The organism is Bradyrhizobium sp. HKCCYLR20261 (assembly GCF_051168435.1).
Classification (GTDB): domain Bacteria; phylum Pseudomonadota; class Alphaproteobacteria; order Rhizobiales; family Xanthobacteraceae; genus Bradyrhizobium.
Map to the genome: position 1 here is coordinate 7,501 of NZ_JBNPUZ010000009.1, position 56,486 is coordinate 63,986.

52 protein-coding genes, 2 tRNA genes and 1 pseudogene (2 of these 55 only partly in view) are annotated in these 56,486 nt (G+C 65.4%); 27 read left to right on the plus strand and 28 right to left on the minus strand.

All coding sequences use genetic code 11. The features are described from left to right. A protein-coding gene (locus tag ACQR1L_RS21375; RefSeq protein ID WP_434859897.1) for an NAD(P)H-dependent oxidoreductase crosses the window boundary here: on the minus strand, positions 1-354 show its 5' portion. The gene continues 951 nt to the left of window position 1, outside the view; 354 of the gene's 1,305 nt are visible here — the first part of the coding sequence; it begins with the start codon at positions 352-354; the stop codon falls past the left edge of the window. A gap of 126 nt (positions 355-480) precedes the next feature. Continuing rightward, entirely contained in the window at positions 481-1,281 is an 801-nt protein-coding gene (locus tag ACQR1L_RS21380) for a phytanoyl-CoA dioxygenase family protein (protein ID WP_434859898.1), read from the minus strand. A 174-nt stretch (positions 1,282-1,455) separates the two neighbouring features. On the opposite strand from ACQR1L_RS21380, the gene ACQR1L_RS21385 reads away from it, so the two are divergent. Next, positions 1,456-1,998, plus strand: a complete 543-nt coding sequence (locus ACQR1L_RS21385; RefSeq protein ID WP_434859899.1) for a methylated-DNA--[protein]-cysteine S-methyltransferase — start codon at positions 1,456-1,458, stop codon at positions 1,996-1,998. 92 nt (positions 1,999-2,090) lie between these two features. Then, positions 2,091-2,423, plus strand: coding sequence for a DHCW motif cupin fold protein (locus ACQR1L_RS21390; RefSeq protein ID WP_315722021.1), 333 nt, complete (start codon positions 2,091-2,093; stop codon positions 2,421-2,423). A 3-nt stretch (positions 2,424-2,426) separates the two neighbouring features. Here ACQR1L_RS21390 and ACQR1L_RS21395 read toward each other — a convergent pair whose 3' ends face one another. The 4 genes from ACQR1L_RS21395 to ACQR1L_RS21410 all read right to left on the minus strand — a co-directional run bounded on the left by ACQR1L_RS21395 (position 2,427) and on the right by ACQR1L_RS21410 (position 5,875). Continuing rightward, the gene (locus tag ACQR1L_RS21395) at positions 2,427-3,290 is read right to left on the minus strand and encodes an MBL fold metallo-hydrolase (RefSeq protein ID WP_434859900.1); all 864 of its coding nucleotides are present in this window, start codon (positions 3,288-3,290) and stop codon (positions 2,427-2,429) included. Between the two features lie 22 nt (positions 3,291-3,312). After that, positions 3,313-3,927, minus strand: a complete 615-nt coding sequence (locus ACQR1L_RS21400; RefSeq protein ID WP_434859901.1) for a glutathione S-transferase family protein — start codon at positions 3,925-3,927, stop codon at positions 3,313-3,315. Positions 3,928-4,090: 163 nt separating this feature from the next. Then, entirely contained in the window at positions 4,091-4,933 is an 843-nt protein-coding gene (locus ACQR1L_RS21405) for a fumarylacetoacetate hydrolase family protein (protein ID WP_434859902.1), read from the minus strand. 78 nt (positions 4,934-5,011) lie between these two features. Next, positions 5,012-5,875, minus strand: coding sequence for an MBL fold metallo-hydrolase (locus ACQR1L_RS21410; protein WP_434860068.1), 864 nt, complete (start codon positions 5,873-5,875; stop codon positions 5,012-5,014). Between the two features lie 115 nt (positions 5,876-5,990). Here ACQR1L_RS21410 and ACQR1L_RS21415 point away from each other — a divergent pair, with 115 nt between their 5' ends. Next, positions 5,991-6,446, plus strand: a complete 456-nt coding sequence (locus tag ACQR1L_RS21415) for a DUF3775 domain-containing protein (protein WP_434859903.1) — start codon at positions 5,991-5,993, stop codon at positions 6,444-6,446. Between the two features lie 258 nt (positions 6,447-6,704). On the opposite strand, the gene ACQR1L_RS21420 is transcribed toward ACQR1L_RS21415, so the two are convergent. Together ACQR1L_RS21420 and ACQR1L_RS21425 are read right to left on the minus strand one after the other, a co-directional pair. Beyond that, complete coding sequence (locus ACQR1L_RS21420) at positions 6,705-7,487, minus strand: SDR family oxidoreductase (protein ID WP_434859904.1); 783 nt, start codon at positions 7,485-7,487, stop codon at positions 6,705-6,707. Positions 7,488-7,604: 117 nt separating this feature from the next. Then, positions 7,605-8,120 carry a CvpA family protein gene (locus ACQR1L_RS21425; protein WP_434859905.1) on the minus strand — a complete coding sequence of 172 codons (516 nt, stop codon included), beginning with the start codon at positions 8,118-8,120 and terminating at the stop codon, positions 7,605-7,607. 113 nt (positions 8,121-8,233) lie between these two features. Between ACQR1L_RS21425 and ACQR1L_RS21430 the strand changes: the two genes are divergently transcribed. After that, positions 8,234-8,995 carry an SDR family NAD(P)-dependent oxidoreductase gene (locus ACQR1L_RS21430; RefSeq protein ID WP_434859906.1) on the plus strand — a complete coding sequence of 254 codons (762 nt, stop codon included), beginning with the start codon at positions 8,234-8,236 and terminating at the stop codon, positions 8,993-8,995. Here the strand turns inward: ACQR1L_RS21430 and ACQR1L_RS21435 are convergent. Together ACQR1L_RS21435 and ACQR1L_RS21440 are read right to left on the minus strand one after the other, a co-directional pair. Next, a complete protein-coding gene (locus ACQR1L_RS21435) occupies positions 8,992-10,593 on the minus strand; it encodes a GMC family oxidoreductase (protein ID WP_434859907.1) in 1,602 nt (533 codons plus the stop codon). The two genes, ACQR1L_RS21430 and ACQR1L_RS21435, sit on opposite strands and share 4 nt — an antisense overlap. Before the next feature lie 151 nt (positions 10,594-10,744). Beyond that, positions 10,745-12,178 (minus strand): coniferyl aldehyde dehydrogenase, encoded by a 1,434-nt coding sequence (locus ACQR1L_RS21440; RefSeq protein WP_434859908.1) that lies wholly within the window; start codon positions 12,176-12,178, stop codon positions 10,745-10,747. 486 nt (positions 12,179-12,664) lie between these two features. On the opposite strand from ACQR1L_RS21440, the gene ACQR1L_RS21445 reads away from it, so the two are divergent. Continuing rightward, positions 12,665-12,741, plus strand: a tRNA-Met gene (locus ACQR1L_RS21445). Here the strand turns inward: ACQR1L_RS21445 and ACQR1L_RS21450 are convergent. The 5 genes and pseudogenes from ACQR1L_RS21450 to gspD all read right to left on the minus strand — a co-directional run bounded on the left by ACQR1L_RS21450 (position 12,698) and on the right by gspD (position 18,256). Further along, positions 12,698-12,883 (minus strand): SMP-30/gluconolactonase/LRE family protein, encoded by a 186-nt coding sequence (locus ACQR1L_RS21450; protein WP_434860069.1) that lies wholly within the window; start codon positions 12,881-12,883, stop codon positions 12,698-12,700. The genes ACQR1L_RS21445 and ACQR1L_RS21450 overlap by 44 nt on opposite strands. A gap of 35 nt (positions 12,884-12,918) precedes the next feature. Then, positions 12,919-13,104, minus strand: a pseudogene (locus tag ACQR1L_RS21455) (hypothetical protein); the annotation flags it as partial. A gap of 234 nt (positions 13,105-13,338) precedes the next feature. After that, on the minus strand, positions 13,339-15,219 hold the full coding sequence (locus ACQR1L_RS21460; protein WP_434859909.1) for an alkaline phosphatase family protein: 1,881 nt from the start codon (positions 15,217-15,219) through the stop codon (positions 13,339-13,341). A gap of 219 nt (positions 15,220-15,438) precedes the next feature. Continuing rightward, positions 15,439-15,987 (minus strand): tetratricopeptide repeat protein, encoded by a 549-nt coding sequence (locus ACQR1L_RS21465; RefSeq protein ID WP_434859910.1) that lies wholly within the window; start codon positions 15,985-15,987, stop codon positions 15,439-15,441. Next, positions 15,959-18,256, minus strand: coding sequence for a type II secretion system secretin GspD (gspD, locus tag ACQR1L_RS21470; RefSeq protein ID WP_434859911.1), 2,298 nt, complete (start codon positions 18,254-18,256; stop codon positions 15,959-15,961). The genes ACQR1L_RS21465 and gspD overlap by 29 nt, the downstream gene beginning before the upstream one ends. Positions 18,257-18,507: 251 nt before the next feature. On the opposite strand from gspD, the gene ACQR1L_RS21475 reads away from it, so the two are divergent. From ACQR1L_RS21475 to ACQR1L_RS21520, 10 genes are read left to right on the plus strand one after another with little or no spacing between them, the layout of a single operon-like run. After that, on the plus strand, positions 18,508-20,163 hold the full coding sequence (locus ACQR1L_RS21475; RefSeq protein WP_434859912.1) for a GspE/PulE family protein: 1,656 nt from the start codon (positions 18,508-18,510) through the stop codon (positions 20,161-20,163). 8 nt (positions 20,164-20,171) lie between these two features. Then, complete coding sequence (locus tag ACQR1L_RS21480; protein ID WP_434859913.1) at positions 20,172-21,383, plus strand: type II secretion system F family protein; 1,212 nt, start codon at positions 20,172-20,174, stop codon at positions 21,381-21,383. 20 nt (positions 21,384-21,403) lie between these two features. Continuing rightward, positions 21,404-21,880: a type II secretion system major pseudopilin GspG gene (gene gspG, locus ACQR1L_RS21485; protein WP_434859914.1), complete on the plus strand. Its 477-nt coding sequence runs from the start codon at positions 21,404-21,406 to the stop codon at positions 21,878-21,880. Continuing rightward, positions 21,873-22,337, plus strand: a complete 465-nt coding sequence (locus ACQR1L_RS21490; protein WP_434859915.1) for a pilus assembly FimT family protein — start codon at positions 21,873-21,875, stop codon at positions 22,335-22,337. Before gspG ends, ACQR1L_RS21490 begins: the two co-directional genes overlap by 8 nt. Positions 22,338-22,365: 28 nt before the next feature. Then, positions 22,366-22,728, plus strand: coding sequence for a hypothetical protein (locus tag ACQR1L_RS21495; RefSeq protein ID WP_434860070.1), 363 nt, complete (start codon positions 22,366-22,368; stop codon positions 22,726-22,728). After that, positions 22,728-23,465: a PulJ/GspJ family protein gene (locus ACQR1L_RS21500; protein ID WP_434859916.1), complete on the plus strand. Its 738-nt coding sequence runs from the start codon at positions 22,728-22,730 to the stop codon at positions 23,463-23,465. The genes ACQR1L_RS21495 and ACQR1L_RS21500 overlap by 1 nt, the downstream gene beginning before the upstream one ends. Then, positions 23,465-24,394 (plus strand): general secretion pathway protein GspK, encoded by a 930-nt coding sequence (locus tag ACQR1L_RS21505; protein ID WP_434859917.1) that lies wholly within the window; start codon positions 23,465-23,467, stop codon positions 24,392-24,394. Before ACQR1L_RS21500 ends, ACQR1L_RS21505 begins: the two co-directional genes overlap by 1 nt. Beyond that, a complete protein-coding gene (locus ACQR1L_RS21510; protein ID WP_434859918.1) occupies positions 24,391-25,464 on the plus strand; it encodes a PilN domain-containing protein in 1,074 nt (357 codons plus the stop codon). The genes ACQR1L_RS21505 and ACQR1L_RS21510 overlap by 4 nt, the downstream gene beginning before the upstream one ends. Continuing rightward, entirely contained in the window at positions 25,461-26,024 is a 564-nt protein-coding gene (gene gspM, locus ACQR1L_RS21515) for a type II secretion system protein GspM (RefSeq protein ID WP_434859919.1), read from the plus strand. Before ACQR1L_RS21510 ends, gspM begins: the two co-directional genes overlap by 4 nt. After that, on the plus strand, positions 26,024-26,641 hold the full coding sequence (locus ACQR1L_RS21520; RefSeq protein ID WP_434860071.1) for a hypothetical protein: 618 nt from the start codon (positions 26,024-26,026) through the stop codon (positions 26,639-26,641). The genes gspM and ACQR1L_RS21520 overlap by 1 nt, the downstream gene beginning before the upstream one ends. A 5-nt stretch (positions 26,642-26,646) precedes the next feature. Here the strand turns inward: ACQR1L_RS21520 and ACQR1L_RS21525 are convergent, their stop codons facing one another. The 5 genes from ACQR1L_RS21525 to ACQR1L_RS21545 are packed head-to-tail and all read right to left on the minus strand — an operon-like array spanning position 26,647 to position 30,295. Continuing rightward, positions 26,647-27,129 (minus strand): prepilin peptidase, encoded by a 483-nt coding sequence (locus tag ACQR1L_RS21525; RefSeq protein ID WP_434859920.1) that lies wholly within the window; start codon positions 27,127-27,129, stop codon positions 26,647-26,649. Positions 27,130-27,175: 46 nt separating this feature from the next. Then, a complete protein-coding gene (locus ACQR1L_RS21530; protein ID WP_434859921.1) occupies positions 27,176-27,793 on the minus strand; it encodes a HupE/UreJ family protein in 618 nt (205 codons plus the stop codon). Then, on the minus strand, positions 27,790-28,401 hold the full coding sequence (locus tag ACQR1L_RS21535) for a HupE/UreJ family protein (protein WP_434860072.1): 612 nt from the start codon (positions 28,399-28,401) through the stop codon (positions 27,790-27,792). The genes ACQR1L_RS21530 and ACQR1L_RS21535 overlap by 4 nt, the downstream gene beginning before the upstream one ends. Positions 28,402-28,418: 17 nt before the next feature. Next, complete coding sequence (locus ACQR1L_RS21540; RefSeq protein ID WP_434859922.1) at positions 28,419-29,399, minus strand: HupE/UreJ family protein; 981 nt, start codon at positions 29,397-29,399, stop codon at positions 28,419-28,421. Then, positions 29,396-30,295 (minus strand): peptidyl-prolyl cis-trans isomerase, encoded by a 900-nt coding sequence (locus ACQR1L_RS21545; RefSeq protein ID WP_434860073.1) that lies wholly within the window; start codon positions 30,293-30,295, stop codon positions 29,396-29,398. Before ACQR1L_RS21545 ends, ACQR1L_RS21540 begins: the two co-directional genes overlap by 4 nt. A gap of 266 nt (positions 30,296-30,561) precedes the next feature. Between ACQR1L_RS21545 and ACQR1L_RS21550 the strand changes: the two genes are divergently transcribed. The 3 genes from ACQR1L_RS21550 to ACQR1L_RS21560 all read left to right on the plus strand — a co-directional run bounded on the left by ACQR1L_RS21550 (position 30,562) and on the right by ACQR1L_RS21560 (position 33,771). Further along, entirely contained in the window at positions 30,562-32,586 is a 2,025-nt protein-coding gene (locus ACQR1L_RS21550; protein ID WP_434859923.1) for a hypothetical protein, read from the plus strand. 126 nt (positions 32,587-32,712) lie between these two features. Next, entirely contained in the window at positions 32,713-33,051 is a 339-nt protein-coding gene (locus ACQR1L_RS21555) for a hypothetical protein (protein WP_434859924.1), read from the plus strand. Positions 33,052-33,147: 96 nt separating this feature from the next. After that, a complete protein-coding gene (locus ACQR1L_RS21560) occupies positions 33,148-33,771 on the plus strand; it encodes a 2OG-Fe(II) oxygenase family protein (protein ID WP_434859925.1) in 624 nt (207 codons plus the stop codon). A gap of 4 nt (positions 33,772-33,775) precedes the next feature. On the opposite strand, the gene ACQR1L_RS21565 is transcribed toward ACQR1L_RS21560, so the two are convergent. After that, positions 33,776-36,292, minus strand: coding sequence for a spermidine synthase (locus ACQR1L_RS21565; protein ID WP_434860074.1), 2,517 nt, complete (start codon positions 36,290-36,292; stop codon positions 33,776-33,778). A 282-nt stretch (positions 36,293-36,574) separates the two neighbouring features. Beyond that, positions 36,575-37,414, minus strand: coding sequence for an SDR family NAD(P)-dependent oxidoreductase (locus ACQR1L_RS21570; RefSeq protein WP_434859926.1), 840 nt, complete (start codon positions 37,412-37,414; stop codon positions 36,575-36,577). 147 nt (positions 37,415-37,561) lie between these two features. Here ACQR1L_RS21570 and ACQR1L_RS21575 point away from each other — a divergent pair, with 147 nt between their 5' ends. Then, positions 37,562-37,966 (plus strand): response regulator, encoded by a 405-nt coding sequence (locus tag ACQR1L_RS21575; protein ID WP_434859927.1) that lies wholly within the window; start codon positions 37,562-37,564, stop codon positions 37,964-37,966. A 142-nt stretch (positions 37,967-38,108) separates the two neighbouring features. Here the strand turns inward: ACQR1L_RS21575 and ACQR1L_RS21580 are convergent, their stop codons facing one another. Beyond that, positions 38,109-38,306 (minus strand): hypothetical protein, encoded by a 198-nt coding sequence (locus tag ACQR1L_RS21580; protein ID WP_434859928.1) that lies wholly within the window; start codon positions 38,304-38,306, stop codon positions 38,109-38,111. A gap of 256 nt (positions 38,307-38,562) precedes the next feature. Between ACQR1L_RS21580 and ACQR1L_RS21585 the strand changes: the two genes are divergently transcribed. After that, positions 38,563-39,792, plus strand: a complete 1,230-nt coding sequence (locus ACQR1L_RS21585; protein WP_434859929.1) for a GGDEF domain-containing protein — start codon at positions 38,563-38,565, stop codon at positions 39,790-39,792. 18 nt (positions 39,793-39,810) lie between these two features. Beyond that, the gene (locus ACQR1L_RS21590; RefSeq protein ID WP_434859930.1) at positions 39,811-40,434 is read left to right on the plus strand and encodes a peptidoglycan recognition protein family protein; all 624 of its coding nucleotides are present in this window, start codon (positions 39,811-39,813) and stop codon (positions 40,432-40,434) included. A 71-nt stretch (positions 40,435-40,505) separates the two neighbouring features. Here ACQR1L_RS21590 and rpoH read toward each other — a convergent pair whose 3' ends face one another. Both rpoH and ACQR1L_RS21600 read right to left on the minus strand, forming a co-directional pair. Continuing rightward, complete coding sequence (gene rpoH, locus ACQR1L_RS21595; RefSeq protein ID WP_434859931.1) at positions 40,506-41,405, minus strand: RNA polymerase sigma factor RpoH; 900 nt, start codon at positions 41,403-41,405, stop codon at positions 40,506-40,508. A gap of 220 nt (positions 41,406-41,625) precedes the next feature. Beyond that, positions 41,626-42,621, minus strand: coding sequence for an RluA family pseudouridine synthase (locus tag ACQR1L_RS21600; protein WP_434860075.1), 996 nt, complete (start codon positions 42,619-42,621; stop codon positions 41,626-41,628). A 31-nt stretch (positions 42,622-42,652) separates the two neighbouring features. Between ACQR1L_RS21600 and ACQR1L_RS21605 the strand changes: the two genes are divergently transcribed. After that, the gene (locus ACQR1L_RS21605; RefSeq protein ID WP_434859932.1) at positions 42,653-42,991 is read left to right on the plus strand and encodes a hypothetical protein; all 339 of its coding nucleotides are present in this window, start codon (positions 42,653-42,655) and stop codon (positions 42,989-42,991) included. A gap of 282 nt (positions 42,992-43,273) precedes the next feature. Continuing rightward, positions 43,274-43,348, plus strand: a tRNA-Glu gene (locus tag ACQR1L_RS21610). A 119-nt stretch (positions 43,349-43,467) separates the two neighbouring features. Here the strand turns inward: ACQR1L_RS21610 and ACQR1L_RS21615 are convergent. From ACQR1L_RS21615 to ACQR1L_RS21625, 3 genes are all read right to left on the minus strand, one after another. Beyond that, positions 43,468-44,529, minus strand: coding sequence for a tyrosine-type recombinase/integrase (locus ACQR1L_RS21615; RefSeq protein WP_434859933.1), 1,062 nt, complete (start codon positions 44,527-44,529; stop codon positions 43,468-43,470). After that, positions 44,504-44,749: a helix-turn-helix transcriptional regulator gene (locus tag ACQR1L_RS21620; RefSeq protein WP_434859934.1), complete on the minus strand. Its 246-nt coding sequence runs from the start codon at positions 44,747-44,749 to the stop codon at positions 44,504-44,506. The genes ACQR1L_RS21615 and ACQR1L_RS21620 overlap by 26 nt, the downstream gene beginning before the upstream one ends. A gap of 112 nt (positions 44,750-44,861) precedes the next feature. Continuing rightward, on the minus strand, positions 44,862-45,503 hold the full coding sequence (locus ACQR1L_RS21625) for a hypothetical protein (RefSeq protein ID WP_434859935.1): 642 nt from the start codon (positions 45,501-45,503) through the stop codon (positions 44,862-44,864). A gap of 329 nt (positions 45,504-45,832) precedes the next feature. Here ACQR1L_RS21625 and ACQR1L_RS21630 point away from each other — a divergent pair, with 329 nt between their 5' ends. The 4 genes from ACQR1L_RS21630 to drmA all read left to right on the plus strand — a co-directional run. Further along, positions 45,833-47,293, plus strand: a complete 1,461-nt coding sequence (locus ACQR1L_RS21630; protein WP_434859936.1) for a hypothetical protein — start codon at positions 45,833-45,835, stop codon at positions 47,291-47,293. Positions 47,294-47,438: 145 nt separating this feature from the next. Then, complete coding sequence (gene drmD, locus ACQR1L_RS21635) at positions 47,439-50,615, plus strand: DISARM system SNF2-like helicase DrmD (RefSeq protein ID WP_434859937.1); 3,177 nt, start codon at positions 47,439-47,441, stop codon at positions 50,613-50,615. Between the two features lie 89 nt (positions 50,616-50,704). Then, the gene (locus ACQR1L_RS21640; protein ID WP_434859938.1) at positions 50,705-54,673 is read left to right on the plus strand and encodes an Eco57I restriction-modification methylase domain-containing protein; all 3,969 of its coding nucleotides are present in this window, start codon (positions 50,705-50,707) and stop codon (positions 54,671-54,673) included. Between the two features lie 92 nt (positions 54,674-54,765). After that, a protein-coding gene (gene drmA / locus ACQR1L_RS21645) for a DISARM system helicase DrmA (protein WP_434859939.1) crosses the window boundary here: on the plus strand, positions 54,766-56,486 show its beginning. Its footprint extends 1,819 nt past the window's final position; the window shows 1,721 of its 3,540 coding nt (coding positions 1-1,721); it begins with the start codon at positions 54,766-54,768; the stop codon falls past the right edge of the window.

The window sequence follows — 56,486 nt, forward strand, 5'->3', positions numbered from 1 at the left end:
CTCGACATTGACCATCACGATGTGCTTGCCGGCCCTGATCGCCGCGCGCGCATGGCGGATGCCCGCGGCCGGGCTGCCGGTTGCTTCGACGACGACCTCGATGGTGTCGGCCAGCGCTTTCGCGCCATCGACGCTGAATGTCGTGCGTTCGATCAGTTCGGTGGGCCAGCCGACCGTGCGGCAGGCGTCGCGGGCGCGCTCGGGATCGAGATCGACGATGACCGGCACCTCGAGGCCCGCGACATGCGGCACTTGTGACAGAAACATCGAGCCGAACTTGCCGGCGCCAATCAGCGCGACGCGGATGGGCTTGCCGGAGGCGGCGCGGGCCTGGAGGAGGGCGTGGAGGTTCATGGGCGACCTTATCAGTTGTCGTCATTCCGGGGCGTGCGGAGCACGAGCCCGGAATCCATACTCACGATGGTGGTTATGGATTCCGGGCTCATCGCTGCGCGATGCCCCGGAATGACGGAGGGAGTGTTACTCCGCCGCCTCGCGATGCGCTCGCGCGAGTTGCAGCAACGTATCATCCGGCAGCGTTTCGATCGGCGTGAAGTCGCGGTGCGCGATGTATTCCGGCCTGGTCGGCGTGCGAATGTGGTTCGAGACGGCGTTCAGCGTCAGGTACACGATCTTGCGCGGATAGGGGGTGATGTTGCCGGCGGAGCCATGCACCAGATTGCCGTGGAACATCAGCATGCCGCCGGGCTTGCCGATCGGCGCGACGATGCCGCCCTCGGCGACCAGGCGGGTGACCGTCGCCTCGTCGAGCGTCCACAGCGGATAAGAGGTCGTGGCAAGATCGTGCGAGGCCTCGAGATCGCCGGCGTGCTGGCTCTTCGGCACCAGCATCAGCGGACCGTTGATCGGCATCACCTCGTCGAGAAAGATCGCGATGTTCATCGCGCGCGGCTCCGGCATGCCATCGTCGCGCTTCCAGGTGCCGTAGTCCTGGTGCCATTGCCAGACATCGCCGGTGAACGCCGATTTGGCGTTGATCTTGAACTGATGCATGTAGAGCTTCTCGCCAAAAATCTGCTCGATCGGCTCGATCATGCGGGGATGCGCCGCCAGCACGCGGAACGCGTCATTGTAGAGATGCGCCGCGAATGCGGTGCGCGGCACGCCGCTCTTCTCGCGCCAGACCTCGGGCCTGTCGGCCGCATAGATCGCCTCCGCCTCTCGGGCGAGGAAGGCGGTCTCCTCCGGGCTGAACAGCTCGGGCAGGAACAGCCAGCCCTCGCGGTTGAAGAATGCGACCTGTTCCGGCGTCAGCTTCATGGCGTTCTCCCTTGTTGTTTTCCTCGTTCGAGACGTCCGATCTTGCGCCGGCCGGTCTCCGCGGGCTTCGTATACGCACCTGTCGACATTGGCAGAATCCGGGTGGATCGCAACATTCTCCAAGCCTAGTTTGATCGGTAGATGATACGGGGCAGCGCGACGATGGAGCCCGCCATGTCAGACCAGAGCTACGCAATGTTTGAAACCGCGATCGGCACCTGCGCGATCGCCTGGGGACCACGCGGCATCAACGCGGTCCAGTTGCCGATGGGCGGCGCCGCCCAGATCCGGACGCGGATGCAGCAGCGTCATGCCGGGATCGCCGAGGCTGAGCCGCCGCAGCATGTGCAGCGCGTCATCGGACGCATCAAGGCGCTGCTGGCCGGCCAGCCGGATGATCTCAGCGACATCGACCTCGATCTCGACGGCGTCAGCGCGTTCCAGCGCGGCGTCTACGACATCGCCCGCCGGATCCCGCCGGGGCAGACGCTGACCTATGGCGACATCGCCAAACAGCTCGGCGGCGTCGAACTGTCGCGTGAGGTCGGTCAGGCGCTCGGACGCAACCCGTGCCCGATCGTCGTGCCCTGCCATCGCGTGCTCGCCGCCGGCAACAAGCCCGGCGGCTTCTCCGCCAATGGCGGCGTCGACACCAAGCTGAAGATGCTGGCGATCGAGGGGGCCGCGGTGAACTACACGCCGAGCCTGTTCGATTGATGGGCCGCCCGTCAGGCTGTTTGATCTCAGGCGCGGGGCGTTCTATGCCATGAGGCAGCTTGTCTTCGCCTGATCCTGCAACGAGCCCGCCGATGAAAATCCCGACGCTGCCCTTCACCGTCACCGACTGGTCCGCCGTTCCCGTCACCGAGCATCCGGGCGAGCAGGGCAAGGCGTATTGGCGGACACTGATGATCGGCGACATCAGGGTACGCCAAGTCGAGTATACGCCCGGCTATCTGGCCGATCATTGGTGCGATCGCGGCCACATCCTGCTGGTGCTGGAAGGCGAGCTCGAAAGCGAGCTCAAGGACGGGCGCAAGTTCACGCTGTCGGCGGGAATGAGCTATCAGGTCTCGGACTTTGGCGATGCCGCACACCGGTCGTTCACCGCGACCGGCGCAAAGCTCTTCATCGTCGATTGAGGGCTAAACGGCTTCGCAGGCGAAGCCGTTGCCCCTGCGCGTGATGCGGCCGACCGAAGGAGAGGGGAAGTGCGCCGTGCAGCACAGCGTCGGCGTGTCGCAATAGCGATCGAGAAAAGCGCGCCGCGTCACCGCAGCCTGCGCCGGATCGACGTCGAATCTCGGTGACAGCTCGGGATAGGCGAGCTGCAGCGGCGTGTGGATCAGGTCGCCGGCGAACACCGCATCGTCCTGGCCCTTGCCGACGGCGACCGCGATATGACCGGGCGTGTGGCCCGGGGTCGGCAGTAGCCGGACATGATCGCCAATCGCAAACGCGTCGCTGACGATGTCGGCCCGCTGCGCCTCGACCACCGGCAGCACGCTGTCGGCGAAGGCCGGCACCTCGGTCTTGGCATTTTGCGCAAGCCAATAGTCGTATTCGGCTTGCGCAAACACGTACCGCGCTTTGGGAAAGGTCGGCACCCAGCGGCCATTGTCGAGCCGCGTGTTCCAGCCGACGTGGTCGGTATGGAGATGGGTGCACATCACCACATCGATGTCGTCGACGGAGATGCCGGCCGCGGCGAGCGCGCGCATGTAGGTATCGTCGGTCTTCATGTTCCAGACCGGCCGCGCGCGCGGCTTGTCGTTGCCGATGCAGCTGTCGATCAGGATGGTGTGGTGAGGCGTCTTCACCACGTAGGACTGGAAGCACAGGATCAGGGTGTCCTGCGCGTCGAGTGCGTTGGCCGTTTGCAGAGCGCCGCGCTCGGTTGCCAGCATCTCCGGCGTCAGATCCGGAAACATCTCGCGCGCCGGCAGGAAGGTGGTCTCCTGCTCGATGATGCGATGGATGGTCGTGTCGGCAACCGAGAATTTCAGCATCGCGGCGCTTTCTATCAGACAATCACGCCGCAGGCGGCACCGAGATCTTCACCGACTCGCGCTCCAGCATCTTCTGATGAAAGGCGTCGAGCGCCGGATAGGCCTTGCGCCAGCCGCAATCGGCGAAGCGGAAATCGGCATAGCCGAGCACGCAGACGAGGCCGATCGAGACGATATCGAACGGGCGCGTCAGCAGGTCAGGCTGCGCATTGAAGCGCGCCATGCCCATCCACGCGCGATTCCAATGGTCGTCGGACCAGGCCTGCCAGCGCGTGCCCTCGGGCCGCACCATCGCCTCGTAGCGGCACAGCAGCATGGAGTCGAGCATGCCCTGCAGCATCGAATGCTCGCTCTTGACCTTCCAGCGCGACGGGCCGGAGGCCGGGATGAGCTTGTTGCCGCCGGCGAGCTCGTCGAGATATTCGACGATGACGTAGGAATCCAGAATGACGTCGCCATTGTCGAGGATCAGCACCGGCAGCTTCTTCAGCGGCGTGATCTTCATGTACTCGTCGTTGGCCTGGCCGGGCATGACAGCGGCGGGCGTGAACTCGATCTTGTCGATCAGGCCGAGCTCGATGGCGGCGATGCGCACCTTGCGGGCGAACGGCGAGGCGGGCGAGAAGGTGAGTTTCATCGAGGCATTCCTGTTGGCTCGCTGCGGATTGTTTGCCCGTCATTGCGAGGAGCGAAGCGACGAAGCAATCCAGAGCCGCGTGTGACGCCCTGGATTGCTTCCGCCTTCGCTCTTCGAGCTTCGACGGACACGTCGCTTCGCTCGCAATGACGGAGAGTGACGTTTAAGCCTCGATGATCTCCTGGCGCTGCTCGCCGAGGCGCTCTATGCCGAGGGTGACGACATCGCCGACGTTGAGGAAGGCCGGCGGCTTCATGCCCATGCCGACGCCGGGAGGCGTGCCTGTCGTGACGATGTCGCCCGGCAGCAGGGTCATGAACTGCGAGACGTAGGAAATGCACTTGGCCATCGAGAAGATCATCGTCGCCGTCGAGCCGGTCTGGCGGCGCTGGCCGTTGACGTCGAGCCACATCGACAGGTTCTGCACGTCCGGAATTTCGTCCTTGGTGACAAGCCAGGGGCCGACGGGCCCGAAGGTGTCATGCGACTTGCCTTTGGTCCACTGGCCCAGGCGCTCGATCTGGAAATTGCGCTCGGAGACGTCGTTGCAGATCGCGTAGCCGGCGACGTGGTTCAGCGCATCGGCCTCGGAGACATACTTGGCGCGGGTGCCGATGATCGCGGCGATCTCGACCTCCCAGTCGAGCTTGGCCGAGCCGCGCGGCTTCTCGACCTGGTCATAAGGGCCGCACAGCGCGGTGTTGGCCTTGAGGAAGAAGATCGGCTCGGCCGGGATCGGGTTGCCGGTCTCCTTGGCATGATCGGAGTAGTTGAGGCCGATCGCCACGAACTTGGAGATGCCGGTGACGGGCGCGCCCAGCCGCGGCTTGCCGGACACCGCTGGCAGGGAGGCCGGGTCGATCGCGGCGAGCTTCTTCAGCGACTCCGGCGCGTAGGCGGCGCCATCGAGGTCCTTCACATGGGCCGACAGGTCGCGCAGCTGGCCGGATGCATCGATCAGGCCCGGCTTTTCCGCGCCTTTGTCGCCGTAGCGAACGAGCTTCATTTGGTTTCTCTCCCTCAGATCCTTGGTATTCCAGAGCCCTGTCATGAAGCATGGCGGGGCGAAATTCAACCGTGCGGGCTATGCGCTGCCGCCGCCCGGCACTGCTTCGAAGCGGAAGGCGGCCCCGTCGCGGCGGATGTGGCCGACGTCGAAATGGCCGCCGATCACCAGCGTGCCGGTGTCGGCGAAACGGGAGAACAGCGCCCGCCGCGTGGCGGAGGCCTGCGCCGGATCGGAATCGACCGTCGAGCTCCACTCCAGATGCGCCATCTGGCAGGGATGGTGCGCAACGTCGCCGCTCAGCAGTGCCTGCGCACCATCGGAGCGGATGTGCAGGCTGACGTGCCCGGGGCTGTGGCCGGGCGTCGGGATCAGCGTGATCTCGTCGCTGATCCCGGCATCGCTGGCCACCAGCTCGGCCCTGCCGGCGTCCACGATCGGCTGTACGGAATCCGCGAAGGTCGCGGTCTCGTCGGCTGCCGCGCTGTGGTCGCGCCAGTGCTCATATTCAGTGCGGCCGAAGATGTAGCGGGCGTTCGGAAAGGTGGGAATCCAACGGCTGTCGACGAGGCGCGTATTCCAGCCGACATGATCGACGTGGAGATGCGTGCAGATCACCATGTCGATACTGTCAGGCGGAAATCCGGCTGCGCTCATCGCCTCCAGGAAGGGCGTCGAGCGGGCATTCCACACCGGCACGCTGCGCCCCTGCTTGTCGTTGCCGAGGCCGGTGTCGACGACGATGCGCTTGCTCGGGGTCTCCAGCACCAGGCTGTGGATCGACATTTTCAGCCGGCCTTCGGCGGTGGCGAAATCGGGGCTGAGCCAGGAGAGTTCGCGGATCGCCTCGGGCGTCGCCTGCGGCAGGATGAAGCGGGTGCCGCCCACCGTCTCCAGCTCGGTGAATTTGGTGATCCTGACCCTGCCGACCGTCCACTGCATACGCGCTTCCTCGTTTGTTCTTATAGGGCGCGACGATGCCGTGTCGGACGTTCCAGCGCAATGGATCGAGTTTCGGGAACAAGCGTTGTCGTGACCAATCCACGAGGAGAGGGTCATGCCCGAGCTGACGATATCACCCGAGAAGGTCGCCTTCCTGATCGAGAAGGCCCGCGAGTTCGACGTCAAGGAGCAGGCGACCGACGACGATTCCGGCTCGAATGCCGCCGACGACGACATGATCGACGTGCTGCAGGACAGCGGTGACGATCCCGTCGTGCGCGAGATCACCGGCTTCATCAACGCCATGACCGAAGACGAGCAGACCGATCTGGTTGCCCTGATGCGGCTCGGCCGCGGCGACGGCGATATCGACGAATGGGACGATCTGCGCCGCGAAGCCGCCGGCCAGCGCGACCGCCACACCGCGCGCTATCTGCTGGGCGAGCCGATGCTCGGCGATCTGCTCGCGGAGGGCCTGGACGCGTTCAGCATCGACTGGACTGAAGGGCGAACGACGGCGGATTCGTCGAGCCCGAGCCAGCGCGATGAGGACGAGATCACGAAGCAGTAGTTGTCAGTTCGAGCCCGGCTGATTTCCGCGCGGTCGGTGCGCTCCCTCTCCCCGTTCTTCACGGGGAGAGGGTTGGGGTGAGGGGCAGCCGCACGGGAAGTGTGAGAAGGGCATACGCGCCGGGAGTGTTTGCCGTTGGACCTGTACCCCCTCACCCGGATTGCATCTTCGATGCAATCCGACCTCTCCCCGCAAGCGGGGCGAGGTAGACTCGCAGCGATCGCCGCGCCCAAAAGTCAGCGACAGCAGACGTTGGGCTTACAGCGTGCCCGGGAACGCACCACCATCCAGCAGGATGTTCTGTCCCGTGATGTAGCCGGACTTGGCGGCGCAGAGGAACGCGCAGGCCACGCCGAACTCTTCGGGATCGCCGAAGCGACCGGCGGGGTTGGTCTTGGCGCGGTCGGCCAGGATCTGCTCCGGCGTGACACCGCGCTTCTCGGCTTCGCCCTTCGCCGTCGAACGCAGCCGGTCGGTCTCGAACGGGCCCGGCAGCAGCGCGTTGATCGTGACGTTGTTGATCACGGTCTTGCGCGACAGGCCGGCGACGAAGCCGGTCAGGCCGGCGCGGGCGCCGTTGGACAGGCCGAGAATGTCGATCGGCGCCTTCACCGCGGCCGAGGTGATGTTGACGATGCGGCCGAACTTGCGCGCCATCATGCCGTCCACGGTCGCCTTGATCAGTTCGATCGGCGTCAGCATGTTGGCGTCGATCGCCTTGATCCAGTCGTCGCGGGTCCAGTTGCGGAAATCGCCGGGCGGCGGCCCGCCGGCATTGTTGATCAGGATGTCCGGATCCGGGCAGGCCGCGAGCACGGCGGCGCGGCCCTCGGGCGTGGTGATGTCGCCCGCCACTTCGGTCACCGTGATGCCGGGATTGGCAGCGCGAATCTCGGCCGCTGTCTTGGCCAGCGCCTCGGCGCCGCGCGCGGTAATCGTGACATGCACGCCCTCATTGGCGAGCGCGATGGCGCAGGCGCGGCCCAATCCCTTGCTGGAGGCGCAGACGATGGCGCGGCGGCCCTTGATCCCGAGATCCACGATTGATCACTCCGATATGTCAGTGGCTGGATGATGGGCGCATTCTAGCCGCCCGGACCGCCGCTGATAAGAGCAGCCGGCCTGTGCCGAATTGCATGGCTCGACGCGCGCATGCGCTCAGATGCGGCGTTCCTGCTTGAGCCGGTCGATCAGGCCGGCGACTTCAGGCGGCAGCGAGCGAAAGCCTTTTGCACCCGCGAGCGACAGGATCGGCCGCAGCCGGGAGCCTTCCAGAAAGCGCGGCTGGCGTTCGACCGGAACGATTCTGTCGAACACCAGCACGAGCGTGGTGGCGACCATCGCGACGCGGATGGCGCCGAGCAGGGCGCCGCCGAGCCGGTCACCGAAGCCGGCTTCGGGGCCGATCGCCTCGTCGAGCAGGATGCGTCCGATCTTGCCCAGCGCCGCACCAATGACCACGAACGCCGCGAAGAACTGCAGCCAGCCCTGGGCCAATGGGAGACCGCGCACGTCCTGCAATTGCGGGCTCATCGCGGCCACGACCCCCATCGCCAACGGCATCGCCAGGAGATAGGCGAGGATCGTGATCGCGCTGCGCAAGAGGCCGGTCGAGAAGCCGCTGTAGACGGCAATCACCAGGGCGATACAAGCGGCGAGGTCGAACATATTCATGATGGATATGCTTGGGTTGTAGGGCGGCTCCGTAAACAATTCGCCTTCTCGCTCCGTCAAATCGTCTGTATCAATCGCCGCAACGAAACGAGGGAAACGCGAGGGATCTCTGCATGTCCAACCTGTTCGACGTCAGCCGCGAGGTGATCCTGATCACCGGCGCGAGCCAGGGACTTGGCCGGCAGTTCGCGCGCGTGCTGTCGGCCCATGGCGCGGCCGTTGCGCTGGCGGCGCGCCAGACCGGCAAGCTCAAGGCGCTGGAGGAGGAGATCAAGGCCAAGGGCGGCCGCGCCGCCGCGGTCGAGATGGACGTGACCAGCAATGCCTCCATCGCCAAGGCGCTGGATGCCGCCGAGGCTGCGCTCGGGCCGGTCACCGTGCTGATCAACAATGCCGGCATCGCGGCGGAGAAGCTCGCGGTCGAGCAGAGCGAGGCCGATTGGGACGCGGTGATCGGCGCCAATCTGAAGGGCGCCTATTTCGCCGCGACCGAAGTTGCGCGCCGCATGATCGCGCGGAAGGCGCCGGGCAACATCATCAACATCGCCTCGGTGCTCGGCTTCAGCGTCGTCAAGTTCGTCTCGCCCTATGCGATCTCCAAGGCCGGCGTGGTGCAGGCCACCAAGGCGCTGGCGCTGGAACTCGCCGCCAACAACATTCGCGTCAATGCGCTGGCGCCGGGCTACATAGACACCGACATCAACCGCGACGTCTGGGAGACGCCGGCCGGCGAGAAGCTGATCAAGCGCATCCCGCAGCGGCGCGTCGGTCATGAGAGCGATCTCGACGGCGCCATCATGCTGCTGGCCTCGAACGCGTCGCGCTACATGACCGGCAGCGTGGTGACCGTGGATGGCGGCTTCCTGCTGACCTAATTGGCGCGCATCTCGCCCCGGATCATGTCCGCAGCCTTCTCGCCGATCATGATCGTCGGCGCGTTGGTGTTGCCCCCGATCAAGGTCGGCATGATCGAGGCATCGACGATGCGCAAGCCCGAAAGCCCGTGCACGCGGAGCTGAGGATCGACGACGGCGAGCGGATCATCCACGCCCATCTTGCAGGTGCCGACGGGGTGATAGACGGTGTCGACGCGGTCACGCAGGACGGCGCGGATATCGTCGTCGGTTCTGACGTCCGAGGTGAACAGATCGCGTGTGGCAAGGCCGCGCATCGCCGGTGTCTCCATCAGCCGCCGCGTGGTCTTGTATCCGGCCACCATCGTCTCGACGTCCTCCTCTTCGCCGAGGAAGTTTGGATCGATCAGTGGCGGCGCGAGCGGATCGGCCGTTCTCAACGACACGGTGCCCCGGCTCTTTGGCCGCAGCAGGCAGAAGTGACAGGAGAAGCCGTTGCCGTGGCGCTTGCGGCCGTGGTCGTCGGTGACGGCCATGCCGAAATGCAGCTGGATGTCGGGGATGTCGAGGTTGGGATCGCTCTTCAGGAAGCCGCCGCATTCGGCGAAGTTCGATGTCAGCACGCCCCGGCGCTCGCGCCGGTACTGGCCGATTCCGGCCAGCAGCCTGCGGATCCCCTTCGGCGACAGCGACGAGAAGTTCGGGTTGTCGGAGGTGTAGGCGAAGATGAAGTCGGGATGGTCCTGCAGGTTCTGGCCGACACCGGGCAGATGATGAACGCTGGCAATGCCGTGTTTTGCGAGCGCCGTCGCATCGCCGACGCCGGAGAGCATCAGCAGTTGCGGCGTCTGGAATGCGCCGGACGCGAGGATCACCTCGCGCCGGCAGCGGATCTCCTTGACCTCCTTGCCCTGCCGATACTTCACGCCGACCGCGCGCTTGCCGTCGAACAGGATCATCGAGGCGTGCGCCGAGGTCTCGACGCGCAGATTGCGGCGGCCGAGATGAGGCTGGATATAGGCGCGCGCCGCGCTCCAGCGCTCGCCGTTCTGCTGGGTGACCTGGTAGAGGCCGAGACCTTCCTGGGTTTCCGCGTTGAAGTCCTCGCGGATCGGAAACTGCGCCTCGCGCGCCGCCTGCAGGAAGATCTCGTGCACGGGATTTCCGGTGCGCAGCCGGTTGACCGGCAGCGGACCGGATTGGCCGTGATATTCGCCGTTGAACTCCGCGTTGTTCTCGGCGCGCTTGAAATAGGGCAGCACGTCGTCATACGACCAGCCGGGATTGCCGAGCGCGGCCCATTGGTCGTAGTCGGCGCGGTGGCCGCGGATATAGACCATGGCGTTGATCGCCGAGGAGCCGCCGAGCCCGCGGCCGCGCGGCTGATAGCCGACGCGGCCGTTGAGACCCTTTTGCGGCACCGTCGTGAACGCCCAATTGTTGACGGTGCCTGCCACCATCAGGAACAGCATGTACGGCGTGGTGACGATCCAGTTGTCGTTGCGTCCGCCGGCATCGAGCAGCATCACCGACGTGCCCGGATCCTCGGATAGCCGCCCCGTGACCGTCGCCCCGCCACTGCCGCCACCCACGACGATGAAATCGACTTCCTCCGCCACGCGCGTTTTCTCCCTGATGTTTTTGCTTGTTTGGCCGTCATTCCGGGGCGCCGCGCCCTGCGCGGCGAACCCGGAATCTCGATGTTTGAGTTTCGATCATCTCCAGATTCCGGGTTCGCGCTGCGCGCGCCCCGGAATGACGGGGCCTTGATCAGCTCAGAAACCGCAGCAGCTTCTCGATCCGTGCGATGCTGGCGCCATAGGGCGGATAGAGATCCTTCATGCGGTTGAAGGGCGAGCGGTAGAACACCGGCTTCAGCTTACTGAAGCTGTTGAAGCCCCATTCGCCGTGATAGTGGCCGATACCCGAGGCGCCGACGCCGCCCATCGGCTGGTTCATCTGCGCGAAATGCAAGAGGCAGTCGTTGATGGTGACGCCGCCGGACACGGTGCGCGCCAGCACCTGGTCGCGGGCGGTCTCGTCGCGGCCGAACCAGTACAGCGCCAGCGGCCGGTCGTGGGCGTTGATGGAGCGGATCACCTCGTCGGCGTCGCGATAGGTCAGGATCGGCAGCAGGGGACCGAAGATCTCCTCCTGCATGATCGCCATCTCGGCGGTCGCGCCGACCACAACCGTCGGCGGAAACTTCCGCAGCTTCTTCCAGGCGGGGTCTTCCGGGCTGGTCGTGCTCAGCGGCTTGGCGCCGCGTGCGATCGCATCGCGCAGCAGGCCTTCCAGCCGGGCATAGTGCCGGTCGGAGATGATCGACGTGTAGTCGCCATTGGCGGGGTTGGTGCCGAACATCTGCATCATGTGCCGATGGAGCTTGCCGGCGAAGGCGTCGCGCTGCGGCTCCGGCACGAAGACGTAGTCCGGTGCGATGCAGGTCTGTCCGGCGTTGAGCAGCTTCGCATAGGCGATGCGCTCGGCGGCCTCGTCGAGATCCGCCGAGACGTCGACGATGGTCGGCGACTTGCCGCCGAGCTCGAGCGTGACAGGGGTGAGGTTGCGTCCGGCGGCCTCGGCGACGATGCGGCCGACGCGGGTCGAGCCGGTGAACACCAAATGATCGAACGGCAGCGTCGCGAAGGCCTGTGCAACACCATCCTCGATCCCGGTGACGGACAGCTCCGTCGGGGCGAAGGTCGCGGCGACCAGCTCCCTCAGCAGCGCCGAGAACCGGGGCGTGAGCTCGCTCGGCTTGATCAAGACGCGGTTGCCGGCGGCGAGGGCTCCGATCGCCGGCGCGAGCGTCAGTTGCAGCGGATAGTTCCAGGGCGCGATGATGCCGACGACGCCGAGCGGCTGCGGCAGCAGGCGATTGCGCGCGGGAAAGAACTGCAAGGAGGTGGCGATTCGCCGCGGGGCCATCCAGCGCGGCAGCATCTTCAGCGTGTGCTTCAGCTCGGTCTGCAGGAACAGCGTCTCGGCGATGGTGGTCTCGACCGCGCAGCGATGGCCGAAATCGTCCGAGATCGCCTGCTCGAGGCGCTTCTCGTTGCCGGCGAGCATGGTCCGCAACCGCGTCAGGCTCGCCTGCCGCGCGGCCAGATCGGGGGGTGGCGCGTTGCGCGAGGCCTCGATCATGGCGTGGAATGCGTCGTCGAGCGCGGTGACCGGGGGGGTCTTCAGGGAGTGGTCCATCGACGTCTCCTCGCATGTCCTGCGGCCGCGTTCCGGCCGTCATTCTGGTCGCATCGAAGCTGCCGCGTTGCGGAACCAATGGCAAGCGCGGCGAGGCCGCGGATGCTGTCTAAGGGCTGGACGGATGCGGCGGTAGCCTGCCGCCGATTCCCCGTGTCCCGCAGGCGGCCATGCCGTTGTCCATGACGTTTGCGCCAGCTCGCCCACCAGAGATCGCTGACGTTTCTGAGCCAAGCTTCTAATCCATTGATTAAAAGAGGATTTTTGAACAGCGGGCGGAGGAGTCGCCGGTGTCACAATCCGGCAAAAAAACTTCCGAAAAGGCCTTTCCAAACCCGCCTCGCATTGGTACATACCGCCCGCACCCGATGGCCGGCACGGCCGACGGGCTCAAGCCTTCTCAGGAAGCTTTGGGATGAACTCGGCGACGCTCAGACGCGTCAGCCAGGAGCACCCGGCAATTCCCTGAAGGCGTGCACAAGTTAACGCGGGGTGGAGCAGCCCGGTAGCTCGTCAGGCTCATAACCTGAAGGTCATAGGTTCAAATCCTATCCCCGCAACCAAGACTGAACTCCCGTAGCCGACCGGCTGCGGGAGTTTTGTTTTTGTGCGTCCTTTTGCCGTCGTAACGAACAGCGTCTTGAGGTCCGGTCCGCCGAAGCAGACGCATGTCGGGTTGGTCGCTGTTCGCGCCAACGCATGCACCGTCAGTCTTTTCTTGGACGCTGGGCAAAGCGTTATCAGTACCTGGTCGGCGCCGGCACCGCAGTGCGGTTCACGGGCACCGTGACAGGCTGGTAGGAGAATACGTCGCGGCTGCGCGGATCGACGGTGACCTCGAGCCAGCGTACATCGTTGTTGTCGTTGCCCTGGTTGTCGCCGAACGTTTCGACGCGGACGAAATTCTCCAGCCGCTGCCCGCTGGCCGCTGCTGTTGAGGATAATCGAAATTGCATGTGCAAGATCCCCTAAGATCTCGGTTGCGCGGCCGCTTGCAGGGAAGCGGCCGCGCAACGATGCGGAGCCTCGATAGCGGGGACGTGACGATCGTCTGACATCCTCCTGACGGATCTGCGATGCCGGTCGCGGCCAATACGCTGGATCAGATGATCAGAGCCCGCCGTATTGTGCGGCGGGCTCCTCATCATGGTCGCTTTCAATTACCAGCGATCGCCGCCGTAGCCGTGATAATCGTGGTCGTGATGGTGCCAGCCATCATCGCCATCGTGATCGCCGTCCCGATCCGCGAACACGAACAGATTCATGAGGTCGCCGATCGCCGGGCGATTCCGCGGCACATACAGGTGATCGTCACGATCATGGATCGGATTGGGGAGCTGGTCGCGGCTGACGGCCGAGATCGTCGGCAGCCGCCAGTTGCGCTCGATGAACTTCAACAGCGAGACATGATCATAGTAGGTATGGTCGACATGGCCCTTCTTGGCGAGCGGGGAGACGACGATGAACGGGATGCGGGTGCCGTCACCGAGGAAATCCACCGGCTGGACGTAGCCGGAGTCGTAGTAGCCGCCGCCCTCGTCGGTCGTGATGAAGATCGCGGTCTTGGCCCAGATCTTCGGATTGGCCTTGACGCGATTGATCAGCGCCTCGAGGAACTTCTCGTAGAGGTCGGTGGTCGAGTCGGCCGGGTGGCCCGCCAGTGCCTCGAACGGCCGCACGAACGAGACGGCAGGCAGCGTGTTGTTCTCGACGTCCTTGATGAACGCGCCATAGTTCTGCAGCTTGGCTTCCTCCGACGGGGTCTTCATGATCTTGATGAAGCCGGTCAGCGGGTCGCAGATGCCGCAGTAGGAGTGGAACAGCAGCGGAACGCCGTCGACGCTCTTGGCGAAGGTCGTGGCATCGTCGCCGCGATCGGCGCTGTAATACTTCCACGACACGCCCCGCGCCGTCATCACGTCGGCAATGGTGGGGGCGCTCTGCGGCGGCAGCACGAACTTGTCGGAACCGAGCGCATTCGGCTTCGTGCTGCTCTGGTTCCAGAACATGTTGTAGTTATTGACCAGATAATAGTGGTTCGGCGCGCAGCGGTTGTCGTAGACGCCGTTCTTGAGCAGCTGCTCGTTGATCGCGGCCACCCCCGGTGCGGTCGGGTCGGAGCAATTGACGTAGGAGCCGCCGCTATAGCCGTCCTGTTTGTAGTAATTGTTGGTGCCGGGGACCGGATCCGGGTTCTCGATCTGGTTGGCATAGGGCACTGCTGGAGCGCCGTTCATGGTTTCGGGGTTGGTGAAGAACGCCGCATGTCCGGTCACCAGCGACTGGAAGTTGGCGCCGGTGCCGCCCATGATCGCCTGGTGATAGTTGTCGCTGATCGCATATTCGTCGGCCAGCTGCTTGAAGAACGGCGCATCGCCGGGCTGCGCCTTGCCGGTCGCGTCGGTGAACGGGTTCATGTTGTAGAACCCCATCGAGATGGCGCCTTCCATCGGGTTGAAGCCGCCGGCCGGATAGGGCTTGCCGTTCGAGCCGGTGCCGATGGTCTGTTCGACCCACACGAACTTGTCGTGCTTGCCGCCGTCGATGTCCTGCCACATCTGGAAGAACCGATGCACCGGATCGCCAGTGTAGGCGGCATAGGTCACGTATTTCGAGATCTGGTACGGCCCGTTGGGAAGATTGGCCGGAAAGCGGGTGTCGAGCACGTTCTGCGGCAGGCCGATGCCGTAGGTCGTGTAGGGCTGCGGCAAGGTCGCATAGGCGCCGGTCGAGGCGGTCTCGGCGCCGTAGCGCACCTCATCGCGGCCGATCCGCTGCTCGGCCTTCTTGAAATGCCGGCCGGGTGAGCCGTCTTCATTGACGATACCCTTGCTCAGCAGATTGTCGATGCTCTGGCCCGGCTTCGGCTTGTAGGTGCCGAACAGATTGTCGAAGGTGTGGTTCTCACCGACGATGATAATGACGTGCTCGATGGGCGTGCTGGTCGCAGGGCCTGCGAAGGCCGGTGCGACGCTGGTGCTTGCGAACACAGCAGTGGTCGCGAGCGCGATCGCCTTGGATCGCGTGACTATTCTGGTCATGGATGTCTCCCGACGGAGTGGTGGTCGGCACCGGCTCGGAGTGATGCAGTGCCTGCGACGATTTATCGCGGCAACAAATTGCAACGCAGTGTCGATCTCGATGCGGTTTTGTGACAGCCGCAACGAAACGACACGCGTGCGCCGTCCCGCGCATCGCAGCGATGCGTCAGTTGGCAGCGGATGTCTGCTGATGGGATGTGCGGGAGCGGCGAGCCGCGATCAGAGCTGGCCGGGAATCCAGGCGAGCGCCAGCGCCTGGCCTTGCGCGATCTGGCTCGCCGACATCTTCGACGCGACCGCATTGCGCAGGCGCAGATAGTAGCTGCGCTGCGCATGGCCGGTATTGGCAGCTGCAAGATTCAGCCATTTGTAGGCGAGCACCACGTCCTGCGGGACGCCGTGGCCCTTGTCGTACATCAGCCCGAGCATGGCTTGGCCGAACGGGTTGCCGGCGGCGGCGGCCTGACAATAGAGATCGGTGGCGACGACATAGGCCTGTGGCGTGCCGAAGCCGTTCTCGTACATGAAGCCGAGCATGGCCTGGGCGCGCGGATCGCCGCGCAAGGCGAGCGGCGTGAGCACGCGGACCGCACGGACGAAGTCGCCCCGCGCATACGCGCTCCGGGCCGCCGCGACCGAGTCGGCATGCGCAGGTGAGGACAAGTTGCCCAGCAACAGGCACGCCGCGGCGAGCGCCAGGATGGTGCCGCGCCGCGTCGGCCTCGCCGTGCGACGGATCTCAGCGGGTTGTGCGGACACGCAGTTCATCCGTGATGGCGGCTCCGACCGAGCCGCGGAGCTTGGAACGGAGTTCTTCGGCCACTTGATGCGCATCGCTGCCGTCCCTGATGATCTGCGGGCGGATGAAGATGATCAGCTCGGTCCGCGTGCCCTTCTTGCCCTGATGCGAGAAGGCGTCGCCCAGCACCGGAATTTCATCGAAGCCCGGAATGCCGTTGCGGTTGCCGTTCTGCTGCTCGCTGATCAGGCCGGCGAGCAGCACCGTCTGGCCGTTGGCGACCGAGATCGCGCTCTTGACCTTGCGCTGCGACACCGTCGGCGTCAGGCTCGATGAGCTCTGCGCCGCGACGTTGCTGATTTCCTGCTCGACCTCGAGCCGCACATTGCCGTTGGCCGCGATGCGCGGCACGACGCGCAGGATGATGCCGGTGTTGCGATAATCGATGGTGTTGACGACGGTGTTGCTCGACGACAGCACCGTGGCGCTGCCGGTCGAGACCGGCACGACATCGCCGACCTGTAGCGTCGCGGTCTGGTTGTTGATCACCACCAGCGAGGGATTGGACAGCACCTTGACGCTGGTCACGGTGTGAAGCGCGTCCAGGATGATGTTGGGCGATGTCTCGCTTCCGATCAGGAAGTTGAAGCCGGGAAGCGCGCGATTGATGAGAGCGCTCGCGGCAGTTGACGCCGTGGCCGTGGCGACCGACGTCGCCTGCGTGTTGGAGATCGAGCCGCGATCGGTGCCGAGGCCGAGGAACTTGCTCGAGAGATAGGACTGCACGCCATAGGACAGCTCGTTGGTCAAGGTGACCTCGGCGATGGTTGCCTCGATGCCGACCTGGAGCACCGGCTGATCGAGCTGCTGCAGCGTGCTGGAGATGGTGCGGTAGTTCTCGCGGTCGGCGTAGATCAGCAGCGAATTGTTGACCGTGTCCGGCGTGATGCGCACGTTGGGCATCAGCGCCTGTCCGCCCGCGCCGCCGCTGCGCGACTCCAATCCGGTCGAGGTCGGCGGGGTGCTGGCGGGACTGGAGTTCGAAGCGGCGGTGCCGGTCAGGCCCGATGCGCCCTGCATGCGGCTCGACGGATTAGCGCCGGAGCTGGACGAGCCAGTGTTGAAGGACAGTCGGTCGGCAACGGAGGTCGTGGTGCCGTCCGAGCCCGGCGCTGTCTGGCCGTCTGCGCTATCCGCGGATGACGACGAGCCGGCGCCGCCGAACATGTCGGTGAGGATCTTGGCGAGCTGCCGCGCATCGCCGTAGCGGATCCGATAGACGTGGACGCTGGTGCGCCCGGAGTCGGCCTGGTCGAGCCGCCGGATCCAGGTCGCGGCGCTCTGCAGCAACGCCGGCTTGCGTGCCACCACCATGATCGCATTCAGCCGGCTGATGACCTGCAGCTTCACCAGGTTCTGGCTCAGCCCGTTCTCGCCGCTGTCCATGATCTTCTCGAGCTCAGCCACGATCGGCTCGGGCGCCGAGTTGCTGACCGGAAACACGCCGACCGATTGGCCGCGCATCCAATCGACGTCGAAGCTCAGCGCCGTCTCGATCGCGGAGCGCCGCTCGGGTCCGGTGCCCTGGATGAGCAGCAGGTTTCGTGTCGAATCCGCGCGCACGCTGCCGGCCCGGGTGGCGAAGCTGTCCATCAGCTTGAGGATGGTCTGCGCGCCGACATATTGCAGCGGCACCACCGAGACGCCATAGCCGGGCTCGGCGCGGCCGGCCTCGCCATCGACACGTCCGCCGCCGATCGCGTCGCCGAGCGGCGTCAGCTTGTAGCCGCCGCCCTCGCGCACCAGCACGACGCCGGACAGCCGAAGCGCGCTTTCAAGAACAAAGAGAATATCGGACTTCGGCACCGGGCGCGCCGACACCAGGCTGACGCTGCCCTGCACGCGCGGATCGATCGAGTAACCGACGCCGAGAACGTCGCCGATCACCACTTTGGCGACCGCGGCAATCGGCGTGTTCTCGAAGTTGAGGTCATAGCCCTTGCCGTCGGCGGCCGGCAGCGGCCTGGCCTCGGCAACCTCTTGCACCATCGTCCCCTGATAGGTCCGGGCCGTCGCACGCTCGGCCTCGGGGCGGCTCTGGATCGATGCCACCGGTGTGTTGTCACGCGGCAGGATGTCGAGCGACCGCACCTTGTCGATGACGTCGACGTCCGCCGGCGCGCTGGCCTGGGAGTTCAGGGTCGCCATGTTGCATGACGCGAGCGACACTGCGATCGCGAGCAATGAGGCATGACGGACAACCGCAGCGGACTGGCTTCGATTGCCGAGACGAAACATGGACTTGCCGATCTACTCGTGTGGACTGGCCCAAACGTCGTGAGGCACGTCCGGACCCGAGCCTGCATAGCGACCTAATATGACACTTATGTATCTTCGCTGGAGAACGGCCGGCCTTTGCGCCGCCTGTGTGTCTCAAATGTCGGCGTCGCTGTCTTCGTACAGCCGTCATGTTCGCGATCGATAACGTCGGTCGCCAGTTGCGGGGTGCCGAGACGTTGGGCCGGCACGGGCGCCACCCGGATCACGCCATGAGCGGAACACTGTCGACGCAATTCCAGGCCTATTTGCGCGAGCGCCATCCGCGGGCGTCCGGCGACGTTGCGGCTGCAGGCGAGGCGCAGACGGCGCTGTGGGACAAGTTCGGCCTCACCGCCGAGGTGTTCGCGCAGGAGGTTGCGGACTTCACGGGCCTGGAGCGCGCGCCGCTGCGTGATCTCCTCGCGGCCCAGCCGGCCGTCGGAGAATTCTCCGAGCGTTTTCTGCGCGAAGTCCTCGGCTATCCCTACAGGACCGCCGAAGGCGGGGCCGTGTTCGCGATGGCCGATCCGACCGATCAGGCGGTGCGTCGCGCGGCCGAACTGGTGCTCGGTCCGGCCACGCTGTTCAAGGTCGCTTCGCACGAGGACATCGCCGTGGTGCTCGACCAGCGGCTAGGCTCCGGCGATGATTCCGAGATGTTGCCGGCCCAGGAGCTCCGCGACGACGATGTCGAAAGCCTTCGCGACCTCGCCAGCGGCGCGCCGGTCGTGCGGGCCGTCAACGATCTCATCGAGAGAGCGGTCGAGATGCGCGCCAGCGACATCCACATCGAACCGTTCTCGACCGGACTCGTGGTCAGGCTCCGGGTCGATGGCCTGTTGCGGCCGATCGCGGCGCCCACCGGCGTCCTGCCGCAGGCGGTAATCTCGCGCATCAAGATCGTGGCCGGTCTCAACATTGCCGAGCGCCGCCTGCCGCAGGACGGGGCCGCGCGCATCCGTGCCGGTCGCGCGGAGATCGACGTCCGCGTCGCTATCATGCCGACGCAGCATGGCGAGTCCGCCGTGCTGCGCATCCTGCCGAAGGATCGCTCGCAGCTGGTCGCGAGCCGCCTCGGGCTCTCGACGCGCGACGACACGGCTCTTCGGCGCCTGATGACGCTGCCGCATGGCATGATCGTGATCACCGGGCCGACCGGCAGCGGCAAGACCACGACGCTGGCGACGATCCTGTCGATGCTCAACACGCCCGAGCGCAAGATCCTCACCGTCGAGGATCCCGTGGAATATGAGATTCCCGGAATCAACCAGTCGCAGATCAAGCCCGCGATCGGGCTGACCTTCGCCAGCGCGCTGCGCTCCTTCGTTCGCCAGGATCCCGACGTCATCATGGTCGGCGAGATCCGCGACAGCGAGACCGCGCATGTCGCGGTGCATGCGGCGTTGACCGGCCATCTCGTGCTGACCACGCTGCATACCGAAACGGCGGCGGCGGCCGTGCCGCGCCTGCTCGATCTCGGCGTGGAAGGCTATCTGCTGCGCTCGACCTTGCGCGCGGTCATCGCCCAGCGCCTGGTGCGTCAGCTCTGCGAGCACTGCAAGGTTGCCCGGCCGATCGACGACGAGACATGCCGCGACGATCCGCGCCTCGGTCACCTCGGCCTCGTGCCCGGCGACATCGTCTGGCATCCGGCCGGCTGCGAGCGTTGCGGCGGGAGCGGCTATCGCGGCCGGGTCGGCGTGTTCGAATTGCTCGAGCTGACCAGCGGTCTGCGTCAGCTGATCGCCGACGGCGCAGATGGCCTCGCGATCGACCGGCAGGCGATGCAGGAGGGCATGACGACGATGCTGGACGACGGCGTCGCCAAGTGCCGCGCCGGCGTCACCTCCGTGTCCGAACTGCTTCGTGTTCTCGTGGCGCGCTGAGGTGAATGGTGCCGAACTATCGCTATCGCGCGCTGACACAATCCGGCGACATCGTGGTCGGTTCGATCGAGGCTCCGTCGCGTGGCGAGGTGGAGCAGCGCATTTCCTATCTGCAACTGCTGCCGATCGAGACCGTCGAGGAGAAGAAGGCGGGCGCGGGATCTTCGATCGGACTCTCGTTCGGAGGCCCGACGGCCGCGGAGGTCACGACGTTCACGCGCGATCTGGCCTTGCTGCTCAGGGCGGGCGCACGACTCGACGATGCCTTGGACCTGCTGTCGAGCGACTCCGATCTCGGCCGTCTTCGCCCTGTCGTGGCACGGCTGCGCGCGGCCATCATGAGCGGTGAGAGTTTCGCCGATGCCGCCGCGGCGCAGCCGGCGCTGTTCTCGCCGATGTACGTCGCCTTGATGCGTGTCGGCGAGGCCTCCGGAACACTCGATCACGTGCTGACCGCGCTCGCCGGCGAGCGGGAGCGATCCGAGGCGACGCGGCGCAAGCTGACCGATGCGATGCAGTACCCCGCCTTCGTGTTCCTCGCCGCGATCGGCGTGATGCTGTTCTTTCTCGTCGCCGTGCTGCCGAATTTCTCCGCGGTGCTGCGCGATTTCGGCGGCCGCGCCGATACCGCGCTCGGCTTCTTCATGACGCTGTCGGACCTCCTCCGCGCCAATGCGACGGTCATCGCGCTGTGCTGTGCTGCCCTGATCGCGGTCGCCTGGTGGCTCCTGCGACAGGCCGCAGTCCGCGCCGCGCTGACCAGCGCGCTGGCCGTGGTGCCCGGCATCGGCAGCATCCTGATGTTCTATCGAACGAGCCTGTTCTGCCGGAATCTCGGCCTGCTGCTCGGCTGCGGCGTCAATCTGAGCGCGGCGCTGCGCATCCTGGTCGACGTGATGTCGGTGACATCGTCGCGCACGCCGTGGTCCGCGGCCGCGGACCGCGTGCGTCACGGCGGCAAGCTGTCCCAGGCGCTGTCGACGGACAACATGCTGCCGCCGATGGCGCTGCGCATGCTGCGGCTCGGCGAGGAGACCGGCCAGTTGCCGACGCTGTCGACGCGCATTGCCGAATTCTATGAGGCCAAGCTGCAGCGCGGGCTCGATCGCGTCGTCGGCATCGTCGGGCCTGCCGCCATTCTGCTCATTAGTATCGTCGTGGGAGGTCTGATCGTGTCGATCATGACGGCCCTTCTTTCAGTCACCCAGCTGGTCGGCTGATCGCGTTCAAGGAGAGTGACATGACATCGGACATGCGAACCAGGTCGGCCAATAACGCCGGGCGCGTCGGCGAACGCGGCTTCACGCTCGTCGAGATGCTGGTCGTCATCACCATCATCGGCTTGATCATGGGACTGATCGGCCCGCGCGTGCTCAACTATCTCAGCGAGTCCAAGACCAAGGCGGCACGGATCCAGTTGCAGAGCTTCTCGGCCGCGCTCGACCTGTTCTATCTCGATGCAGGCCGCTATCCCTCGACATCCGAGGGGCTGGCGGCGCTGGCGCAGCGGCCGGCCGGACTGAACGCCTGGAACGGTCCCTATCTCAAGGGCGGCGCCGTGCCCAAGGACCCCTGGAATACGGCCTATGTCTACCGCGCGCCGGGCGACCACGGGCCCTATGACATCATGTCTTACGGCGCCGACGGCCAGGAGGGCGGCACCGGCACCGCGGCCGATATCGTGCTGGGTACGCAGACGAGCGCGCGCAGTGAGTGAGGTAGGACAGCGCGGATTCACGCTGCTCGAGATGGTCTGCGTGCTCGCGATCATCGCGCTGCTGGCGTCGGTCGCGCTGCCTTATCTGCCCCGGCAGACCTCGCGGCCGCGGCTGCAGGCCTATGCGCTGCAGGCCGTGACGCTGTTGAAGTCGGATCGTGCCGCGTCACTTCGCAACGGGACGCGGATCGACACGCAGATCGACACGTCGCGGCGGTTGATCCGTGCCGGCGGCAACGCGACCGCCCTGCGGCTGCCCGATGACGTCGATTTCCAGGCGACGCTGCCGCGCAGCTGCCAGCACCGGCCGGTGCCGTCGACGATCAGCTTTTTTCCGGACGGCCTGTCCTGCGGCGGAGCGATCACGCTGTCGCGCGCCGATCTCAGCCTGGAGATCAGGGTCAACTGGCTGACGGGGAGGATCGACATTGTCTCGCGCGCACACGCCGCTGGTTGAACGTGCCGACGCCACCGAGGCCGGCTTCATGCTGATCGAAGTGCTCGTCGCGCTCGCGGTCGTCACCGTGTCGATCGTCGCCATCGGCGCCGTGGTGTCGCGCAATGCGGCAGGCGTTCGCAAGCTCGAGCAGCATGTCACGCTCGTGACCGATGCGCGGCTGGCGCTCGCGACGGCGCTGGCCGATCGCAGCCGCCTGCAGCCCGGCAGCAGCGCGCAGCGCTCCGGCTCCGGATCGGTGGCGCTGCAGATCGCGCCGCTCGGCGGCGACTGGGGCCAGCCCGCGGGACAGCAGGGCTGGGTGCCGGAAGCCGTCAGCTTGCGCGTGACAACTGGCTCCGGCGCCGTCGCCGAACTGCAGACGGTGCGGCTCGTTCGGGCACAACGCTGATGAGCGCCAGATCCGATCGTTCAGGCACAGCCGGTTTCGCGCTGATCGAGGCGCTCGGCGCGCTCGCGATTGCGGGAATCGTGCTGTCCGCGCTGTTGGCCGTGACATCACAATGGCTGCCCGCCTGGCAGCGTGGGCTCGATCGCGTGCAACGCGCCGAGATGGTCGCGGCCGCGCTGCGCCGTGCGGGCGAGGATCTTGCGGCGGCCGAGTTCGTGCCGGTCAACCGCGAGCAGAAGGTGCCGCTGTTCATTGGCGAGGAGTTCTCGGCGACATTCGTCCGCACGGACATCGGCCCCAACTCCGGGCACGGGCTCGCGGTCATCAGGATCGGCGAGGAGGATACAGGCAGCGAACGCGCCGTGCTGCGGTCGCGCGCGGCATTCGATGTTCTTCCCGCGGGCCAGGTGGCGAGCGATCATTTTCGCTTTGGCGAGTCCGTCGTGCTGCTGTCTCGACCGTTTCGGATGTCCTTCGCCTATGCCGACCGGTCGATGGCCTGGACGCCGGAATGGCACGACGCCGCCAGGCTGCCGTTTGCGGTCCGGATGACGATCCGCGACGAGAGCCGCGGTGGGCGGCCTATCCTGGTCAGCGCGGTCCGTATTCAGGTCGATACGCCTGGCGGCGCGGCGATCGCTGCCGACAGCGGCGGCGGTCCCAAACCGCCGCCGGCCGCGCCCGAGCCGCCAACGCCTGAGCCGCCACCCGCCAGCAATGATGGGCTGATCGACTGATGCGCGCGACGCAGATCAACAGACGGGACATAGATCAGCGCGGCGCTGAGGACGGCTTCATCCTCATCGCCGCGCTGTGGATGCTCGCTGCGCTCTCAGTGCTCGTGGTCGTCGTCTCGCAGCAACTGGGAGCTTCGGCGCGATTGCTGCGGCTCGAAGACCAGACGGTCGAGGCGGATGCGCTGATCTCGGCGGCGATCGAATTGTCGGCGTATCGGCTGATGCTGCCCAAGGAGGAGGAGCGGCCGCAGCAGGGGGGCTTCCGTTTGGCGCTCGCAGGCAACGACATCGTCGTGTCGTTCGTCAACGAGGCTGCTCGCGTCGATCTCAACACCGCGCCGAGGGAGATGCTCGCAAATCTCTTTGTCGCGACAGGGATCGAGCGAGATGCCGCCGGGGAGATCGCCGAGCGGGTGGCGGCATGGCGGTCCAAGCCGTCCGATGCCGCGAAGGCCAGGGACGAGGAGGCGCGCTATGCCGCGGCGGGCCTCAAGCGCATGCCACGCCTGGCGCCATTCCCCCATGTCGGCGAACTTGCGCTGGTTCTCGGGATGCCGGCCGCGCTCATCGCGCGCGTGCTGCCGCTGGTGACGGTGTTCAATGGCTCTCCAGGGATCGATCCGGCGATTGCACCGCCGGAGGTGGTGGCGGCCCTGCCGGGCATGACGCCGCTGATCCTGAAGGATTTCCTCAGCACACGGGACGCCGATGCCCTGGCCAAGACGCTGGGGCCGGCTGCGAAGGATGCCGCGCGCGGCAAGAGCAAGGCCTATCGATTGAGGATCGTCGTCGATCCGGCGGGCGGGCTGCGATACGCGGCGACGGCCGTGATCATCCCTGGCGAGGGCGAGGAGCCATATCGGCTGCTGGCGCGCCAGGACGAAAGACCGCAACCGAGGGGCGCGCGCCAGGCGCGACGGATGCCATGAAGCTGACCGAGACGATCGAGCGCGGCCTGACCGCATGGACCGCGACGGTCGCGATCGCGGCCGAGACGATCGCCGACCGGCAACTGACCCGCGGCCGCGTCGTGATCCGTTATGCGCGGCCGGACCATGTCACGTTGACGGTGATGCCGTCAGGCAAGGGGAAGGCGGCCCTGCCGGGAATCACGATGAGCTTCGCCCCGGGCGCACCGCGCCATGCGCTCTCGCCGGAATGGCTTCGAGCGCTGCGCGGCTGTGTGCTGGAGGTGCATGTCGCCGCCGACAACATGCTGGTCCGGCCACTCGACTTCCCCAAGCAGGCCGAGCCATTTCTCGACGGCATGATCCGGACGCAGATCGGCCGGCTGACGCCGTGGACGCTCGATCAGGTCCTGTTCGGCTTCAGCGCGCCGCGCCCTGCGTCCAACGACCGGATTGCCCTGACGCTGCTGGCCACGCCGCGTGCGCTGATGCAGCCGCTATTGGCCTTTGCCGAGGAGGTCGGCGCGGCGAGGATCGTGGTCGTCGCGGAGGCCGACGGACCGGAGGGCGAGGCGATCCAGATCTACAAGGCCTCGCTGCGCTCTTCGCTGCCGGGCGGCCGCGATCTCGGGAGCGTGCTGAAGCTCGGATGGGTCTCGGTGGCCGCCATGACGGCCATGGTGTTGATAGCTGCCACGCTGACCGGCCGATATCTCGACGGCGAGCTGGAGGATGCGCAGGCGCAGGTTGCGCGGCTGCGCGCGGCGCTGCGGCCGGGCATTGGCGCAACCGCTGCCGACGCGCTTCTCGCCAAACGCAAACAGACCAGCCCCGCGAGCGTGATCGCGCTCGAGACTCTGTCGAAGATCCTGCCCGACGGCACCTATGTGATCGAGCTGCATATAGAGAACGATCGCCTGCAGATCTCCGGCGTGACCCAGGACGCGCCGGCACTGATCCGGCTGATCGAGCAGTCGCCACAATTCAGCCGTGCCACCTTCTACGCGCCGACCACGCGGAAGGCGGGCGAGGCGGGCGAGCGCTTTCACATCGAGGCGCGCCTCAACGCCTATTTTGGAGACCGCGCATGAACTGGTCGACCTGGCCGCGCCGCATCTTCGTCAACTCGCCGACTGCGGCTGCGGCGATCTACGTGGTCAGCGTCGTCACGCTGATCTGGCTCGGCACGTCGGCCGTCGCCGATCTCCTCGCGAAACAGGATGAGCTTGGCGACGCCAAGGCGCAACTGGTCCAGTTCTCCGGACGCAGGCGGCCCGCCGATGCGGCCGCCGTGAACGTCTCGACCGGCCCCGGCGGCTCGGTGTTCGTCGAGGGGCGAACGGTGACCATTGCGGGCGCCGCGCTGGTGCAGCGGCTGACGGAAGCGATCGCCAAGGCGGGCGGCAACGTGCTGTCGACCCAGGTCGATCTGCCGGCCGCCCGGACCAACGCCAACGTGATCAGCGTGGTGGCCAGCTGCGAGCTGGAGCAGCCGGCCTTGCAGCAACTGCTTTATGACATCGAGGCCGGGCTGCCGTTTCTGTTCGTCGATCAGTTGCATGTCCAGCAGCCGCTGGCGGCGGCCGCCAGCGAAGGCGCGCGGCTGCGGGTGCAGCTCACGGTGTCCGGTCAATGGAGGGGGCAATCGTGATGCGTTGGCTCCTCTGCCTGCTTGCCATTGCGGTGGCGCTCAGTCCCGCCCTGGGGGAGGACGTCGAAGGCCTCGAGCCGGCTGCGCCGCCGCAGGCCCCTGTAAGCTCTCCCGATCCGCAGGTGGTCAGCGCGATTGCACCGGGCGCGCAGCTTCCGGCAAGACCCGCAGGGAGCAGCGCCAACCCGCTCTGGGCCATGCCGATCGCAACGCTGTCGGCCACGCGCGACCGGCCGATCTTCTCCGCCTCGCGGCGGCCGCCCGAACTGCCGGCCGTCGCTCCGGTCGTGGAGATGCGTGCGCCGCCGCCTCCGCCGAGCGAGCCGGAACGGCCGAATTTGCAGCTCGTCGGCACGGTGGTCGGCGGCGAGGACAGCTTCGCCATCTTCATCGATCCATCGTCGCAGGCCGCGTTGCGGCTGCGCATGGGGACCGCGCATGAGGGCTGGACGTTGCAATCGCTGCAGGCGCGCCAGGCGGTGCTGCAGAAGGATGGCGAAACCGTCACCCTGGCGATGCCGCAACCGAGCGAGACCGCGAGCAGCAATAGCGACAGTGACGTCGACGCCCCGCCGCCGCCAACCGGGCGGGAGCGGATGGCGCGGCGGTCGCGCTGAGGGCGTCAGAGCGTCATATCGAGGCCGCTGGCGCGCAGCACGAGCACCGCGAGCAGACCCCCGACCAGAAACGGACCGAACGGCAGCGCCGTCTGTCCGCTCAACGGCCGCCCGGTCGAATAGAGGACGAGAACCGTCGCAAGCGCCGAGAGCGTTGCCATCAGCAGCAGGATTGGCAGGCCCGCCAGCCCTGTCCAAAACGTCGCGGCCATCAGAAATTTGACGTCGCCAAGCCCCAGGCCCTGCCGGCCGCGGGCAATGAAATAGAGGCGGCGCAGCAGCAGCAGCACCGCGCCGACAGCAAGCGCGGCGGCCGCAGTCCAGAGCGCGTCCTGCAGATCAGCCCATGCCGCTTGCACGAAGCCGCTTGCGGCCACCAGCGCGTTCATCCCATCCGGCAGGATGCCGCTGCGCAGATCCGTCCAGATCAGGCCGGCGCAGGTCGGCAGCAGCACGAGCAGGCAGATGAGGGGGATGAGGTCGGTCACGAAGCGAGGTGGTGGGTGAGGCGAGACACCAGCAGCATAGACGCGCTCAGGTGGCGAAGGATAGTCCGGCCATCATCAGCCCGACCGCGGCGACCCAGCCGCCGACCGCGCGGAGCGTAATTCCGCGCCAGCTCGACGTGGGCTCGGTGTCGGGGCGCCGGAACGACAGCGCGACCGCCGTCACCAGCGTGATGACGACATAGCCGGCGCATGCGAGACCCGCCGCGTAGAGCAGACGATCGGTCTGCGCGACGAGCTCTTCGGCGTTTGCCGTGCCACGCATCACCCCGAGGGTGAAGGCAATGGCGCACAGCAACGCGACCGGAATGCGGAGACTGGCCGCGAGCAGCAATCCGAGCAGGAGAATGGTCGCGGCGTCCACGACCGGCGGCAGCGCAGCGATGCTCGTAGTTGCGGCCAGCGCCAGGCCGGCACAGAGACCGAGCGGAAACACCACGATCAGCCAGCGTCCGCTGGCTGCGCCGAGCGAGCCGGCGAGCAGGCCGAGCGTCATCCAGACCAGCACGTCCTGCAAGGTCAGCAGCGGATGCAGCGCGCCGGCATAGAAGTCGCCGAGCCGGGCGGAGACGATGTGCGCGTGCGCGATGTGGCTTTGCGTCAGCAGCAGCGCTGCAAGGACGACCGTTCTCAGCCGCCCGCTCATGCCGACGCTCCGAGACTGGCGACCAGGAAGTAGCCGCCAAGCGCGGCGATGGCGGCGCCGACGCCCTGGATCACCCGTTCTCCCGCCGGCCAGCGGGCCAGCGCGCCTATGGTGATGCCGCACGCATGCAGCAGGCCTGTCGCGACCACGAAGCCGCAGCCATAGGCGAGCGGATTGGCGGCGGAGGGCAGCTCGACGCCGTGCGCATGGCCGTGGAAGATCGCGAAAACCGCAACGATGGCCGCCGCCGCGACGAATGGCACCCGGATGCGCATGGCGACCGCGAGACCGAGGATCAATCCCGACAACGCAATCACCAATTCCGGCACGGGCAGCCCGATCTTGAGGATTCCGAGCACCGCGCCGAAAGCCATCACCATCGGAAACACGATCGGCAACACCCAGACCGCAACGCCGCCGAGCTGCGCGCCCCAGATGCCGACCGCGACCATCGCAACGAGATGATCGAGCCCGGTCAGGGGATGCAGCAGTCCGCTTGCCAGGCCGCCGCCGACCCCGGTCTGCTCATGGGCAAGACCCGGGCTTGCCGTCAGCGCCGAGAGCAGCGCGGCCGTCAACGCGGACTGCAGGACTTTGCGCGCGATCATGATCATCCCGTTCGTCCTCATGCGGCCGCCAGCACCCGCACCAGCCGGCCGAGAAACCAGAACATCGACACCGAGCCGATGGCATAGGCCGGCAGCTCGATGCCCCATCGCGGCATCCCTGCGCCGAGACGGCGATGCGCCCAGATCAGCGCCAGAACCAGCAGCACGAACAGGATCTGGCCGATCTCGACGCCGATGTTGAAGAACAGCAGCGCCGCCGGCAGGATGCGTCGCTCGAGACCGAGCCCGGCCAGCGCACTGGCGAAGCCGATGCCATGCACGAGACCGAAGCTGAAGGCGACGGCCCAAGGATACTTCGCCGTCAGCCCGATCTCGCCCCGCTGCTGCTTGACGATCTCGACGCCGACGAAGACGATGCTGAGCGCGATGCAGGCGTTGAGCGGAGCCTCGGGAACGCCGATCCAGCCGAACGCCGTGGCGGCGAGCGAAAAGCTGTGGCCGATGGTGAAGGCCGTGATCGTCTTGAACAGGCGCCAGCCACCCTGCACGATCCAGATCAGCCCGAGCACGAACAGCAGATGATCGGCGCCGAGCAGGATATGGTCGATGCCGAGATTGACATAGGTCTTCGCGAGCTCGAGCCAGGTCTCGAGCGTCGGAGCGTCCGTGCCGAGCACGGTCACGACCGGATTGGCCGCCGAGATCGTGTAGCTGCGCGTTTCGCCCGCCAAGGACGTCACGCGGATGATGGCCGCCGACATGTCCTCGCCGAGATTGGCGATCGTCATCTGCCCGACGAGGCCCTTGTCGCCGCAGTTCAGTTCCGGCAGGCGGAGGAAGCAGTGCGGCGGCATCTTGAGCTCGATGCGATTGTCGCCGTCTTTCGGCAGCGTCGTCCACCGTCCGATGAAGACGCCCGCGCGCATCTCGCGAAATTCGAGCACGGCGATGGTCGCCTGATGCGCCGCCGCCGGCCGCGCGAGCAGCAGTGCGGCGAGCGCAAGCGTGATGGCAAGCAGAGCCCGGGCCGCGGTCACGGCTCGTACCTGATCGTGTAGTTGGCCTTGAGCCGGCTCACCGCCTCCCAGGCCCGCTTGCGCGTCTCTTCGGTGTGCCAGATCTTGGCCGCCTCGGCCCGGATGTCCTCGAATTTGGCCTCCGCGCCTGGCGACCGCGCGTCCAGGCGAACCACGTGCCAGCCGTCCTTCGACTGCAGCAAGGTCCATTCCTGCAGCGGCGTCTTCAGCAGGCCCTCGCTGAAGCCGTCGCCGAAGCCTGAGGCGAGACTCGGCACCGGACGATCGAGAATGGCGCGCGTCTGGTCGCGCAGCTCCTCGGTCTCGCGCTGCTCGCGAATGTCGTCCAGATGGCGCCGCGCCGTTGCTTCGTCGCTGGGCGGCGTCATGAAGAAGCTGACGCGCTCGGGCTCGTCGAAGCGGGCGTGATTGTCGGCGAACCAGGCCCGCAACTGCTCGTCGTTCGGCTGCGGCACGCGGACCTGGTCGAAGATCAGATATTGCAGCTTGAACGCGACGCGGTCGCGGATCATCTCGTCGCCCCGGTCGACGCCGAGGATCTTGCCTTCACGATAGAGAATTTCGCTGGCGACCCAGGCCTCGACCATCTTCTGCAGCTCGGCCTCGCTCGGAGTTCGCTGCTTGTCTTCGTCGAACGTGTCGATGAAGGATTGGCGGAGCGCCTTGCTCACCGTGATGACCTTCTCGTCCTTCGCGGGTGGATGGAGGAGAGCGTCGGCCGCGAAGATCAGGCCGCCGAGAACGAGGAAATGCAGCAGCGGCTCCCGGGCGAGACCGCGCATGGCTCCGAGGACTCCTGCTCGTGCCTGCGATGCGCCGCCGCCATCCTGCGGGCTGGAGCGTGCGGAGGTGCCATCAAGAGTTTGCGCCGCATTCGACAAGGCAGGGGCTGACATACGTTCTTTTACAACTCGGATCGCGCTCGTTGCGCGGCGCGTATATGCAACGGCGCAGTCGCCCTTGTCACCGGACAAACCGCGCTGTCACAAAAATTTCGCAACGCTCGGCGCGGCGAATGTTCGTGGGAGACATCGGTCCAGAAATAAATCCTTCAACAAACTGTCTCCGAGTTTTGCTTTGGTCGCGGCGCGAAGGACAACGGCGCATGGGACGCGTTGTCATCATGGTTTAGAGTTCGATCGAATTCTCAGGGGCGACGATAATGGTTCCATCCACCAAGAAAATCCTGCTGACGGCGGCCTCGGTCTCACTCGCCTTGTCGCAGAGCGCCGACGCGGGCGAGCGTTGGGGCGAAACGAGCAAGAACAATCCGTATGTCGCGGGCGACATGCACAACCATAACACCTGCACGGACGGTTCGGTCGCGGCCGGCTATTCGATCGATCGTTCGGTCGGCAAGGGCGCGGCGGCCGCCGGCGGCAACAATTTCGATCTCGACTGGTTCACGCTCGGCAACCACGGCGGTTCGGGCAACCGCGATTGCCGCTTCAGCGATGCGAGTGCCAACATTCCCGGCGACAACACGACGACCTATTGGAGCCAGACGCTCGGCAAGACCATCGACGGCATCACCATCACCAGCCTGAAGGGGACGCCCAACGGCACCGACACCAACGCCAAGATGTGGCGCTGGCAGTCGATCAAGGAGATCGAGTATCCGACGATCGTCAGCCGCACCGCGACCTACAACAAGGTGTTGGTCGAAGGTCTGGAGTGGATCCTGCCGGGCCACGAGCATGGCGACGTCGCGGTCATCGCGGGCCAGAACCCGCGCGGCTACGGCAATGCCGACAAGATGGCGGAGTTCGAGTATCGTTTCGACCGCGCCGACACCGATGCGATCGGTCCGGTCGACAGCGGCAACAACCCGATCTGGGCCGGCAAGGACAACGTCAACAATTCCGGCACCGCGGGTCACCAGAAGGCCGTCGCCGGCATCACCTGGCTGCAGGCCAACCATCCGCTGCAGTCCTACGCCATCCCGACCCACACCGAGCGCCAGGGCCCGTTCAACCCGAATGGCACGGCGGGCTACAACATCGAGCATTTCCGTGACTTCAACAATGCCGGCCCGACGGTTGCGTTCGGCATCGAGGCGCCGGGCCACATGGCCGAGGGTGGGCTGAACGGCGGCTCCGGCTCCTACGGCTCGGGCGCGGTCGGCGGCGGCACCTACGGCATGCACGGCGTCTACACCGCCAAGGTCGGCGGCCTGTGGGACGGCCTGCTCGGTGAGGGCCGCAACATTTTCGTGTTCCAGAGCTCGGACTGGCACAGCCGCGGCATCTACGGCGCGCGCGACGCCAGCACCACGGCTGACTTCATCCCCGGCGAGTACACCCGGCTCTACGTGCCGAACGAGCGGCGCTTCAACCAGCAGTCGATCATCGACGGCATGCGCTCGGGCAATTCCTATTCGGTGAACGCCCAGATCATCGACTCCGACATGGTGTTCCGCGCCAAGGGCGAGTGGGATTTCGACTGGAAGACGATGGGCGAGACGCTCGTCGTGCGTCCGGGCGAGAAGGTCACGCTCGAGATGGAGATGACCGTTCCGGCCTCGAACAACAGCCCGTACAGCTTCAACAATCCGCTTCTTCTGCCGGTTGGCATCAAGCAGCCGTTGAACAAGCCCTATCTCGACCACGTCGATCTGATCACCGGTGACATCACCGGTCCGATCGCGCCGGGGGCGCCGGGCTATGCGGTCGCCAACGCCAAGGGCGTCGACGGCGCGGCCATCGTCTACAATCCGTCGGCCAAGATCGCGAAGCAGATCCAGGCGACCAAGATGCGGAGCCACAAGCTGCGCGACGGTTCGCTCCGCCTCAGCTTCACGACCACCTTCATCGCCGGCAAGACGCCGTTCTACATCCGCGCCCGCGGCACCAACATTCCGCCGGCGACGCCGAACGTGTCGGACAGCGCCGGCAATCCGCTGCTCGACCTCAACAATGTCAGCGTCAGTTGCACCGACGCGGCGTGCCCGTCGCATCTGGGGACGGTGAACGGCGTCAAGAAGGTCACCAATGACGTGCAGGCCTGGTCGAACGTCTGGTTCTACGCGAACCCGATCTTCGTTCGCACCTACAGCACGCCGGAACTGCTGGTCGAAAAGAACCATGAGCTGGCGCGCAAGCTGGCTCACAGCCATCACCACTGGCACGATTGGGACCATTGGGGTCACTGGGGCCATTGGGGTCGCTGGGCCTTCAACCGCGACTGATGGCTGCATCGATCCGGCGAGACGTCTTCGGCTCGCCGGAATCGATCAAAGCGGACATGACAACCGGAAGCGCCGGTTCTTTGCAAGCCGGCGCTTTCTCTTTGCGATCGAACCTTCCGACGTGCCATGGACCCGATCTCCCGTTTCGTTGCCCCGCTGCTGATCGTCCTGACCCTTGGGATCTCCGGCGCGTTCGCGCACGAGGAGGAGCCGACACAGGAGACGTGTGATGCCGTCGTCGCGCAGGCGCGCGCCGCGGCGGCCGTGCTGCCGGCCGACGACGTCTCGCGCTATTTCGCCGAGCGCGACATTCAGCAGGCGCTGGTCGAAGCCGGCAATGGCGAGTTCGACGACTGCGTCGAGAAGGCCGAGCGCGCCATGCTGGAGGTGCGGGAGCGGCCGCACAGTCTCAAGCCGGGCGAGCGGCTTCACATCCTCCGGGCCGACGAAGTGCCGCCGCGCTGAACGGCAACGACGCAAGTTCGCGACGTTCCGTCATCCGTCTGTCATGCTCATCGGCAAAGTGTCGCCCTCGTTGATGTGCGTGCGAGGTTGCCAGACATGGACCAGATCGAAGCTCTGTTTCCGATACCGTTGATGCGCTCGCCCGGGCTCCTCAGCGCCGAACTCAAGGATGCTGCGGTCGCAGCCATCCGGAGTTCGAAGATCGAGAGCAATCTGCGCTCGGGGCAGCTCTTCCATACCGAGGTCGCCGATCCCCGTGCCAACAATCTGTTTCAGACCATCGCCGCCCTGGCGGGGCCGAAGCTCGTCGATTTCGGCGAACTGCTGTTCGGCGAGAAGCTGAACTGGACGGTCAAGGAGATGTGGACGAACATGCTGGAGACCGGCGGCAACCAGACCCTGCATGCCCACGCCAACAGCTTCATCTCCGGCATCTTCTACCTGACGCCGTCGCATCCCGGCAGCCGCACCGTGTTCGTGCGTCCGCCCGGCGGCAGCGACTTCTCGTTCCGCCATCACACGCGCAGCGCCTCTGTCGGTCCCTTCAATGCCGGAAAATACGTGCTGCCGGAGGCCGAGCCCGGCGACCTCGTGCTGTTTCCGAGCTATCTCTATCACGAGGTTCCGCGCAATCAGGGCGACCAGCGCATCACGATCGCCTTCAACGCGATCCCCGATCATCTCGATTGCTGGGGCTATCGCGTCAGTTTTTCGTCTTGAGGCGTCACCGCCCGAATTCTCGCGCCAGCAGCTCGCGCGCCTCGTGCCGCGACGGGGCCGCCGCATCGATGGCCTGAAGCAGGCGTTCGGCTGCGGCCCGGTCCGATCCGAGCAGCGATCTTGCCATGCTGATGAGCGGTGCATAGGCCGGCTCGAATTCGGCGCTGGCGCGGGCCGATTCCAGCAGCCCGGGCGCCGCGGCCGCGATCAGCGCCGATCCTCGCGGATCACCGGTCAGTGCCGCGCCGGCCTGGATGAAGCGGTTGCGCGCGCGCCAATAGGCATCGAGCCGATCATTCCACATCGCGTGTTGCGCGGGCGCCAGCAATTCGGCCGCGTCGGTGTTCGCTTCCGTCAGGACCGTGAGCAGCGATTGCCAGGGCGGTGTCGAGAGCGCGTGGACGTTGTTGCGCGCGTCGAAGGTCACGAACGGGAAATCATCGGTGTTGCGCGGGCCTGTCCCTGCGAAGCGCGTGAGCGACGCCGCGCCGGCGACATATTGGCCGAGAAGATCGATCGGTCTCTCGAAGCCGAGGGGTTGGAGAATCGGACGCAAGCCGGCATTCGAGATCCGTGCTGCAATCAGTTCAGGGTCGATCACCCCGCTCGTCCGTTTGCCGATCAAGGCCAGCATCGGCGTGCGGACGCTGTAGTGGTTCAGCCACGCCGAGCCGTCGGGGAACACGGCCAGGAAGCTTCTGATGATGGCGCGCAGCGATGGGGCATCGAGCTGATAGAGCGGCAGCCATTGGCAGAACACGCCGCCGGCCGCCAGCCGCTGCTCGACGGCCTCGAAATGTTCGACGGTGTAGAGTGCGCCGCTGCCATCCAGCGCCGGATGAAACAGGTCGGCCACGACGACGTCGTAAAGGTCCTGATCCGCGACGACGAAGCGCCGCGCATCCGCGATCGAGATCGGTGGCTTGTCCCGCTTCGAGGCGGGCGGATCGAACCAGGGCAGCAGCGCGACCACCTCGGCGGAGAGTTCGACGGCCCGCACGTCGAGGTCCGGCATCTGCGCCCCGCCGAGCACGGTGGCACCAGTGCCGACACCCAGAAAGAGGGCGCTGCGCGGCGAAGGATGCAGCAGCAGCGGCAGCATGGCCTGGCGGACATCCGATCGCGCCGAGCTGGTGCCGCCCATGCGGAAGTGGCCGTTCACCTCGAGATAGCGCGCGCCCGAGGCATCGTCGACGACGCTCGCGGTCGCCATCGGTCCCTCGCGCATGGCGAGGAGCTTGCCCCCCGGCGGGACCTTGACGAGCAGGGGAGCGGGGCCCCACAGCAGCACCAGTCCCAGCAGCGCCGGCACGGCCGCCCATCGCAGCAGCGCTCGCTGCGGCGGCAGGAGCAGCAGATACCCCGTAGCCACCAGCACGATTGCTTTCCAGCTGCCCAAGGCGGGAATGAGCAGCTGGGCCGCGAGAAGCGGCGCGATGGCTGCGCCGATGCTGTTGATGCCGACGGCCCAGCCGACCGATCCGCTGATGTCTCGCACGTCCTGTATCAGCCTGCCGAACAGGGCGCCCATCGCCATCGCCGGCAACAGGAATAATAGCAGTGCGATTGCGAGCTCGCCGGCCACGCCGAAGCTCGCCGCACGGTCGGCGAACCCTGTCAGCAACGGAATCACGAGTGCGGTCCCCATGCCGACCAGCGCCGCGATGCTCAGCAGCGCGGCCCTGCCGAACGCGATGGTCTGACGGGCGCGTTGGTAGATCATCGCGCCCAGAGCCGTTCCCAGCAGATATGCCGCCAGCAGACAGGCGAAGCTGTAGACGGTGTCCTGCATCATTTGTGCGGCAAGTCGCACGACCAGCACCTCGAAGGCGATGCCGAGCAGGCCGGTGACGAACAAGGTCGCTGTCAGGCAGACGTCTGCGGCAGCAGACCTGCCGGCGCGCGCGGGCGCATGGGCCGGCGACGGCGTGCTCAGGCCGAGGGCTGCCAGCGCGCAAGCAGCGTTGACCGCGGACAGACACAGCAGCGTGGTCGACAAGCCAAGGGCCGGGATCAGGACGAAGGTCGAGAGCAGCGTGCCGGCGACGGCACCGGCGGTGTTGGCGCCATAGACGCCGGCGCTGACGGACGACCGGCCCTGCGCGGCCGATAGCATGCGTTCGAGCGCCGTCAGCGTGCCGCCCATCGCTACCGTCGCCGGCAGCAGCACCAAGGTCGGCAGCAGGAAGCTCGCGCTCCACAGCAGGATCGGCGAAGGCGCGGTGCCCAACACGGGCGCCAGCGCGCGTGCGCTCGCAGGAAGCAGCCAGATCGCACACAGGCCCCACACGCCGATGATCGTCTCGAGCACGGCATAGAGCCGGTGCGGATTGGCTGCGCGACGGATGTAGCCGTCGAGGGCGAATGCGCCGAGCGCCAGCCCTGCGAAGAAGCCTGCGATGGCGCCGAGCACGGCCATCATCTCCGTGCCCAAAGCGAGGGCGAGCTGGCGCGTCCAGACGATCTCGTAACCCAGACCGGCGAGGCCGGAGCTGGCGACCAGGAGCTTCAGCGCCCAGATCCGGGCCGTGCTTCGATCAGAGACGGTGCCTGCGGGACAGACGTCTCGTCGCGCTGTGAACGAGCCGTCATCGCGCGGATCGGCTTGGCGTGCGTCAATCAAGGGGTCATACCTGCGCTTGGCTGGACTGGGCAGCAGCGCCACGCGGGCGCAGCGTCCAGCGCTCGATCAAGCGGAGGGCACCTCGGCTGCCGATGCCGTCTCCTTCTGTTTGCGTTTGATGACGGTGGTTTGACACACAGCCGGGCCGGCCGGCCGTTTTGAAAGGATTTCGGCGGCGTTCTAGCTCTGCTGCGCAGCCGCCTTTTCCAATCGCTTCGCCAACACGCGCCAGTAGGTGCCGGGCAGCACACGCTGCAACAGATCCATGAACCGTGCATCGCCGCCGATCAGGATGCGCGGCTCGTTGCGTTCGATGCCCTGGATGATCCGCTGCGCGGCCTCGCGCGGGCTGGTCTTGGCGAGACGTTCGAACCGCTCGATCGCCTGCACGCGGCGCGCGTTGTCGGTCATGCCATGTCCGGCGCGGGCGTTGCGCGCGATCGCCGTCGCAATGCCGCCGGGATGCACCACCGACAGCCGCACCGGGCTGTTGGCGGCCGCGAGTTCGTGGCGCAGGCTCTCGGAGAATCCGCGCACCGCGAATTTCGCGGCGGCATAGGCCGACTGGCCGGGCGGCGCGATGATGCCGAAGATCGAGGACAGGTTGACGACATGTGCCTCAGGTCGTCGCGACAGATGTGGCAGGAAGGCGCGGGTGCCGTGCACGACACCCCAGAAGTTGATGTTGAACAGCCACTCCATTTCGGACTGATCGATCTCGGAGAAAGTGCCGAACAAGGCCACGCCCGCATTGTTGATGACGATGTTGAGCGCGGGATGAGCCCGCGTCGCCTCGTCGGCGAACCGCGCGATGGCGGCGGGGTCGCTGACGTCGACCTTGTGCGACGTCACCTTGCGCCTCGTCGATGCAAGCTCATCGGCAAGGCTTGCAAGCCCGGGCTCGTCCCGGTCGGCAAGCGCGAGATCGCAGCCCCGCGCTGCCAGCTCCAGCGCGAGCGCGCGGCCGATGCCGCTCGCCGCTCCGGTGATCGCCGCCGCCGCTCCATTGATGCCAGTCATTGCCGCATTCTCCCCCAAGCGCTTCGCTGCGGTTCCAAATTGCCGCAGTCACATTGCGTCACTTTTTCGCATTGGAACCGAACCATCCGCCGGGTTTGCTTTTAACCTACGTCGGGTTTTGGAAAGGCAGATTTTGGAGGTTTTTGCATGGGACAGTCGCAGCCCTTTCGCGCGACGGCGCTGATCGTGGAGGACGATCCGACCCAGCGCGAGATGATCGCACTGCTGCTTGAAGAGAGCGAGTACGACGTGATCGCGTGCGAGAGCGCCGAGGCGGCCGAGCTGGTGTTGAACAAGCCCGGCAACCGCGTCGTGCTGCTGATGACCGACGTCAATCTCGCGGGCCGCATGAGCGGCGTCGAGCTCGCGCATATCGCGCGGGCGCGCCATCCCCACATCAACATTGTCGTGACCTCGGGGCGGCCGCTGTCGCAGCCGCTGCCCGGCGGGATCAAGTTCTGGAGCAAGCCCTGGGCGCCGCTGGACGTGTTGAGGGAAGCCGAGGTGACGCTCAAGCATGCGCCCGAACTCCAGAGGCGGTTGGGCGAGTGAGGAGCAGTCCCGATCGCCTGATCCTCTGGCTGCCTGGGTCCTGACCTAAGTCCCGGCGGGCCGGCGATGTTTAGAAGACCATTGAGGGGAACGTGGCAGGGACCGGGTGGGAGGCTGCGCTCCCACCCGGGAGGCAGTACAGCTACTTCTTCTTGGCGGCCTTCTTGGTCTTCTTCGCCGCTTTCTTGGTGGCCTTCGCGGCCTTCTTCGCCTTCTTCGCCATGGAATCCTCGTCAGGAGTTGATGGATTGCAACGCGACTTCGAGGCCTCGCAGGCGAACGCCAGCCATGCATCGGCCTCGGGAATTGATCCCAGCAGATTCGCGAAGTTCTGCCTCACGCTGTCACCTGGGGCGTTCTTCTTATCCACAGCTCGATGCAATCGTTCGCGCGCGCGGTCCGTCGTGCCGGCGCGGCACAAGGTTAGCAGCCGGTAAAAGGTGTCTTCATTGTTTCAAAACCAAGGCACAACCTTGGTTGTGCGCTTGAGGAACCGTTAAGCGCGATGCGCGCATGTTGCCGCCGAACACAGGGTAGCTCATGAGCGCGACGTTGCTTGATATCGGGGAGAGGACCTGCGGCGTCCTGCGGCGGGAATGCTGAGCGTTCCGACGCTGTGGACCGCTTTCGTGGTCAACTTCCTGGCGCTGGGTCTGATCTGGGCCTACGTCATGCGCAGCTATCCCAACCTGGAATCGGCGCGCTACTGGACGGCCTCGTCCTTCATGTGCGCGCCGGCCGCGCTGTTTGCGCTCGGACGGTTCTATTTCGGATCGTTCACGGCGCTGCTCGCCGGGGGCTTGCTGATGACCTTCGCCATCTGCCTTGCGGCGATGGGCGTGGAGCGCTTCTACGGCAAGAAGCCATCCTGGCGGCTGAGCTTCGCGGTGGTCGGTCTGAGCTGCGCGGCGATCATCTTCTTCCTCCATGTCTATGACAGCAGCCCGCTCCGGATCCTGAGCTATTCGATCGGGCAGACCATCCCGATGGTCATCATCGCGCGCCTGGTGCTCGATGCGCGGAACGGGCCGATCAATCCCGGCGCGAGGCTGGCCGGACTGTTGTCGCTGCTCATCACCGCGGTCTTCATCGGCCGGTCGATCGCGGGCTTCATCGGCGCGGATTTCAACTTCGGTCATTCGAGCAACGGCCAGGCGGCCGCGGTGCTGCTGTTGATCTTCCTGTCGATGTCGCTCAACTTCGGCCTCCTGCTGATGGCGGTGGACCGGTTGCGCAACGAGGTCGCTGACCTGGCGCTGCTCGACGACCTCACCGGTGTCGCCAACCGTCGCCACCTGATGCAGCGGCTGGCCGAGGAGTGCGCGCGCGCCGAGCGGTCGAGAAAACCGTTCGCGCTGTTGGTGATCGACCTCGACGGCTTCAAGCTCATCAACGACACCCATGGCCATGCGGCGGGCGATGCCTGCCTGCAGCATTTCACCCTGATGGCCCAGACCCGGCTGCGGCCCGGCGACCTCTTGGCCCGCACCGGCGGCGACGAATTCTGCATCGTGCTGCCGGCGTCGTCCTCGCGCGAGGGCGCGATGATCGCGCGGCGGATCCTGCAGGTCTGCCGCGACGACGCCGAGGCCTGCGCCGGCGACGACGTGCCGATCGAGGTCTCGATCGGCGTCGCCGAATGGAGCGACGACGTCGGCGCGTTTCCAGACCGGTTGATGGCGCGGGCGGACCACGCGCTGTATGCGGCCAAGAAGGACGGCAAGAACCGCTATGCCGTGTTCGACGGCCGGCCCGATACGCCGGCGCTGGCGCCGGACCAGATCGAGGCCATCCTCATTCCTCGCCAGGATGCCACCGCCGAGTAGCGGTGCTATCCTTCGGCCATGCCGCCGCTTTCGTTCCTCCTCCACGCAGCGCTGACGCTGCTTCTTCTGTCTCCCGCCGCGGCGGCGGAGGATTTCGCCGCGCTCGCCCGCGCCTCGGGCACGCCCGAGATCCCCGGCCTGAAAATCGTCTGGCTGGCGCCGTGGGGCGCGCCGGACCAAGCGCGTCCCTGGACCAACATCATCGTCCACCAGACCGAGGGACCGGCCGGATCGGCGAGGGCAGGGGCCTTGGCGCAGGCCAAGAACCCGAAGAGACGCGGCGTCACCCTGTGGGTGGAAACCGACGGCACGGTGTATTGGGCGGTACCGGAAACCCTGGTGACGCTGCATGGCGACGGCGCCAATCGCAACGACAACCGCTATATCGACAACGGCCCGACCTACCGCAAGGTCGTGCGCGACAATTCCATCGGCGTGGAGTTCGCCGGCAACTATCCCGACGTCACCGCTCCTGCGACCGAAGCCCAGATCGCCGCGTGGCGCATCCTCTCGAAGCTGCTCCGGCTGCGCTATCAGATCCCGCGGGAGCGGATCTATGCGCATAACTGGATCGACTACAAGGACGCCCGCTATTGCGAGGGCTGTGCGCTCGCCGAGCTCGCGCGCGCCATGCCGGACTGATCACAACAAGAAGCCGGCGTCTCCGCCGGCTCCGATCGCTTCCAAAACCACCTTCAAGCAGCCGCGCGCGCCTAGTGCGCGGCCTCCAGCGCCGCCGCCTCCTGCTTGGCGATGGCGCCCTTGACGGCGGACTGCACCTTCTCGAACGCGCGCACCTCGATCTGGCGGACGCGCTCACGCGACACGCCGAACTCGGCGGCGAGGTCCTCGAGCGTCATCGGCTCGTCGGCCAGGCGCCGCGCCTCGAAGATGCGGCGCTCGCGCGCGTTGAGCACGCCGATCGCGCCGTTCAGCGCCTGCCGGCGGTGGTCGTACTCCTCGTGCTCGGCCATGATGGCTTCCTGGTTGGGCGAATTGTCGACCAGCCAGTCCTGCCATTCGCCCGCTTCGCCGTCGTCGCGGATCGGCGCGTTCAGCGAGGCGTCGCCGCCGAGGCGGCGGTTCATGTCGACCACGTCCTGATCGGTCACGCCGAGGCGCTTCGCGATCAGCTTGACCTGATCCGGATGCAGATCGCCTTCATCCAGCGCCGAGATCTTGCTCTTGGCCTTGCGCAGGTTGAAGAACAGCTTCTTCTGGTTCGCGGTGGTGCCCATCTTCACGAGCGACCACGAACGCAGGATGTACTCTTGTATCGACGCCTTGATCCACCACATGGCGTATGTGGCGAGGCGGAAGCCCTTCTCGGGCTCGAACCTCTTCACCGCCTGCATCAGGCCGACATTGCCTTCCGACACGACTTCGGATATCGGCAGGCCGTAGCCGCGATAGCCCATGGCGATCTTGGCCACGAGTCGGAGATGGCTGGTGACGAGTTTCTGTGCTGCGTCGCTGTCGTCATGCTCGCGCCAACGCTTGGCGAGCATGTACTCCTCCTGCGGTTCCAACATCGGGAACTTGCGGATCTCGGAGAGGTAGCGAGCAAGTCCGGATTCTCCATTGAGAACCGGCAGTGTAGCTGTACGGGCCATTGAGCGCCCTCCAGTTGGGTTCAGGCCCCCGATAGCGGCGGGCCAGGCAAAGCGGTCACTTGGTTAAAGCCAACCGGTTTGCGACGTTCCATGCGTCGACCATTCGACGCAGGCGCAACATACACCATTTTCGCTTCCCGGTGGAAGGATTCCGGGGGTCACGACCCCGTGTGGGTGCATTAAGAATTTGACATGATTGCCTTTTTCTGAACGGCCTGCGTCATAGCGCCGCTTTCAGCGCCTCCTCCAGGAGTGAAAGATCCTCCGGCAGCTCCGATTCCCAGCGCACTACTTCTCCGGTGCGGGGGTGCTCAATTACCAGCAGATAGGCATGCAGCGCCTGCCGCCCCAACGACTCGAGCGCCGCCCGCGCCCCCGGCGCCAGCTGGTTCGCCTTGGTCTTGAAATGCGGGCCATAGACGGAGTCGCCCATCAGCGGGTGGCCGAGATGCGCGAGATGCACGCGGATCTGGTGGGTTCGTCCGGTCTCGAGATGGCAGGCGATCAGCGACGCCACCGGCTTGCCGTCGCGGCCGGTAAAACTCTCCTGCACCTCGTAATGGGTGATGGCCTCGCGGCCCTTCGGCCGCACCGCCATCTTGTCGCGCGCATGCGGATGGCGGTCGATCGGCGCATTGATGGTGCCATGCGGCCGGTGCGGCAGGCCCCAGGCGAAGGCGAGATAGCCGCGCTCCATCGCGCCGGTGCGGCCGTGGTCGGCGAATTGCGCGCTCAGCGAGGCGTGCGCCATATCGTTCTTGGCGACCACCATCAGCCCGGTGGTGTCCTTGTCCAGCCGGTGCACGATGCCCGGCCGCTTGACCCCGCCAATGCCTGAGAGACTGGCGCCGCAATGCGCGATCAGCGCGTTCACCAGGGTGCCGCTCTCATGCCCGGCGGCGGGATGCACCACGAGGCCCGCGGGCTTGTCGATGACGATGATGTCGTCGTCCTCGTAGACGATCGTCAGCGGGATCGCCTCGGCGGCGGGCTCGGCCGGGACGGCCTCGGGCACGTCGATTGTGATCGTGTCGCCGGCTGTGACGTGATAAGCGGGGTCCCGCACCGCCGCCGCGCCAAGGCTCCCTTTAATTAGCGACACCTGTCCGGCCAGGATCAGCGCCTTCAGCCGGGACCGCGACAGCTCCGGCAGTTTGGCTGCCAGCACGCGATCGAGCCGCGGCGAGCCTTCGTCGCCGGCGACGATGACCGTCATCAGACCGTGGGATTGTGAAGTCGAGATGTCCATGAACTCTACCGTTGCGCCCGAGCCGTCCTCGCCCGAGCAGGCCCAGCTGATGGCACGGCTGCGGCGCATGATGATGATCGCGGGCGTGACCACCTCGGTCGCGATCGCAGTGCTTCTGGTCGCCATCGGCTATCGCCTTTTCCGCGGCGAGGGAAGCTCCGCGTCCGGCCCCGACCTCACCGCCATGCTGCCCAAGGGCGCCCGCATCGTTGCCACCGGCACCGCCGGCGACCGCCTGGCCGTGACCGTGGACATCGCCGGCGCCACCGAAATCCGCACCTTCGACGCCAAAACCCTCAAACCCACCGGCCGCCTCCGCTTTGCGGTGGAGCCGTAAGGGGCAGGGGCGGCGGCTCTCCACATCGAGTGGGACTCGCGGTCCCCCACCCCCGACCCCTCCCCGCAAGAGGGGGAGGGGAGCCCACCGCCGTCGCGGCCGGCCGTTTTCGTCCCCATTGGGACCCGCTCTCCTCCACCACCCGGGCAGTCCACTCCCCTCCCCCTTGCGGGGAGGGGTCGGGGGTGGGGGTCCCCACGGGCACTCTCTCCTCCACCCCCACAAAATCTGCATCGCCCGTCTTGCGGCGCGGCGCGTTCAAGGCTATGCGGTTCACCTCACGCTCCCTTCGTCTAGCGGTTAGGACGCGGCCCTCTCAAGGCTGAAACAGGGGTTCGATTCCCCTAGGGAGCGCCACTGCTTGATTTCATCGTTGTAATTCCTGCTAAATTTTCGGGTTTCGTCCCACTTGGTTTTCCGGTGGGACAGTGTGTGTGCGCGATGTGTTCCCATGTGCTGTGGCGCTTTTCGCCTGATCATTTCAATTTTGACATAGCGGCATCGGCGGTCTTCTTGCGGCTTGCCGCCTTCGTGTAGCGTTCGACCTCCTCCAAAGTTTGGTGTCCTGTGATGGCCATGATCTCATGGGGCGTAGCTCCAGACTCGGCGAGGGCCGTCGACGTTGCTTTGCGAACGCCGTGCGCCGAGCAATGCGGAAGATCCGCTTGGCGACACCAGTCCTTGAACTTGTTTCCAAAGCCGTTGGCCGTGAACGGCTTGCCAAATTGGGTAAGCAAGAACGTCAATTGCGTACCAACCTTCGCGGCAGCGATGCTCGCCGCCAGTTCAGGATGCAGCGGAATATCGATGTCGATTGGATTGCGATGCTCGTTCTTTGCCTGCCGAAAGCGAATTCGATCGTCGCGGATGTGCTGACGACCAAGACGTGGGGCATCTTCGCGCCGGCCTGTTGTGTATCGCAGTAAGTCCAAAGCGAGCCGCGCTTGCGAACCGATCGGATGCCGCTTGTAAAATTGTTGAATCTCGTCGTTGGTCCAAGTGTGATGTCCGTCAGATCGGTATTTCAGCTTTTTCACACCGGTTGTGGGATTGACGGTGGTTTCCTCGGCTTCGTTGGCCCAGGAGAATAACGCGCGAAGCGCCTTCAAAAGTTGATTGGCCGCCGCCGGTGTCGCAGATTTCGCGTCACGCATCCTACGAACGTGGCGAGCTTGCATCATCGCGACCGGCTTGGCCCCGTGATCCTGCGCAATCTCGTCGAGCGCGCGCCGCTGCCAGCTCTGCGTGCTGCCGTCCAGAGCCTTGTACGCCGCGCTCGCATAGTATCGAATGCAGAGATGGCGAAACGATCCCTTCTTGGCTTCATCGGCCTGTCGAACTGTGTCAGGAACTGCAGCAGAAACTGCGGCATGATACTCTTCCATAAATTCCGGCGTGCCAGGCAGTGTCCGAATGCGCACTTTAGGTTTCCCCGGCATTCGAACGTAACAGCGGACGTTCCCGTGACGATCGCGATCTTCGCAAAGGAATTTAAGGCGGATACGCATCAGTTTAATCCCAAGGATTTCCGTCGGCATCGCTCAGCGCTTCAAAGGCGCGATCGACTCCTTTGAGATCCCAGATAACGCGACCTCTAATTCTCATCGGCGCCGGCATCTCACCTTCAGCAACCATCTTGTCGAATGTCGATACGCTTACGCCAATGTACTCCGCAGCCTGCAGGCGCGACAGTCCGCGTGGCGGCAACGACACTGGCAGCTCGCTGTGGCGTTGTCGCTGATGACTAGTTTCACTCATTGTTAGCTCGGAAACTTTGCAAATGACTGATCTCGCCTATTCCGGAGAAGCGGTCATTGGTGGCTGTATCTAGCCAATTTGCGCACGCAAACGGCTCCATCGGTCGAATGGATCATGCGAAGAGCTTTGCTAATGACCAAAGCGTTAGCATCCCGAATGATCTCTCTTGCGCGAAGTCAATTTGGTTATCCGAACGTGTGATCTTTTTATCTTCGGCAGCCGGATAGTAATGGAGCGATTCTGATAGATCAGGCTCAGATGAATTCTCAGGAGTTCGCTCAATTCTTACACTTGCTCTCGCCATAGGCGCATGGAGAACGACGTTGATGTCAATGTGATAGGGGTATGCTCCTTGAGGAAGCATGCCTTCGCCGTTTTCCGGGAGCAGCAGGCCTTTGGCCAGGCGCCCGATGATTAGCGAAAGTGATTCCACTAGGGTGTGTCCATCAGCAAGTTCACGCAGCGACTCTATTTGCTTCCAACTGCTAAATCTCCCCGGCGGCAGATGTACGGCGCGCAAGTTCGCGTACGATTGGTAGCTGGAGATACTAATCGCCGGTCCGGCAATCGGTGTGGCAGCGACGGCAACAAGGAGGGCGGCTGCGTCGCTTGGCTGCGCAGTCGCCGATCGGCCTCGGCCCGAGATCCTCCGCTGTCCATTAACGACCAGCAACCGATCGTGCTGCGCGACCGACTTCCTTGGGAAGGCGAATCTCGTTGAAATAACGTTGATGATGTCAGCTGGGGTCGGCAATGGAATCTCCTCATTTGAGTAAAACTCAGATCGAGGGGATTGTCCAGACCATTTGCAAAAAACTCAAATGGGAGTTTTGGGCTCATAACCTGAAGGTCACAGGTTCAAATCCTGTCTCACAACCATAATAAGGCATTGATATATAAGCTCTAATTAAGAGGCTGCTTCGAAAGGAGCGGCTTCTTTGCTTTCGAGAATCGCCACCGAGTTGCCACGGCAAATGCCAATGACTTACCGGCCGTTCGACACCGTTTTCCGAGTCGGCCAATTGCGGTAGTCAGGTTCGAGTATACCATCTCCTGATTGTATCCTCAAATTGGTCCACCCTGATGGGCGAAGCCAAGCGCAAGCAGAAAGCTCGATTGGAGCGGCAGCGACTCAGCCGTGAGATGGCGGCGGCGCGCTTCAATGTTTTCGCTATCGGCTCGCGGCGATCGCCCAGTCGTTTGATCGCTGAAGAGCGCTCCTACTGGAGTGATCTGGACGAGCGGGTGATTGGCCTCATATTCCGAGACCGAGTCGACAATGACTATGGTTGGAATCTGCTCGCGCGAGACAGGGTAGGTCGGTTCCGATGGGTCGATGGCGACGTCAGCTTGCGAAGTGAGCAATATGCCACCGATGGATTGAGAGATCGGATCGCCCAAGTGGTTGAGGAGGGCAACTACGATTTGCTCGGCGACCAGGGAGATGAGACAAATTACCCTGTAAATCTTCTTGAACTGCCGCCTAAATCAGATACGCGAAAGCTTCATCCGTCCTTCAAGATTCTTGTTGAGGCCCCCGGACGTGCTCCATCTAGAGCGATCTTTAAGGAAATCGGGCCCTGGCTCGCGTTGAGCGACCCACACTTCGTACAAGAATTCCAATTCATGCAATTCGATCAGCGCCTTTGGGAGCTGTACCTATGGGCTGCCCTGCGTGAACTTGGATTCGATATCGAACAACCCGAGGCTCCGGACTTTCTGTGCCGCGCCCCCGGAATCGAGTTTGCTGTGGAGGCAACGACGGTTGCTGCTTCGACGGCCGGCGTGCTCGCAAAGCATCCGAATCCCCAAACGCGCGAGGAGATGCAAGAGTTTTTGGCGCACTACATGCCGATGAAATTCGGGTCTGTTCTCACAAGTAAGCTGAATAAAAAGAACAAGGACGGAGAAAGTTATTGGGAGCGAGGTCCGGCAGCAAATAAGCCATTCATCCTAGCGGTGGCGGACTTCCACAAGCCAGGCAAGATCGACGAACCTGGATCAATGACGTACACGCAGTCGGCTTTGTGGCCGTATCTGTACGGGCATCGAGTCGAATGGGAACTGACTGGCGGTGAGCTAAAGATCAGCGCGGTGAAGAATAAAGAGCACGCCTACGGTGGAAAGATCGTCCCTTCCGGCTTCTTCGACCTACCGGGAGCTGAAAACATTTCAGCAGTCCTTTTCTCCAACGCGGGTACTTTGGCAAAATTCGACCGAATGGGTGTTGCCGCAGGATTTGGCGCCTCGGGCTATCGCTATTTCCGGGTCGGTGTTCGCTACAATCACGAGCCCAACTCGGTGGCTCCGAAAATCTTCAGCGAAGAAGTTTCCGTGGCGCACGAGGAATTCTGGTCGGACGAGCTTCAGATGTTTCATAATCCGAACGCGAAACGTCCCCTCTCTCCGGAGCAATTCGGTATTACCCAGCACTTCTTTGAAAACGGAGAAGTGCGCTCGATCACTCCTGAAAATACGGTGCTGGCGTCTCACACGTTGATCTTTGGCCCAGCTGGGCAGGCGAGTTCAACGATTATCGTGTAATACTATGTTCAGTTCGAACCGTGCGTTCTGGAGCGGCTCGCGTGGACTATTCATCCTGTGCGTCCCGAAGCTTTAGGCTTCACTCAAGTCGCGACGCGTATTAGGAATTAGCGTTTCATCCCCTGAAAGGGGCAGCGGCGCAGAAATGAATGACGGCACGATAGCCCTGAAGCGCACGATTCCGCAGATCGGGAGCTTTCTCAAAGTCCGCGGCAAAAGCTGGCTCGTCGAGGGCTCCGAGCGGCGGGGGCCGGTCGACGTCGTCACCCTCATTTCCTGTGAGGACGATTCTCAGGGAGAGGCGATCGAGCTCGCTTATGCCGCCGAATTGCAGCCGGAGATCCTCGATCCCAACGACTGGTCGCCGCTGCTCACCCGCACCTTCGAGGGGCCGCAGCGGCTGGGGGCCTATTTGCGCTCGACGGAATGGCGCACCGCCACCGCGGCCGATCGCAAGCTGTTCCAGGCGCCGTTCCGAGCCGGCATCCGGCTGGAATCCTATCAGCTGCTGCCGCTGAAGAAGGCGCTGGAGCTGCCGCGTGTCAATCTTCTGATCGGCGACGATGTCGGACTCGGCAAGACCGTCGAGGCCGGGCTGATCGTGCGCGAATTGCTGCTGCGGCGCCGGGTCGACACCATCGTGGTCGCCGCTCCCGCATCGATGCTGCTGCAATGGCAGGACGAGCTGGCGCAGAAGTTCGGCCTCGATTTCACGATCGTCGACCGCGAGCATCTGCTGGAGACGCGGCGCAGCCGCGGCTTCTCGGCCAATCCGTGGAGCCTCGGCTCCCGTTTCATCGTCTCGCACAGCGTGCTGTCCGACGAGACCTACACCAGCGGACTGCGCGAGCTGCTGGCGCCGTTCCGCGCCGGCGCGATGTTCATCCTCGACGAGGCGCACCACGCCGCGCCATCCTCGGGCGCGGCCTGGGCGGTGGAAAGCCAGATGACCAAGGCGGTGCGCGACATCGCCGCGCTGTTCGAGCATCGCCTGTTCCTGTCGGCGACCCCGCACAACGGCCACTCCAACTCGTTCGCGACCCTGCTGGAGATCCTCGATCCGCAGCGCTTTACCCGCGGCATCGCGGTCGAGGCCAAGGACCTGGAGCCGGTGATGGTGCGCCGGCTCAAGGAGGACCTGCGGCGGCTCGGCCATGCCTTCCCCGCGCGCATCGTCGATCCCATAGAAATCTCCGATCTGCCGCCGGATGCGCCCGAGCTACTGTTAGCGCTGATGCTCGACGAGTACAGCGAGTCCGCCACCGGCGGGTCGCGGGCGCGCTTTTTGTTCGCCAATCTGCAGCAGCGCCTGTTCTCCTCGATCGCAGCCTTCCACCGCACCTTGACGACACATCGGCGCAGCCTTGCGCGCCAGGCCGAGGAGCTCGCCGCCGACGGCGCCGAGACGGCGCCGGAGCTGATCGAGGACGATGATGCGATCGCGGCCGCGACCCATCACGCGAAGGGCGAGCTCGGCGACCTCGAAGCCGCCATCGCCCATGTCGATCGCATGCTCGCCATCAGCGCGGCCGCGCGCGACCAGCCGGATGCGCGCATCGCCGCGATGCTCGACTGGATCGAGGACGAGATGCTCGATGACGGCCATGGCTGGAAGGACCGCCGGCTGATCCTGTTCACGGAGTGGGAGGACACCCGCCGCTGGCTGGTCGAGCGCCTCAAGGAGGGGCTGCTGCAGCGCAGCGCCGGCCGCGTCGACCTCGACGGCCGCATCCTCAATTTCACCGGCCAGACCAGCCTCGCCGAGCGCGACCGCATCAAGATCGCCTTCAACGCCCCGTTCGACAAGGAGCCGGTGCGCATCCTCGTCTGCACCGATGCGGCACGCGAGGGCCTGAACCTGCAGGCGCGCTGCCACGATCTCATCCATGTCGATCTGCCCTGGAATCCGTCGCGCCTGGAGCAGCGCAACGGCCGCATCGACCGCAAGCTGCAGCCGTCGAAGACCGTGAGCTGCCGCTATTTCGTCTATACCCAGCGCGAGGAAGACTGCGTGCTGGACGCGCTCGTGCGCAAGACCGAGGTGATCCGCAAGCAGCTCGGCGCCGCCGGCGAGGTGCTGCGCCAGGCGATCGAGACCACGCTCGCCCGCGATGGCATCCGCCGCGGCGAGGCGGCGCGGCTGGCGGAAACCATCACCACGGCGGATTCCGAACGCGTCGGCATCGCCGCCCGCGAGCTCGACGACGAGGCCGAGCGGCGCGTCGCCCGGCTCAAGCAGGAGGAGGAGCAGCTGCAGCGGGCGCTCGACAATGCCAAGCGGCGAGTCGGCGTGAAAGGGGCTGACGTTCGCCACGTCATCGAGGTCGCCCTGCAGGACGACGGCGCGGCGCTGCAGCCGGGTCATTTCAGCGTCCCGGAAGCCGTGCTGCTCGATCCGGACACCCCAAGCTTCGCCAAGGACCCGACCTGGGCCGCCTTGTTCGACGAGCTGCGGCCGGGCCGCCCGGCCACGCCCAAGGATCGCGCGCGCTGGCGCCGTGAGACGCCGGTGCGCGGGCTCGTATTCGCGCCGCCGGTGGTGAAGGAGGGCGAGCCTGAGCCGCAGGATGTCGTGCAGCTGCATCTCGAGCATCGCCTGGTCAAGCGACTGCTGTCGCGCTTCGTCAGCCAGGGCTTTCGCACCAGCATCGGTCGCATCACCGCAATCGTCTCTGCCGGCGCGCAGCCGCGCGTCGTGCTGCTCGGACGGCTCTGCCTGTTCGGTCCCGGCGCGCGCCGCCTGCATGAGGAGATCATCACCGTCACCGCGCCCTGGCGCGACACCCGCCGCGACGAGAGCCCGCTGCAGCCGTTCGCCGAGACCGGCCAGCTCACCACCTTGCAGCAGCTCGACGAGGCCCTGCGCAGCGGCGTGTCGCCGGCCTCGGGCGTGCGCGACCGCCTGGCGGAATGGGTCGAGCGCGATCTCGCCGATCTGCGCCCGCATGTCGAGCAGCAGGCAAAGACCTCCGAGCTCAGCGCCGTCGCCGATCTCGCGGAGAATGGCCGCCGCGAGGCCGACGCGCTGGCCGCGCTGCTGCAGCGGCAGATCGACCGCGTGCGCGAGGCCATCAGCACCAAGCAGCCGCCAGAACCGCCCGCGCAGATGGACCTGTTCGGCCCGGCCGATGGCGACATCCGCAAGCAGCACGAGCGCGAGCTGCGCCAGTTCGAGGCCGACCGCCGTTCCTGGGACGGCAAGCTGCTGCGGCTGCAGCAGGAGCTGGACAGCGAGCCCGCCAAAGTCCGCCAGAGCTATGAGGTGCAGGCGCGCCGGCTGGAGCCCGTCTGCCTCGTCTATCTCTGGCCGGCCACCAATTGAGTGCGAGCATGAATTTTCATTCCCCGCAGGACGAGACCTCGGAATGGCTGAACTACCTGCAGCCGGAGGGCCTCGTCGTCGGCGCCAATGTGCTGCGCGAGACCGGCGTCACGCCGATCCGCCAAACCCCGCTCGACACCGAGGCCGCCGCAGTTGCGCTGCGGCTCGATCCCGAGGCGCCGCGCGACCACGACCGGCTGTTCACGCTGCACGAAGCGTGGAATTTCTTCGAAAAAGTGCTGGGCTGGCCGGCGAAGCTCGTCGCCGGCAGCCCCGGCGGCCCCGCGGTCGATCCCGCGCTCAGCGTCACCGTGCCGGAGCATGAGACCCTGCTGGTGCCGGACCTCGCGCTGCTGTGGAATGGCCCGGCGCCCGAGGGCCTGCCGGCGCAGGCGCTGGTGATGCTGCATCCGGAGCTGGACGCCGATGGCCGCAACCAGTTCGTATCCGGCGAATGGGAGGCGACGCCGCACCAGCGGCTGGAAAGGCTGGTGCGCGAGACGGGGGTTGGTGTCGGCATCCTCGTCACCCGCAACAGCCTGCGCCTCATCCATGCGCCGCGCGGCGAGACCGCCGGCTGGCTCACCTGGCCGCTTGCGGCGCTCGGCCGCGTCGAGGGCCGGCCGATGCTGGCGGGCCTGAAACTCTGCCTCGGCCGCAACGCCTTCTTCACCGGCGCGCCCGGGCATCGGCTGCGCAAGCTGCTGGAGGCCTCGCGCGAGGCGCAGAACGCCGTCTCTGAAAAGCTCTCGGGTCAGGTGCTCGGCGCGCTCTATGAGCTCCTGCGCGGCCTGCACCGCGCCGCGCCCGCCGAGATCGAGGCGATTGCCGCCTCTGATCCGCATCATCTCTATGAGGGCCTGCTGACGCTTTTGATGCGGCTCGTCTTCCTGCTCTATGCCGAGGATCGCGACCTCCTGCCGTCGTCGACCGATCCGCATCTGAAGCAGCTCTGGGACAACGGCTACTCGATCAAGACGCTGTATGCGCGGCTGCTGGTCGACGAGGCGCTCAACCCCGACACGATGGACGAGCGCCGCGGCGGCTGGGGCCAGTTGCTCGCCGTGTTCCGCCTGATCCATGGCGGCCATCGCGACTGGGTGACCGCGCGCGGCGGCAAGCTGTTCGATCCCGAGGCGTTCCCGTTCCTGGAGGGACGCGCGCGCGGCAGCACCGCGTCCGACATCACCATCCTTGCGGTCTCCGACGGCACCATCCTGCGCATCCTCCATGGCCTGATGACCATCGAGGGCAGGGGCCTCTCCGGCGAGAAGATCCGCGAGCGGCTGTCCTATCGCTCGCTCGACGTCGAATCCATCGGCTCGGTCTACGAGACCGTGATGGGTTTTACGGCCTCGCGCGCCACCGAGCGCATGGTCGCGCTGCGCGACGAGAAGAAGCTGCCGAACTTCATCGGTCTCGACACGCTGCTCGCGGAGAAGCCGAATGACCGCCAGAAATGGTTAAAGGAGCGCGGCATCAAGCTCTCGGCGAAGCAGGCCAAGGACGTCAAGGACGCCCGCGACGTCGCGGCCCTGGTCGAGGCGTTCGGCTCTCTGGTCGATGAGCGCGCCTCGCCCAAGGCGGTGCCGATCGGTGCAGGAGCGCCCTATCTGCAGCCGACCGAGGAGCGCCGCCGTTCCGGCTCGCACTACACGCCGCGCTCGCTCACCGAGCCGATCGTGCGCCACGCGCTCGAGCCGGCGTTTGCCCGGCTCGGGCCGGACGCCTCGCCCGAGGCCGTGCTGTCGCTGAAGGTCTGCGATCCTGCCTGCGGCTCCGGCGCCTTCCTGGTCGAGGCCTGCCGCCAGATCGGCGTCCGCCTGGAGCAGGCTTGGAACATGTACGGCGCCGAGAAGCCAAAAATCCCGCCCGACGAGGATGAGGCGCTGCATGCGCGACGGCTGGTGGCGCAGAAATGCCTCTACGGCGTCGACCGCAACCCCATGGCCGTCGATCTCGCCCGTCTCTCGCTATGGCTCGCCACGCTCGCCCGCGACCACGAGTTCACGTTTCTGGATCACGCGCTGAAGGCCGGCGACAGCTTGGTCGGGCTGACCCGAACGCAGATTCAGGCCGTGCATTGGGATTCCTCCAAGCCGGGCCTGCCGCTGTTCCGCGGGATGATCGAGACGGCGGTGGGCAAGGCGCTCGAAGGACGCGAAGCCATCCGCAATGCCGATGACGGCGTGCTGATCGCGGCGCAGGCGGCGCGCTATACGCGCGTCGTGGACGCCAGCGATCCCGCGCGCATCGTGGGCGATGCTGTCATCGCTGCGCATTTTGCCGCCGACAAGCCCAAGGGCCGCGAGCAGGACCGGCAGACCGTCGAAAGCTGGGTCGCAGCGCAGCCGGTGAAGTTGGATCTGCTGCGCGCCAAGGCTGATACCTGCTGGCGTGAGAAAGGCTGGCGGCCGTTCCACTGGGAGATCGAATTCCCGGAGGTGTTCGCACGTGACAATCCTGGGTTCGATGCGATCGTCGGCAATCCACCCTTTGCAGGGAAGAACACGATCACGGCGGCGTCAGGAGTGCAGTATCTGCCCTGGTTGCAGACCTTGCACGAGGGGGCGCACGGCAATGCGGATCTCGTTGCACATTTTTTTCGGAGGGGCTTTTCATTGCTGCGCGAGGGCGGTGCCTTCGGTCTGATCGCAACGAATACGATTGGGCAGGGAGATACCCGTGCGACCGGACTTGCGGCTCTCTTGAACAAGAGAGGCCAGATCTATCGTGCGACTAAGCGCTATCAATGGCCCAATGAAGGAGCGGCTGTTGTTGTGTCTATTGTGCATGTGTTGAGAGGGAACGAACGTATCCGCTCGGCTCTGGATGGCCGTTTTGTCGATCGTATATCGGCTTATCTGGTTGCGGGCGACCTCGACGGTACACCGGCGCTGCTTTCTTCAAACGAAAACAAGGCATTCATAGGCTCGTACCTGCTTGGCATGGGGTTCACCTTCGATGATACAGCAGCTGCAAAGGGCGAGGCAGAGCCGATCGCCGAGATGCGTCGACTGGTCGATAAGGACGCTCGTAACGCTGAGCGCATCAAGCCCTACATTGGAGGAGAGGAAATAAACAATTCTCCGACACAGAGTCATCGTCGATACGCAATCGATTTCGAGAACTTCCCTCGCCAACGGGACAACAGTTTAAAGGCGTGGCATCTGTCAAACATTCAAGAGCGCCAGGAAATGCTGGCGAACTTCATAGTGCCACAGGACTTCCCAGGTTCGGTAGCAGGAGATTGGCCATCGTTACTTTCGATACTAGAGCGTCTAGTGAAGCCTAAGCGTCAAGCACAAGCATCAATCGTTAATCCCGACAGATGGTGGATGTACGCTCGACCCGGTACAAGACTACAACGAGCTTTGCAAACTTCGCCCCACGCCCTGGCGTTGTCTCGAATATCACCAAATCTCGCAATCGCTCGGGTTCCAACCCGGATGGTGTTTGCCGAAACCGTTGTCGTTCTTGCCTACAGCACCTTCGGCCCATTTTCTATTCTTCAATCGCGCGTTCATGAAGTTTGGGCGCGCTTCTTTTCATCGTCGATGAAGGACGATTTGCGCTACGCCCCCTCCGATTGCTTTGAGACCTTCCCATTTCCATCGAACTACGAAGCCGACGCCGCTCTCGAAGCAGCAGGTCAGACCTACTACGATCACCGCGCCGCGCTGATGGTCGCGGCGAACGAGGGTATGACCAAGACCTACAATCGCTTCCATGATGCCGAGGATGGCGGCGAGGCGATTGCGCGCCTTCGCGAGCTGCATGACGCGATGGATCGCGCGGTGCTGCGCGCCTATGGCTGGCATGATCTCGCCGCCGAGTTGCGCGCCGAATTCCTGACCGAGGAAATGGAAAACAACCACACCTATCAGGGCCGTTATTTCTGGCCCGCCGACCAGCGCGACCGCGTGCTGGCGCGGCTCCTGGCGCTGAACGCGGAGCAGCACGCCGAGGAGGTGGCAACTGGCCGTGCGCCCGCCGCGCAGGATGAGGGCGATGGTCTCGAAGACGAGGGCGCCGGGCCGCTGTTCGACCGCGAGTGAGGAGGCCGGTGCGCTAAACCGCCGATTGCCATTGCCCCTTGGGATGATAGATGGTCCAGGGGCGGAAGCCTGGGGCGAAGTTGGGGGACGTCATGAACACAGCCGTGCCTGCACCGGCCACGCCGACGGATCGCCTTGCGGGCCTGCCCAAGCCGGCGACGCCGGTCGGCGTGCGCGAGCGGCTGCTCGATCTGCTGCGCCGTGACCTTGTCGGGCCGCATCCGGATCTCGATCCTGACCTTGCGCGCGAGGTGATCGCGGGCGTTGCGCCCTCGACCTGGTATCTCACCGGCTTTCTCGGGCCGAAGCGAGGTACGGGCGCTGCAAAGACGCAGGCGAGCGCGGATGCCGAGATCGCGGCCGAGCAGGAGGCCGAGGATCTGCTGGATGCCCAGCGCGGCAGCGAGGCGCTGTCGGAGGTGACGCAAGGCAAGGGGGTGGCGCCGGACGAGGGCGAGACGGAGGTGCCGCCGGTGCGCTCGTTCCAGCCGTCGTCGATCGGCCTGACCGTGCTGCTGCCGCCCGGCACGGCGCAGCTTGAGGCGCGCGTGAGCTGGGGCGACTACGTCACCGAGCCCCGGCTCGACGATGCGGTGTTTCTCGAAGCCGCCCGCGAGATCGCGGAGGCGCGCGGCGAAAAGCCAAAGGCGCCGAAATGGGACACGCTGGACTGGCGCCGCATCCCGCGCGAGGAGACCGTGCCGTTCAGCATCCAGCTTGGCGACGTGCCGCAGAGGATCATCATTCCCAACAGTGCCGCGCCGATGGCGGTGGGCGGCGGGCTGGAGCTCGTGGTCTCCGCCCGTCCGATCGACAGCGCCGATATCGACGGGGTCAAGCGCAAGCTGCTGGCGGTGTCGGTGTTCCTGGTCAATGCCCGGCCGCAGCCCATGCGCTTTCGCGATGTCGCGTTCTGCTTTCAGGCGCGGCTGCAGCTCGATTGCGCCGGCGGCTTCGAGCGCCGCGACGATCGCGCCTCCTACGAGTCCGATGAGTTCGACGAGCGGCTCGCCGACGTGCATTATCAGGACGTCTGCTCCTATGCCGTCGGCCACAACACGTCTGGCGACTGGGCCGCGCCCGATGGCGAGGGCCGCGTCACCACCGTCTTCACCAATCCGCTGCCGGTGCAGGAGGTCGAGAAGCTCGGCGCCGACATCGACATCAGCGGCGTCGTGCGCGACATGGCTGCGCTCGCCAAGGCTGCCGATGACGCCGCCACGCTCGATGCGGTGCTGTCCGGGCTGCCGGCCGTCTATGAGGCCTGGGCCAAGGAGCAGGCGGCGCTCGTGCCCGGCATCGACGGCAAGCGCCGCCGCGAGGTCGCGGAGAAATGCCTGGACGATATCGCCATTGCGCGCGGGCGCATCGCCTCGGGCATCGCCCGGCTGAACGCCGATCCGCTCAGCCGCGAGGCATTTGGCATCATGAACCGCGTGATGGAGCGCGCCAACCGGCAGCGCAGCGCCGCCAACAACAAGAAGCCGTTGGATCAGCAGCAGGCGCCAACATGGCGCCTGTTCCAGCTCGCCTTCATCCTGCTCAACCTCGACGGCCTGGTCGACCCTGTTCATCCCGACCGGCCGATCGTGGATCTGCTGTTCTTCCCCACCGGCGGCGGCAAGACCGAGGCGTACCTCGGCCTCGCGGCGCTGGCGATCGCGCGCCGCAGGCTCAACAATCCCGGCCTCGAGGGCGCGGGGCTGGCGGTGGTGATGCGCTACACGTTACGCCTGCTGACGCTCGACCAGCTGCAGCGCGCGGCGGGGCTGGTCTGTGCGCTCGAACTGGAGCGCAAGGAGCGGAAGCGGCT

Bases quoted from the DNA above. Each gene is read 5' to 3' on its own strand.
- ACQR1L_RS21380 (WP_434859898.1), bottom strand. From the start codon at position 1,281: ATGAAGCTGACGCCGGAACAGGTCGCATTCTTCAACCGCGAGGGCTGG.
- ACQR1L_RS21385 (WP_434859899.1), top strand. From the start codon at position 1,456: ATGTCAGACCAGAGCTACGCAATGTTTGAAACCGCGATCGGCACCTGC.
- ACQR1L_RS21390 (WP_315722021.1), top strand. From the start codon at position 2,091: ATGAAAATCCCGACGCTGCCCTTCACCGTCACCGACTGGTCCGCCGTT.
- ACQR1L_RS21395 (WP_434859900.1), bottom strand. From the start codon at position 3,290: ATGCTGAAATTCTCGGTTGCCGACACGACCATCCATCGCATCATCGAG.
- ACQR1L_RS21400 (WP_434859901.1), bottom strand. From the start codon at position 3,927: ATGAAACTCACCTTCTCGCCCGCCTCGCCGTTCGCCCGCAAGGTGCGC.
- ACQR1L_RS21405 (WP_434859902.1), bottom strand. From the start codon at position 4,933: ATGAAGCTCGTTCGCTACGGCGACAAAGGCGCGGAAAAGCCGGGCCTG.
- ACQR1L_RS21410 (WP_434860068.1), bottom strand. From the start codon at position 5,875: ATGCAGTGGACGGTCGGCAGGGTCAGGATCACCAAATTCACCGAGCTG.
- ACQR1L_RS21415 (WP_434859903.1), top strand. From the start codon at position 5,991: ATGCCCGAGCTGACGATATCACCCGAGAAGGTCGCCTTCCTGATCGAG.
- ACQR1L_RS21425 (WP_434859905.1), bottom strand. From the start codon at position 8,120: ATGAATATGTTCGACCTCGCCGCTTGTATCGCCCTGGTGATTGCCGTC.
- ACQR1L_RS21430 (WP_434859906.1), top strand. From the start codon at position 8,234: ATGTCCAACCTGTTCGACGTCAGCCGCGAGGTGATCCTGATCACCGGC.
- ACQR1L_RS21440 (WP_434859908.1), bottom strand. From the start codon at position 12,178: ATGGACCACTCCCTGAAGACCCCCCCGGTCACCGCGCTCGACGACGCA.
- ACQR1L_RS21460 (WP_434859909.1), bottom strand. From the start codon at position 15,219: ATGACCAGAATAGTCACGCGATCCAAGGCGATCGCGCTCGCGACCACT.
- ACQR1L_RS21465 (WP_434859910.1), bottom strand. From the start codon at position 15,987: ATGAACTGCGTGTCCGCACAACCCGCTGAGATCCGTCGCACGGCGAGG.
- gspD (WP_434859911.1), bottom strand. From the start codon at position 18,256: ATGTTTCGTCTCGGCAATCGAAGCCAGTCCGCTGCGGTTGTCCGTCAT.
- ACQR1L_RS21475 (WP_434859912.1), top strand. From the start codon at position 18,508: ATGAGCGGAACACTGTCGACGCAATTCCAGGCCTATTTGCGCGAGCGC.
- gspG (WP_434859914.1), top strand. From the start codon at position 21,404: ATGACATCGGACATGCGAACCAGGTCGGCCAATAACGCCGGGCGCGTC.
- ACQR1L_RS21495 (WP_434860070.1), top strand. From the start codon at position 22,366: ATGCTGATCGAAGTGCTCGTCGCGCTCGCGGTCGTCACCGTGTCGATC.
- ACQR1L_RS21500 (WP_434859916.1), top strand. From the start codon at position 22,728: ATGAGCGCCAGATCCGATCGTTCAGGCACAGCCGGTTTCGCGCTGATC.
- ACQR1L_RS21505 (WP_434859917.1), top strand. From the start codon at position 23,465: ATGCGCGCGACGCAGATCAACAGACGGGACATAGATCAGCGCGGCGCT.
- ACQR1L_RS21510 (WP_434859918.1), top strand. From the start codon at position 24,391: ATGAAGCTGACCGAGACGATCGAGCGCGGCCTGACCGCATGGACCGCG.
- gspM (WP_434859919.1), top strand. From the start codon at position 25,461: ATGAACTGGTCGACCTGGCCGCGCCGCATCTTCGTCAACTCGCCGACT.
- ACQR1L_RS21520 (WP_434860071.1), top strand. From the start codon at position 26,024: ATGCGTTGGCTCCTCTGCCTGCTTGCCATTGCGGTGGCGCTCAGTCCC.
- ACQR1L_RS21530 (WP_434859921.1), bottom strand. From the start codon at position 27,793: ATGAGCGGGCGGCTGAGAACGGTCGTCCTTGCAGCGCTGCTGCTGACG.
- ACQR1L_RS21535 (WP_434860072.1), bottom strand. From the start codon at position 28,401: ATGATCGCGCGCAAAGTCCTGCAGTCCGCGTTGACGGCCGCGCTGCTC.
- ACQR1L_RS21545 (WP_434860073.1), bottom strand. From the start codon at position 30,295: ATGTCAGCCCCTGCCTTGTCGAATGCGGCGCAAACTCTTGATGGCACC.
- ACQR1L_RS21550 (WP_434859923.1), top strand. From the start codon at position 30,562: ATGGTTCCATCCACCAAGAAAATCCTGCTGACGGCGGCCTCGGTCTCA.
- ACQR1L_RS21555 (WP_434859924.1), top strand. From the start codon at position 32,713: ATGGACCCGATCTCCCGTTTCGTTGCCCCGCTGCTGATCGTCCTGACC.
- ACQR1L_RS21560 (WP_434859925.1), top strand. From the start codon at position 33,148: ATGGACCAGATCGAAGCTCTGTTTCCGATACCGTTGATGCGCTCGCCC.
- ACQR1L_RS21570 (WP_434859926.1), bottom strand. From the start codon at position 37,414: ATGACTGGCATCAATGGAGCGGCGGCGGCGATCACCGGAGCGGCGAGC.
- ACQR1L_RS21575 (WP_434859927.1), top strand. From the start codon at position 37,562: ATGGGACAGTCGCAGCCCTTTCGCGCGACGGCGCTGATCGTGGAGGAC.
- ACQR1L_RS21585 (WP_434859929.1), top strand. From the start codon at position 38,563: ATGCTGAGCGTTCCGACGCTGTGGACCGCTTTCGTGGTCAACTTCCTG.
- ACQR1L_RS21590 (WP_434859930.1), top strand. From the start codon at position 39,811: ATGCCGCCGCTTTCGTTCCTCCTCCACGCAGCGCTGACGCTGCTTCTT.
- rpoH (WP_434859931.1), bottom strand. From the start codon at position 41,405: ATGGCCCGTACAGCTACACTGCCGGTTCTCAATGGAGAATCCGGACTT.
- ACQR1L_RS21600 (WP_434860075.1), bottom strand. From the start codon at position 42,621: ATGACGGTCATCGTCGCCGGCGACGAAGGCTCGCCGCGGCTCGATCGC.
- ACQR1L_RS21605 (WP_434859932.1), top strand. From the start codon at position 42,653: ATGAACTCTACCGTTGCGCCCGAGCCGTCCTCGCCCGAGCAGGCCCAG.
- ACQR1L_RS21615 (WP_434859933.1), bottom strand. From the start codon at position 44,529: ATGCCGACGGAAATCCTTGGGATTAAACTGATGCGTATCCGCCTTAAA.
- ACQR1L_RS21620 (WP_434859934.1), bottom strand. From the start codon at position 44,749: ATGAGTGAAACTAGTCATCAGCGACAACGCCACAGCGAGCTGCCAGTG.
- ACQR1L_RS21630 (WP_434859936.1), top strand. From the start codon at position 45,833: ATGGGCGAAGCCAAGCGCAAGCAGAAAGCTCGATTGGAGCGGCAGCGA.
- drmD (WP_434859937.1), top strand. From the start codon at position 47,439: ATGAATGACGGCACGATAGCCCTGAAGCGCACGATTCCGCAGATCGGG.